The organism is Streptomyces sp. WP-1, from assembly GCF_030450125.1.
GTDB classification, from domain to species: domain Bacteria; phylum Actinomycetota; class Actinomycetes; order Streptomycetales; family Streptomycetaceae; genus Streptomyces; species Streptomyces incarnatus.
Genome location: NZ_CP123923.1, coordinates 229,742 through 287,412, shown reverse-complemented (window position 1 = coordinate 287,412; position 57,671 = coordinate 229,742). Strand labels below are relative to the sequence as shown.

Sequence of the window (57,671 nt, the reverse complement as noted above, 5' to 3'; positions counted from 1 at the left end):
GCCTGGCGGGAGCGGTGCGTGGCGAGGTGGTGGCCGGGACGGCGGGTACCGAGGGTCTGGCCGGGACGGCGACTACCGAGGGTCTGGCCGGGGCGGCGAGCGCCGGGGAGGCGGGATGAGCCGGCCGCCGCTCGCCGAGGAGACCACCGGGGCGGCGGACACCGGTCCACCGCCCGGCCTGTGGCGCAACCGCGACTTCAACCTGCTGTGGACCGGGCAGTCCCTGTCCGACCTGGGCGGCGCCATGGTCGACCTGGCGCTGCCGCTGCTGGTGCTCCAGCAGACCGGGTCCCCGACGCGGGCCGGGGTCGTCGGCACCGCCGGGCTCGTCACCACCCTGGTGTGCCGGCTGCCGGCCGGTGTCCTCGCCGACCGGTACGACCGGCGCCGGCTGATGATCGCCTGCGACGCGCTGCGGATCGCCGTGTACGCCCTGCTCGGCTGGGCGGTCCTGAGCGGCGCGGCCGGTCTGCCGGTGATCCTCGCGGTGGTGATCGCCGGGGCCGCCGCCACCGCCGTCTTCAGCACCGCCGAACACGCCTCGGTACGCAGCCTGGTCCGCCCGGACCAGCTCGCCTCCGCGGTCGCCCGCAACGAGGCGCGGACCTACGGCGTGTCGCTGGCCGGACCACCACTGGGCGGCCTGCTGTTCGGGCTCGGCCGGTTCCTGCCCTTCCTGGGCAACGCGGTCAGCTTCGTGGTGTCCCTGGTGGCCGTCTGCTGGATCAGACGGCCCCTCCAGCAGCCCCGCGAGGAGGTGGCCGCGCCCGTCGGCGCGTCCACCGCGGAGGGGCTGCGGTTCCTGCTGGGGCATCCGTTCCTGCGGGCCCTGCTGGCGATCGCGGCGCCGCTGAACATGGCCTTCACCGGCATGATCTTCGCGATGACCCTCGCCCTGCGCCGGGCCGGTGTCGCACCGGTCCTGGTGGGCCTCGCCGGTGCGATCTTCGCGCTCGGCGGCCTCCTCGGGGCCTTCGCCGCCCCGGCACTCCAGCGGCGGCTGCGGCTGCCCGTCCTGATCACGCTGCTGTGCTGGGCGACCGCCGCCCTGATGGCGGTCAGCACGCTGCTGTCCGGCTCCGTCCTGGCCGCGGTGCCGCTGGCCGCCGCGGTCTTCCTCGGCCCCACCGCGAACGCCACGCTCTTCGGCCACCAGGCCGCCGTCACCCCCGACCACTTACAGGGCCGCGTGGTCAGCGGCGTCCTGCTCGCCGCCGGCTCGGCCGCCGCCCTCGCCCCCGTCCTGGCCGGCGCCCTCCTCTCCCACTGGCGCCCGGGCCCGGCCATGCTGGTCTTCCCGGCACTGGTCGTCGTGGCGGCGGTGACGGCCACCTTCAGCAAGGGAATCCGGACGATGTCGCCGTAGGCCGTGTCCACCAGCAGGTCGACCAAGCCGTCATCGACTCCGACGGCGAGGTCATCGGCCGAGGTGCTGCGGGTCATGGCGCGGAGCCGCAGGGCACGCGCGCGCGTGGTCGGGGCACGGGGGATCATTCGCGCCGAGGTCGAGTGACCGACCCGCCGCACCGGGGCGCTCCCCGGTGCGAAATACTCTTCCGATGAGTTCACGCACTTCCCCGATCGGCCGGCAGATCACGATACGGAGATCCGTCGCCCGGGACGCCAAACGGCTCACGCGGCTCGTGCGTGGCTCGGGTGCCTACGCGGGCAAGTACGCCTCCGCGGTCGCGGGCTACCGGGTCGGTCCCGATTACCTGGAGGCCCACCGCGCCTTCGTGGCCGTCGGCGGCGAGGAGGACGGCGGCCGGGTCCTCGGGTTCTACGCGCTCGTCCTCGACCCGCCGGAGCTCGACCTGCTGTTCGTCGCCGACGAGGCGCAGGGACGGGGTATCGGACGGCTGCTCGTCGCGCACATGCAGTCCGAGGCGCGCGCCGCCGGGATCGACCGCGTCAAGGTCGTGTCGCATCTTCCCGCCCAGGACTTCTACCACCGCGTCGGCGCCATCCGCACCGGAACCGCCCTCGCGAACCCGCCCGCCGTGCCGTGGGACCGTCCCGAGTTCGAGTTCCGCATCCCTCCGGAGTGACGGGGACCGCCGGGTCACGGGGCGCGGACTTCAGGAGGGGCGGTGCCCGGTGAGTTCCTGCCAGCGGTCGTGGGCGGCGGCGAGGTTCTTGCGTGCCGCGGGGATGCGGAGGTCATCGTTCTGCCGGGCGGTGACCTCTTCGAGGTACAGCCGGGCGTCCTCCTGTGCGGAAGTGTCGTTCGTCACCCGGTGGAGTTCGGCCTTCGCCTGTCGGAGCTGGGCGGGCCGGTCCCGTCGGAGCGTCTTGGCGGCGGCGATGGCGTTGTGGACGTCGACGACGAACCTGCGGACCCGTTCCTCCGCGATGTCGGCCGTGGCGTAGGTCACCAGATGCTGGCGCCCGTCCGGGCCGACGAGATAGAGGTGGCCGGCCGTCCTGGTGTGGTCGGAGCGTACGGCTATCCCGTGCAGGGGCAGATCTCCGCTGAAGTCGTCGGTCGAGACGGCGAGGACGTGTTCGTAGAGGGACAGCGCGCCGAGTTCGTCGCGGTAGGCCCCGCGGCCGGGGTCGCGCAGACGGGCGATGTGCTCCTCGGCGTCGCGCACCCGGCGCCGGTGAGCCGTGACAGCGGTGTCGACGGCGCCGCGCGCACCGGCCAGCTCTTTCCGCGCGGAACGCTCCAGGCCGCGCAGGGCGCCGCGTGCACGGTCGAGATCGCCGCGCTCGGCGCCGTACTCGGGGCCGAAGGCGAACTTCCAGCCGCCCGGATAGAGGTAGAGCTGTCTGCCGGCCGCGGCCGCGGCGGCCAGAGCGAGCAGAAGTGTCCAGCCCCAAGCACTCATGACGACCCCCGTCCATATGGCAGCCGGCGCCCACGCCCTGTCCGGCGCCTCGGTGCTGTCCGCCTCGACGACTACCGGCAACGGGCGATGGTCGTCAAATCCATTGCGAGCCGGGCCGGTTACGGGGATCCCGTCAAGCGCAGCCGCCGGATCGCGACGGTGTCCGATCCGGAGCGGCTTCAGGACCGGGCGGCCGACTTGAGGGTGTCCTCGCACCACTGGCGGAAGCCGGTGGCGGCGGTGCCCGGGGTGTGGGGTTCGACGTCGTGGATCCCGTCGTTCTGGGCCTCGATCATGGCCGCGAACTCCCGCGCCGTCGTCCGGCTCGCGCCGTGCCGCACCAGCGTGGCCCGGTAGTCGGCGAGCGGGACCTGGCGGTAGTGGACCGTGCGGCCCAGGACGCCGGAGATGACCTCGGCCATCGCGTCGGGGGTCAGGTTGTCGGGGCCGACCAACGGGACGCGGGCCTGACCGCTCCAGGAGATGTCCAGGAGAAGCGCCGCGGCGGTGGCCGCGACGTCCCGGGTGGCGACGGTCGGCAGCGGCCGGTCCGCGGTGTTCGCCAGGGAGAACGATCCCTGCGCCCCCAGGGTCCCGGCCCGGCGGAGCGGGTTCTCCATGAAGAACGGCAGGGCCGGTGCCCGGTAGTCCACGCCCGTGCCCTCGACCAGTTCGTCCGTCGCCGTCGCGGCCGACCGGATTCGCCCGTTCTGAAACCCCACGGCTTCGGGCCGCCGAAGCTCCCGCCTCGGCCGACCGGTCATACGACTCTGATGGCCGACGTCGGACACCGCGCGGCCGCCTCCTGTGCCGCCTCCCGCTGGTCGGCCGGGGGAGTGGCGTCGAGCAGGATCACCGTGCCGTCGTCGTCGTTCTGGTCGAAGACCGCCGGGGCGGCGAGGACACAGGCTCCCGCGCCGCAGCAGAGGTCCATCTCGATCTCGATCCTCGTCACCGGGCCGCCCCTCACCAGCGTACGGGCAGTTCGAGGACGCCGTACGTCACCATCATCTCCCGGGTGCCGATCTCCTCGGCCGGCACGGCCAGTTCCAGGCGGGGGAAGCGGCGCAGCAACGACTCGTAGCCGATGGCGAGTTCCAGCCGGGCCAAGTGGTGCCCCATGCACTGGTGCGGGCCGTTGCCGAAGGCCACGTGCCGGGACGGGCCCCGGCGGATGTCGAAGGTGTCGGCGTCCTCGAAGCCCTGCGGGTCACGGTTGGCCGCGGGCAGCGACACCGTGACGACCTCGCCCGCGCGGATCGGCCGCCCCTCGAACTCGAAGTCCTCGGCGGCCACCCGGATCGGCCCGATCTGCACCACGCTGAGGTAGCGCAGCAGTTCCTCGACGGCGTCGTCCATCAGTGACCAGTCGGCGCGCAGCGCGGCCAGCTGCTCGGGGTGGCGCAGCAGGGCGTAAGTCCCCAGCGCCAGCATGTTGGTGGTCGTCTCCAGCCCGGCGATGAGAAGGACGATCGTGATCCCGAGCAGCTCCTCGTCGGTCAGGTCCGTCTCCACGGTGAGCCTGCCCAGGATGTCCGGGCCCGCGTCCTTGCGCGCGGCCGCGATCAGGGCGTGGAGCATGCCGCCGAGGATCGCCATCGACTGCTGCATCTCCTCTCCGGTGGTGGAGAGGCTGAAGAGCACGTCCACATGGCGCCCGAACTCCGCGCGGTCCGCCTCCGGCAGGCCGAGCAGTTCCGAGGTGACCAGCGTGGGAAGGGGCTTGGCGAAGGCCTGGACGAGATCGACGGGACCGCTCGCGCCCGCCATCTCGTCCAGCAGACGGTCCGTCAGCTCCTGGATGCGCGGCCGGAGTTCCCGTACCCGGCGGATGGTGAAGTGCTTGCTCAGCAGCCGGCGGTAGCGGGTGTGCTCGGGCGGGTCCATGTTCACGAACATCCCCGCGGGCAGCGCGTCGGTGCTCAGCTCCGAGCCGGGCACCTTCACCGGCGAACGCTTCCCGGCGGGCAGGGAGCTGAACCGGGTGTCGGCCAGCACGGACCGCGCGGCCTGGAGACCGGTGACCAGATGACCGACGTGCCCGTCGGGATACCGCAGCGGGGTCATCGGGCATTCCGCGCGCGCCTGTGCGAAGGGAGCGGGTGGGTCGAAAGGACAACCCGCGGGGCGCGCCGTGGGAAAAGACTGGGCCGAGGGATTCTCGGCAGCTCGCGAATGCACCATGAAAATCCTCGGACCTCGTCATCGGCGGAGAACTGGGGAAAGCCGTATGACGTGCAGTTGTCTCACGACCGCCCCTAGGGTTCTCCTTAGAGATTTCCGGCCGCCGGGAATTGCGTCCTTGGGGATTCCCCTAGAACTGATCCGCCACAGCGGCGGGGCACGCCCGCGGGACCGAAACTGGGGCCACACCGCAATCCGTTGCCGCCCCGGTCGTACCGATCGCCCGTGCCGGGGCCGCCACGGTGCGGTGCCTTTTCGTTCTCTGTGTGGGCGGGTGGAGTGCAAATGGTCGAGTCCGAGCGCAACGGGACGGGGAATCGGGCCGGTTCGGCCTCGGCGGACTCGGCCGGTGACATAGCCGTCATCGGCCTGGCCTGCCGGCTGCCGGGCGCCGCCGACCCGGCAGCCTTCTGGCGGCTGCTCAGCGAGGGCGCGGACGCGATCACCGACGTACCTCCGGACCGGTGGGACGGGGCCGCGGTGGCCGACGCCGACGCGTCCGAGCCCGGGAGGACCGACATCCGCCGGGGCGGATTCCTCGACCGTGTCGGCCATTTCGACGCCGGGTTCTTCGGGCTCTCCCCGAAGGAGGCCGCCGCGATGGACCCGCAGCAGCGGCTCGTCCTGGAACTGGCCTGGGAGGCGCTGGAGGACGCGCACGTACGTCCCTGGACGCTGCGCTCCACCCGCACCGGAGTGTTCGTCGGCGCGATCTGGGACGACTACGCGACCCTGCACCACCGCTCCGGGCTCACGGCCATCTCCCCGCACACCGTCACCGGCCTGCACCGCGGCATCATCGCCAACCGGGTGTCGTACTTCCTCGGTCTGCACGGCCCCAGCCTGACCGTGGACTCCGGCCAGTCCTCGTCCCTGGTCTCGGTCCACCTGGCCTGCGAGAGCCTGCGCAAGGGCGAGTCGACGGTCGCCCTCGCCGGCGGCGTCAACCTCAACCTCGTGCCCGAAAGCACCCTGGGCGCAGCCAAGTTCGGCGGACTCTCCCCCGACGGCCGCTGCTTCACCTTCGACGCCCGCGCCAACGGCTACGTCCGCGGCGAGGGCGGCGGCATCGTCGTCCTCAAACCCCTCGCCCGAGCCGTCGCGGACGGCGATCCCGTCTACTGCGTGATCCGCGGCAGCGCCGTCAACAACGACGGCGGCGGCGACGGACTGACCGTGCCCCTGCGGTCCGGCCAGGAACAGGTGCTCCGGCTCGCCTACGAGCGCGCCGGGATCGACCCCGCGCACGTCGGCTACGTCGAGTTGCACGGCACCGGCACCAAGGTCGGCGACCCCGTCGAGGCGGCCGCGCTCGGCGCGGTGCTCGGCACGGGGCGCGAGCCCGGCGATCCGCTGCGGGTCGGCTCGGCCAAGACGAACGTCGGCCACCTGGAGGGCGCCGCCGGCATCACCGGCCTGCTCAAGGCGGCCCTCGCGCTCCACCACCGGGAACTGCCCGCCAGCCTCAACTTCGAGACGCCGAACCCGGCGATCCCGCTGGACCGGCTGAACCTGCGCGTGCAGACCGAGCACAGCACATGGGCCCCGGAGGACGGCCGCCCGCTGCTCGCCGGGGTCAGCTCGTTCGGCATGGGCGGCACCAACTGCCACGTCGTACTGGTGGAACACCGGGCGGCGGCAGCCCCGGGCGCGGAGAAGGGCACGGAAGCGGGCCCGGAAGGCGCGGACACGGAAGCGGGCACGGGAGAGCCGGGGACGCGAGGACCGGGGGCCGGGGAGCCGGATACGGGAGAGTCGGGCACGGGAGCGCCGGACCCGGGAGTGCCGGATACGGCCGCGACCTGCTGGCCGCTGTCCGCCAAGACCGCGTCCGGACTGCGCGGCCAGGCCGCCGCCCTGCTCGCGCACGCCGAGGCACACCCCGCGCTCGCCCTGCCCGACGTCGGCCGGTCGCTGGCCATCGGCCGCACCGCCTTCGAACACCGGGCCGTCGTCGTCGGCGAGGACCGCGACGACTTCCTGCGCGCCCTGCGCGCGCTGTCCGCCGACGGCGTCGACGCGGCCCTGACCACGGGCCGTACGACACCGCGCGGCCGACTCGCCTTCCTCTTCTCGGGCCAGGGCAGCCAGCGCGCCGGCATGGGCCGTGAACTGGCCGAGACCGTACCGGCGTTCGCCGCCGCGCTGGACGAGGTGTGCGCACACCTCGACCCGCTGCTGCCGAGGCCGCTGCGCGCGGTGATGTCCGCCGCCGAAGGCACCGGGGAGGCCGCCGAACTCGACCGGACCCTCTACACCCAGACCTCGCTGTTCGCCCTCGAAGTCGCCCTGTTCCGGGCGCTGGAGAGCTGGGGCATCACCCCCGACGTGCTCATGGGCCACTCCATCGGCGAACTCGCCGCCGCGCATGTGGCCGGTGTCCTCTCGCTCGCCGACGCCTGCACCCTCGTGGCCGCACGCGGCCGCCTGATGCAGGCGCTGCCCGCCGGTGGCGCCATGATCGCCGTGCAGGCCACCGAGGCCGAGGTCCGTGACCGCATCGGCGAGCACACCGACCGCGTGAGCATCGCGGCGTTGAACGGCCCGGACTCCGTCGTCGTCTCCGGCGACGAGGACCTCGCCACCGAGATCGCCGACGCCTTCACCGCCCTGGGCCGCAAGTCCAGCCGGCTCAGGGTCAGCCACGCCTTCCACTCCCCGCACATGGAACCCATGCTGGCGGAGTTCCGCGAGGTGGCCGAGAGCCTGACCTACCACGCCCCGCGCATCCCGATCGTGTCCAACGTGACGGGCCGGCTCGCCGAGGAACTCCCGGCGTACGAGGGCTGCGAGGCCGCGTACTGGGTCCGCCATGTGCGCGAGGCGGTCCGCTTCGCCGACGGCGTCGCCCGCCTCGACGCGCACGGCGTACGCACCTACCTCGAACTCGGCCCCGGCGGCGTCCTCACCTCCATGGCCCGCGCGGGCGCCGACGGCGAGTCCCTGTTCGTCCCCGCCCTGCGCGCCCGCCGCCCCGAGACCTCCGCCCTGCTGACGGCCGTCGCCGCACTGCACGTCCACGGCCTGGAACCCGACTGGGACGCCCTGTTCGGCGGGGGACAGGGCGCACACCGCAAGGTCGCGCTCCCCACCTACGCGTTCGAACGGCAGCGGTACTGGCTGGACGGCGCCACCACCGCACCCCTCACCACCACGGGTCCGGAAGCCGGGGGCCCCCGAGTAGATTCCGTCGCCGAAACCGATGACGCACCGGTCGGCGCCCTCGGCCGACGACTGGCCGGGCTGTCCGGGTCCGCACGCGAGGAGGCCGTCCTCGACCTGGTCCGCGCTCACATCGCCGCCGTTCTCGGCCACGCCGAGGCAGGTCAGGTCGAGAGCGAGTGGACCTTCAAGGATCTCGGCTTCGACTCGCTCAGCTCGGTCGAACTGCGCAATAGGCTCGGCGCCGTCACCGGCCTGCGCCTGCCCAGCGGCCTGCTGTTCGACCACCCCACCCCGGCCGCCCTCGCCCGCCACCTCGCCGCCCGCTCCCTGGGCACCGAGGACACATCGGACCCGACTCCCACGACGGCGGCGGCCGATCCCGACGAGCCCATCGCCATCGTGGCCATGAGCTGCCGCCTGCCCGGCGGCATCGGCTCCCCCGAGGACCTGTGGCGGCTGCTCGCCTCCGGCGGTGACGCCGTCTCCGGGTTCCCGACCGATCGCGGCTGGGACATCGAGGCGCTCTGGGACCCGGAGCCCGGCACTCCCGGCACGTCCTCGACACGGCACGGCGGCTTCCTGCACGGCGCGGCCGACTTCGACGCCGCCTTCTTCGGCATCAGCCCGCGCGAGGCCGCCGCGATCGACCCCCAGCAGCGGCTGGTCCTGGAGACCGCCTGGGAGGCGTTCGAACGGGCCGGTATCGACCCGGCCACCCTGCGCGGCAGCCGGGCGGGCGTGTTCATCGGCGCGACGGCCCAGGACTACGGCCCCCGGCTGCACGAGCCGGCCGACGAGGCCGGGGGATACCTGCTGACCGGCACGACGACCAGCGTCGCCTCGGGCCGCGTGGCCTACTCGTTCGGTCTCGAAGGCCCCGCCGTCACGGTCGACACGGCCTGCTCCTCCTCCCTGGTCGCCCTGCACCTGGCCGTCCAGTCGCTGCGCGGCGGCGAGTGCACGATGGCCCTGGCCGGTGGCGTCACCGTGATGTCCACACCCGGCATGTTCGTGGAGTTCAGCCGCCAGGGCGGCCTGTCGGCGGACGGCCGCTGCAAGGCGTTCGCGGCCGGCGCGGACGGCACGGGCTGGGCCGAGGGCGTCGGCATGCTCCTGGTGGAGCGGCTCTCCGACGCCCGGCGCAACGGCCACCAGGTCCTCGCCGTCGTACGGGGCTCCGCCGTCAACCAGGACGGCGCGTCGAACGGCCTCACGGCGCCCAACGGCCCCTCCCAGCAGTGCGTCATCCGCCAGGCCCTCGCCGCCGCCGGACTCACGCCCGCCGACGTCGACGCCGTCGAGGCGCACGGTACGGGGACGAAGCTCGGTGACCCGATCGAGGCGGAAGCCCTCATCGCCACGTACGGCCAAGGCCGGTCCGAGGAACGGCCGTTGTGGCTCGGCTCGCTCAAGTCGAACATCGGCCACACGCAGGCCGCCGCCGGTGTGGCCGGTGTGATCAAGATGGTCATGGCGATGCGCCACGGTGTGCTGCCGCGGACGCTGCACGTGGACGAGCCGACCCCGCACGTGGACTGGTCGGCGAGCGACGTACGACTGCTGACCGAGCCTGTGGAGTGGAGCGCGGGCGATCTCCCGCGCCGGGCGGCGGTGTCCTCCTTCGGCATCAGCGGCACCAACGCGCACGTCATCGTCGAGCAGGCACCCGGCACGGCCGAAGAACCCCCGGCCCCGGCCCCGGCTCCGGGCTCGGGCGCGGTCGTACCGTGGGTGCTGTCGGCGAGGAACGACACGGCGCTCCGGGAACAGGCGGCCCGGCTGCTGTCCTTCCTGGACGGCGAAGGCGCGGGGGTCCGACCGGAGGACGTGGCGTTCTCGCTGGCGACGACACGCGCGGGGCTGGAGCGCCGTGCGGCCGTCGTGGGGGCGGAACTCGGCGAATTCCGCGACGGGCTGGAGGCGATCGTCTCCGGTGCCGCTCCGCTGGGCGCCGCCCTCGGCGGCAAGGTCGGGTTCCTGTTCTCGGGTCAGGGGTCGCAGCGGTTGGGGATGGGGCGCGAACTGTACGCGGCCTACCCGGTGTTCGCCGCGGCCTACGACGAGGTGTGCGCGCTCCTCGACGCCGAGGTCGATGTCGACGCGGAGACTCTGCATCAGACGGGTTCGACGCAGCCCGCGCTGTTCGCCGTCGAGGTGGCGCTGTTCCGGCTGCTGGAGTCGTGGGGTGTCCGGCCGGATTACGTGGCCGGCCATTCGGTGGGTGAGATCGCTGCCGCGCATGTGGCGGGTGTGCTGTCGCTTGAGGACGCGGCCAAGCTGGTGTCGGCGCGTGCGGCGCTGATGCAGGCGTTGCCGGGTGGCGGTGCGATGGTCGCCGTACAGGCCACCGAGGACGAGGTGCTGCCGTACCTGACCGACGGGGTGGGTATCGCGGCGGTCAACGGCCCGCAGTCGGTGGTGGTTTCGGGCGTGGAGGACGCGGTCGCCGCGATCGGCGAGGCCTTCCGGGAGCAGGGTCGTAAGACGTCCCGGTTGAAGGTCAGTCACGCGTTCCACTCGCCGTTGATGGAGCCGATGCTGGAGGAGTTCGGCGAGGTCGTCGGCGGACTGGTCTTCAACGAGGCCCGGATCCCGGTCGTTTCGAACCTCACCGGTCGTCTGGCCGAGCCGTACACGCCGGAGTACTGGGTGCGGCACGTACGCGAAGCGGTTCGTTTCGCGGACGGTGTGCGGACCCTGCACGAGCTGGGTGTCGGTACGTTCGTGGAGATCGGTCCCGGCGGCGTCCTGAGCGCCCTCGCCCAGGGATGCGCGGACGGCATCGTCACCGTCCCCGTACTGCGAGCCGATCGCCCCGAACAACGGGCCGCCGTGACCGCGCTCGCCGAACTGCGCGTCGGCGGTGCCGAAGTGGACTGGCGTGCCTTCTTCCCGGACGCCCGCCGCGTCGATCTGCCCACCTACGCCTTCCAGCGCGAGCGCTACTGGCTCGACGTACCCCGGGCGGCGACCGGTGGCGTCCAGGAGACGGCGGACGCCGAGTTCTGGGACTCCGTCGAGAGCGAGGACCAGGCGTCGCTCGGCGCGCTCCTGGGGCTGGAGCCCGCCGAACTGGACGTGGTGGCGCCCAAGTTGTCCGCCTGGCGTCGGCAGCGGCGTGAGCAGTCCGTCGCCGACGGCTGGCGCTATCGGATCACCTGGCAGCCGCTCGGCGACCCGGTCGGAGCCGCCCCGTCGGGGACCTGGCTGTACGTGGTCCCCGAGGAGACCGCCTGGACCGAGGCGATAAGCGCGGGGCTCACGGCACTCGGTGTGACGCTCGTACCGTTCGCGGTACCCGAGGACACCGACCGCGACGCGCTCGCCCGCTCCCTGGCCGAGGCCGGGCACGAGCAGCTGGACGGCGTCCTGTTCGCGGCGGCGCCGGCGACGGGCGACGCGGCGACGGGCCACGCGGGAGCGGGTGACGCGGCGACGGGCGGCGCGGTGGGGGACGGTGCGGGAGCGGGCGCCCTCCACCGGCTCGTCCTTCTCGTCCAGGCCCTCGGCGACGCCGGGATCGAGGCCCCGCTGTGGTGCCTGACCAGCGGCGCGGTGTCCACCGGTCCGACGGACCCGCTGACCGACCCGGCCTCCGCACAGCTCTGGGGCCTGGGCCGGATCGTCGCCCTGGAACAGCCCCGGCGCTGGGGTGGCCTCGTCGACCTGCCCGCCGAACCGGACCCCCGCGCACTGGCACGCCTGGCCGGTCTGCTGGACCAGGCCGAGGAGGACCAGCTCGCCGTACGCGCCCCGGGCGTGTCGGCACGGCGTCTCGTCCGCGCGCCACAGAACGCGGTGGCGGACGCGGCCTGGTCGCCGCGCGGCACCGTGCTCGTGACCGGTGGCACGGGCGCGCTGGGCGGCCATGTGGCCCGCTGGCTCGCCGGTGCCGGCGCCGAGCACCTGCTGCTGATCAGCCGCCGAGGACCCGAGGCCCCCGGCGCCGCCGAACTCGCGGCGGAACTTGAGGAGTTGGGAACCCGGGTCACCGTCGCCGCCTGCGACGCCGCCGACCGCGACGCCCTCGCCGAACTGTTCGCCCGGCACACCGTGAACGCCGTGGTGCACACGGCCGGCGTCCTGGACGACGGCCTGATCGACGCGCTCACGCCCGAGCGCCTCGACGGCGTACTGCGCCCCAAGGCGGACGCCGCGCGCCACCTGCACGAGCTGACCCGGGACCGCCAGGACCTCGACGCCTTCGTGCTCTTCTCCTCCATGACCGGTGTCTGGGGCAACGGCGGCCAGGGCGCCTACGCCGCCGCGAACGCCTTCCTCGACGCCCTCGCCGAACAGCGCCGGGGCCAGGGGCTGCCCGCGCTGGCCGTCGCCTGGGGCTCCTGGGCGGACGGCGGCATGGCCGACGGCGCCGCCGGTGACCACCTGCGGCGACGCGGCGTACGCCCGCTCCCGGCGCTCCCCGCCGTCTCCGCACTGCACGGCGCGCTGACCCACGGCGAGACCAGCGTGACCATCGCGGACGTGGACTGGGACCGCTTCGTCCCGGCCTTCACCGGCACGCGCCCCTGCCCGCTGCTGCACGGCGTACCCGAGGCCCGCGAGGCCCTCGAAGCACGCGCCCGGACCGCGCGGAGCACCGAGGTGCCCGCGTCCGCGCTGGGCCGGCGCCTCCTCGCCGCCACACCGGAGGAGCGGATACGCATCCTGCTGGACCTGGTGCGCGAGCAGGCCGCCATGGTCCTCGGCCACTCCGGAAAGGGCGCCTTCGAAGCCGACCGGACGTTCCGCGCGACCGGCTTCGACTCGCTCACCGCCGTCGAACTGCGGCACCGGCTGAGCACGGCCACCGGCATCCCCCTGCCCGCCACCCTGGTCTTCGACCATCCGACCCCCGCCGCCCTCGCCCGCCACCTGAGCGACGAACTCCTCGGCGGGCACGGCCCGGAGACCGCCGTACCGCACACGACGACCACCGTCGCGGCCGACGAGCCGCTCGCGATCGTCAGCATGAGCTGCCGCTTCCCCGGCGGCGTCCGGACGCCGGAGGACCTGTGGGAGCTGCTCAGCTCCGGCCGGGACGCGATGTCCGGCTTCCCCACCGACCGTGGCTGGGACATCGACGCCCTCTACGACCCCGACCCCGACCGGCCCGGCACGACGTACACCCGCCAGGGCGGCTTCATCGAGGGCGCCGACCGCTTCGACGCCGGTCTGTTCGGGATCTCGCCGCGCGAGGCGCTGGCCATGGACCCGCAGCAGCGGCTGCTGCTGGAGACCTCGTGGGAGGCCTTCGAGCGCGCCGGGATCGCCCCCGCCTCCGTCCGCGCCGGCCGCATCGGCGTGTTCATCGGCACCAACGGCCAGGACTACGCCAACGGGCTGCGCAACGCGCCCGAGGAGATCGAGGGCTACGCGCTCACCGGCAAGGCGGCCTCGGTCGTCTCCGGGCGCATCTCCTACACGTTCGGCCTTGAGGGCCCGGCGGTCACGGTGGACACGGCGTGCTCGTCGTCCCTGGTCGCCCTGCATCTCGCGGCCCAGGCGCTGCGGAGCGGCGAGTGCTCCATGGCCCTGGTCGGGGGCGTCACCGTGATGACCACGCCGGACCTGTTCGTGGAGTTCAGCCGCCAGCGTGGCCTGTCGGCGGACGGCCGGTGCAAGGCGTTCGCCGCCGGTGCCGACGGCACGGGCTGGGGCGAAGGCGTCGGCCTGCTGCTGGTGGAACGGCTGTCCGACGCCCGCCGCCACGGCCACCAGGTGCTGGCCGTGGTCCGGGGCAGCGCGGTCAACCAGGACGGCGCGTCCAACGGCCTCACGGCTCCGAACGGGCCCTCGCAGCAGCGGGTGATCCGGCAGGCGCTGGCCTCCGCCGGGCTCACCCCGGCAGACGTGGACGCCGTAGAAGCGCACGGTACGGGGACGAAACTCGGCGACCCCATCGAGGCGCAGGCGCTGCTCGCCACGTACGGCCGCGAGCACTCCGCCGACCGGCCGGTGTGGCTGGGCTCGGTCAAGTCCAACATCGGTCACACCCAGGCCGCCGCCGGTGTCGCCGGTGTGATCAAGATGGTCATGGCGATGCGGCACGGCACGCTGCCCCGGACGCTCCACGTGGACGAGCCGACCGGGCACGTCGACTGGTCGGCGGGCACCGTACGGCTGCTGACCGAAGCGATGCCCTGGCCCGGAACCGCCGAGCCCCGCCGGGCCGCGGTCTCGTCCTTCGGCATCGGCGGCACCAACGCGCACACCATCCTCGAAGAAGCACCCGCCACGGCCGTCGCCGAGCCGGCCCGGGAGCACCGCCCGGTGCCCGTGCCCTGGGTGCTGTCGGCGAAGAGCGAAGCGGCACTGCGCGCCCAGGCCGAGCGGCTGCTGGCCTTCGCCACCGACGGCGTGTCGCCCGTCGACGCCGGATTCTCGGCGGCCACGACCCGGTCGGCCCTGGAACACCGCGCCGCGGTGATCGGCACCGACCCGGCCGAACTGCGGACGGCCCTCGCGGCCCTCGCGGCGGGCGAACCGGCGACGAACGTCATCACTGGACGCGCCCACCCGACGGGCAAGGTCGGCTTCCTGTTCTCGGGTCAGGGCTCGCAGCGGCTCGGCATGGGGCGTGAGTTGTATGAGGCGTTCCCGGTGTTCGCCGCTGCGTACGACGAGGTGTGTGCGCTCCTGGACGCGCCGGTTGACGTCGACTCGGAGGAGTTGAATCAGACGGGTTCGACGCAGCCCGCGCTCTTTGCGGTTGAGGTGGCGTTGTTCCGGCTGCTGGAGTCGTGGGGCGTGCGGCCGGATTATGTGGCCGGTCATTCGGTGGGTGAGATCGCTGCCGCGCATGTGGCGGGTGTGTTGTCGCTTGAGGACGCGGCGAAGTTGGTGTCGGCTCGGGCCCGGCTGATGCAGGCGTTGCCGGGTGGCGGTGCGATGGTCGCCGTGCAGGCCACCGAGGACGAGGTGCTGCCGTATCTGACCGACGGGGTGGGTATCGCGGCGGTCAATGGCCCGCAGTCGGTGGTGGTTTCGGGCGCCGAGGACGCGGTCCTGGCGGCTGCCGAGCTGTTCGCGGGCCGGGGTCGTAAGACGTCCCGGTTGAAGGTCAGTCACGCGTTCCACTCGCCGTTGATGGATCCGATGCTGGAGGAGTTCGGCGAGGCCGTCAGCGGGTTGGCCTTCAACGAGCCGCGCATCCCGGTGGTTTCGAACCTCACCGGTCGTCTGGCCGAGCCGTACACGCCGGAGTACTGGGTGCGGCACGTACGCGAAGCGGTTCGTTTCGCGGACGGTGTGCGGACCCTGCACGAGCTGGGTGTCGGTACGTTCGTGGAGATCGGTCCCGGCGGCGTCCTCAGCGGCATGGCGCAGGGCTGTGTGGACGACATCGTCACCGTCCCCGTCCTGCGCGCCGACCGCCCCGAACCACAGGCACTCACCACCGCGTACGCCCAACTGCACGTCAGCGGCGTCGAGGTGGACTGGAGCGCCTTCTTCCCGACCGCCCGGCGTATCGACCTGCCCACCTACGCCTTCCAGCGCGAGCGCTACTGGCTCAACGCCCCCGCCTCCGCGGGCGACATGAGCGCGGTGGGCCAGGACGAGGCCGGTCATCCGCTCCTCGGCGCCGCCGTGCCGCTGGCCGACGGCGACGGACACCTCCTCACCGGGCGGCTCTCGGCACACACGCACCCATGGCTGATGGACCACGCGGTCAGCGGGGTCGCACTGCTGCCCGGCACCGCGTTCGTGGAGCTGGCCGTCACCGCCGCCGACGCCGTGGGCTGCGACCTGCTGGAAGAGCTGACGCTGGAGACACCGCTGCTCGTGCCCCAGCGCGGCGGCGTGGCCCTCCAGGTGCGCGTCGGCGCCGACGACGGCACGGGCCGCAGGCCGCTGACCGTGCACTCGCGCACCGACGACGGCGACACGCACACCCACCAGGACGACCCCGCGCGAGCCTGGATCCGGCACGCCTCCGGCTCGCTGACCGTCGCCACCGAAGATCGCGTGGACGGTTCACTCACCGCGTGGCCGCCCGCGGGCGCCGAGCCGATCGACGTCGACGGGTTCTACGAACGCCTCGCCGGTATGGCACTCGACTACGGCCCCGTCTTCCAAGGGCTGCGCGCCGCCTGGCGCGCCGGGGACGACTTCTTCGCCGAGGTGGAACTGCCCGGCGCGGAGGGCACGGAGGCGGGCGCGTACGGCAGGGACGCGGGCGCCTACGGCCTGCACCCCGCCTTGTTCGACGCCGCCCTGCACACCGTCTGGCTCGGCGCGGTGGAACCCGACGCCGGAACCGGACACGGGCTGCTCCCGTTCGCCTGGAGCGGGGTGCGACTGGCGGCCACCGGAGCCTCCGCCCTGCGGGTGAAGGTCTCGCGCGCCGGCACCGCCACGGTGTCGCTGCTGCTGGCCGACGGCACCGGTGAGCCGGTCGCGCGGATCGACTCGCTGACCCTGCGCCCGGTACCCGCCGACCAACTGCGCGCCGGTACCGGCGGCGACGACGCGGTCTTCGGCCTGGAGTGGACACCGGTCGGCCTGCCGTCCGCGCCGGACGGCATGAGGATCGAGTCGTACGACGATCTCGCCGCCCTCCGGGACACCGACGCACCAGCCGTGGCGGAGGCCGGAACCGGAGCCGATGCCGTGATCGTGCCCTGCCCGACCGGCACCGGCACCGGCACGGACCTGGCCGCCCGGGTGCGTGAAGTCACCTGTGCCGTACTGGAGTTGCTTCAGTGGTGGCTGGCCGGGGACCGTCCGGCGCGCCTGGTGCTGGTGACCCGTACGGGGGACCTCGCCCAGGCGGCGGTCCGCGGACTGGTGCGCTCGGCGCAGACCGAGAACCCCGACCGCATCGTGCTGGTCGAGACCCCGACGGACGCCGATGCCGACAGTGGCGCTGACCACTCCGCTCTTGCCCGCGTCCTGCCCGGCCTGCTCGCCTCCGGCGAGCCGCAGGCGTCGGTGGACGCGGACGGCGAGGTCCGGGTGCCGAGGCTGGTCCGCGTCGCCACGCCGGACCCCGAGCCGACGACCCCCGCCCTCGGCACCGGCACCGTCCTGCTGACCGGCGCGTCCGGTGGCCTGGGCGGCCTGTTCGCCCGGCACCTCGTCGCCGAGCATGGCGTGCGCAGCCTGCTCCTCGTCAGCCGCCGTGGCGGGGACGCCCCCGGCGCGGCCGAACTCACCGCCGAGCTGACCGCGCGGGGCGCCGACGTCACCTGGGCCGCGTGCGACGTGGCCGACCGCGACGCCGTCCGCGCGCTCCTGGCCGGTCCGGGGCGGAACCTGTCCGCGATCGTGCACACCGCCGGCGTCCTGGACGACGGAATCATCGGATCGCTGACCCCCGAGCGGCTGGACACCGTGTTCCGGCCCAAGGTCGACGCGGCGCTGCACCTGCACGACCTCGCGGCCGAGCTGTGCGGCGACCTGTCCGCGTTCGTGCTCTTCTCCTCGGTGGCGGGCACCCTCGGCACGCCGGGACAGGGCAACTACGCCGCCGCCAACACGTTCCTCGACGCCCTCGCCGAGCACCGCCGCGCGCTGGGCCTGCGAGCCACGTCGCTGGCCTGGGGCCTGTGGGCGCAGGACAGCGAGAGCGCCATGACCGGCCGCCTCGACCACACCGATCTCACCCGCATCAAGCGCATGGGCCTCGCCCCGATCCCGTCGGCCGACGGCCTGCGGATGTTCGACGCGGCACTGGCCACCGACCGGGCGGCCGTCGCCCCGATCCGCCTCGACACGTCCGCCTTCCGTGACGGACAGGGCCAGTCGCGCGAAGGACAGGGCCGGCCCGTGCCGTCGGTGCTGCGCGGACTCGTACGGGTCACACCGGCACGGCGTACGGCGCGTACCGCCCCCAAGGGCTCACTGGGCCAGCGGCTGGCCGGGCTGCCGGTGGCCGAGCGGGAGCAGGCGGTGCTGGACCTGGTGCGCGGCGAGGTCGCCGCGGTGCTCGGCCACACCGGCGCCCAGTCGGTCGGCGCGGACGACGCGTTCAAGGACATCGGGTTCGACTCGCTGACCGCCGTCGAGCTGCGGAACCGGCTGAACGCGGCCGTCGGCATGCGCCTGCCCGCCACCCTGATCTTCGACTACCCGAACCCGCTCGCCCTCGCCCGCTTCCTCACCGCCGAGGCCGACGGCACCGAAGCGGCGGCGGCAACCGTGCCGACGACCCGGCCGGCGTCCGGCGCGGCGGCCGACGAGCCGATCGCGATCGTGGGCATGGCCTGCCGCTACCCCGGCGATGTGCGGTCGCCCGAAGAGCTGTGGGAGCTGGTGTTCTCCGGTCGCGACGCCGTGTCGGGCTTCCCCGAGGACCGTGGCTGGGACGTCGAGAACCTCTACGACCCGGACCCCGACCGGTGGGGCACCAGCTACACCCGCGAGGGCGGCTTCCTGCGCGACGCGGCGGACTTCGACGCCGAGTTCTTCGGTATCTCGCCGCGTGAGGCGCTGGCGATGGACCCGCAGCAGCGGTTGCTGCTGGAGACGTCGTGGGAGGCGTTCGAGCGGGCCGGAATCGATCCGGCGACGGTGCGGGGGAGCAGGACAGGTGTCTTCGCCGGTGTGATGTACCACGACTACGGCGGCCGTGTGCACACCTCGCCGCCAGGACTGGAGGGCTACCTCGTCAACGGCAGCGCGGGCAGCGTCGCTTCGGGCCGCGTCTCCTACACGTTCGGCCTTGAAGGCCCCGCTGTCACCGTCGACACCGCGTGCTCGTCCTCGCTGGTGGCCCTGCACCTGGCCGCCCAGGCGTTGCGCAGCGGCGAGTGCTCGATGGCCCTCGTCGGTGGCGTCACCGTCATGGCCGGCCCGAGCGTCTTCGTGGAGTTCAGCCGTCAGCGGGGTCTGTCGGCGGACGGTCGGTGCAAGGCGTTCGCGGCCGGTGCCGATGGCACGGGTTGGGCGGAGGGCGCGGGCATGCTGCTGGTGGAGCGGCTGTCCGATGCCCGTCGTAACGGTCATCAGGTGTTGGCGGTTGTCCGGGGTACGGCGGTGAATCAGGACGGTGCGTCGAACGGCCTGACCGCGCCGAACGGGCCGTCGCAGCAGCGGGTGATCCGGCAGGCGTTGGCGAATGCCGGTGTGTCCTCGGACCAGGTGGATGCCGTGGAGGCGCATGGTACGGGGACGCGGCTGGGTGACCCGATCGAGGCGCAGGCGTTGATCGCGACTTATGGTCAGGAGCGTTCTGCGGAACGGCCTTTGTGGCTGGGGTCGTTGAAGTCGAACATCGGTCATGCGCAGGCTGCCGCGGGTGTCGGTGGTGTGATCAAGATGGTCATGGCGATGCGGCACGGTGTGCTGCCCCAGACCTTGCATGTGGACGAGCCGACACCGCACGTGGACTGGTCGGCGGGCGAGGTACGCCTGCTGACCGAGGCCGTGGACTGGCCTGCGCACGACGGGCCGCGCCGCGCCGCCGTCTCCTCCTTCGGCGTGAGCGGCACCAACGCCCATGTGATCGTCGAGCAGGCGCCCGGCGTGGCGGGGGAGACCCCGGCTTCGGCATCGGGTGCGGTCGTACCGTGGGTGCTGTCCGGGAAGAGCGACGCGGCACTGCGGGAGCAGGCGTCCCGGTTGCTGTCCTTCCTGGACGCTGAGGACGTTGAGGACGCCGGGGGTGCCGGTCTCCGTCCCGAAGACGTGGCGTTCTCGCTGGCCACATCGCGTGCGGTACTGGAACGCCGTACGGCGGTCGTGGGTGCTGATCTCGCGGAGCTGCGACAGGAGTTGGAGGCGCTCGTTTCCGGCGCCGCTTCGGTGGGCGGTGCCGTCGGGGGCAAGGTCGGGTTCTTGTTCTCGGGTCAGGGGTCGCAACGGCTCGGCATGGGGCGTGAGTTGTACGAGGCGTATCCCGTGTTCGCCGCTGCGTACGACAAGGTGTGTGCGCTCCTGGACGCGCCTGTGGACGTCGACTCGGAGGAGTTGGACCAGACGGGTTCGACGCAGCCCGCGCTCTTTGCGGTTGAGGTGGCGTTGTTCAGGCTGCTCGAATCGTGGGGCGTGCGGCCGGATTATGTGGCCGGTCATTCGGTGGGTGAGATCGCGGCTGCTCATGTGGCGGGTGTGTTGTCGCTTGAGGACGCGGCGAAGTTGGTGTCGGCGCGTGCGGCGCTGATGCAGGCGTTGCCGGGTGGCGGTGCGATGGTCGCCGTGCAGGCCACCGAGGACGAGGTGCTGCCGTACCTGACCGACGGGGTGGGTATCGCGGCGGTCAATGGCCCGCAGTCGGTGGTGGTTTCGGGGGCGGAGGACGCGGTCGTCGCGATCGGCGAGGCCTTCCGGGAGCAGGGTCGTAAGACGTCCCGGCTGAAGGTGAGCCACGCGTTCCACTCGCCGTTGATGGATCCGATGCTGGAGGAGTTCGGCGAGGCCGTCAGCGGGTTGGTCTTCAACGAGGCCCGGATCCCGGTCGTTTCGAACCTCACCGGTCGACTGGCTGAGCCGTACACCCGGTCGTACTGGGTGCGGCACGTCCGTGAGGCGGTCCGCTTCGCCGATGGCGTCCGGACCTTGAACGACCTGGGTGTGACGACGTTCGTGGAGATCGGTCCGGGGGGTGTGCTGAGCGCCCTGGCCCAGGGCTGTGTGGACGACATCGTCACCGTGCCCACCCTGCGCGCCGACCGCCCCGAGCCGTACGCGATCACCGCGGCGATCGGGTCGCTGCACACGTACGGCGTCTCGCCCGACTGGCGGGCGCTCCTCCCGGGTGCCCGCCGCGTCGATCTGCCCACCTACGCCTTCCAGCGTGAGCGCTTCTGGCTCGACGTTCCCCGGGTGTCCGGCGATGTCCGGGCCGCCGGTCTGGGGGCGGCGGATCATCCGCTGCTCGGTGCCGCGATCGTGACGGCCGACAGCGACGGCGTCCTGCTCACCGGTCTGCTCTCCCTCGAAACCCACCCGTGGCTCGCCGACCACGCCGTGCACGGGAGCGTGCTGCTGCCCGGCACCGCGTTCGTGGAGTTGGCGATCCGGGCGGGCGACGAGACCGGGTGCGGATGCATCGAGGAACTCACCCTTGAGCTGCCCCTGATCGTGCCGGAACGTGACGGCGTCACCCTCCAGGTCGCTGCCGGTGCCGAGGACGAGTCGGGCCGTCGGCAGTTGAGCGTGCACTCGCGGATCGGTGAGGGCCCCTGGCAGCGGCACGCGACGGGCGTGCTGTCCTCGGCGTCGGCCCCGGCATCGTCCGCCCTGGAAGTCGGAGCCTGGCCACCGGCGGGTGCGGAGGCCGTCGACCTGACGGCGTTCTACGAGGGCATGGCCGCCCTGGGCCTGGACTACGGGCCGCTGTTCCAGGGCCTGCGCTCGGTGTGGCGCGGCGGCGACGATGTCTACGCCGAGGTCGAGTTGCCGGCGGAGTCGGCCGCTGAGGCGACGGCGTTCGCCCTGCACCCGGCCCTGCTGGATGCGGCCCTGCACGCGCTGGCCGCCGGTGGGCTGGTGTCGTCGGAAGGCGGCCCGGCGCTGCCGTTCGCCTGGTCCGGCGTCTCCGTGCAGGCGGCCGGTGCGGCGATGCTCAGGGTGAAGCTGTCGCGGACGGCGACCGGTTCGTTCATGCTGGCCGTGGCCGACGGCGCCGGTGAACCGGTGGCCTCGGTCGAGTCGCTGTCGCTGCGGAAGGTCTCGACGGAGCAGCTGCGTGACACTGGTGGCAACGAGCAGCTGTTCGGGCTGGAGTGGACGCCGTTCGCCCTCCCCTCCGCCACCGAGGCGGTGACGATCGAGACGGTCGACGGCTTCGACGCGCTGCGGGAGTCGGCAGGTACAGCGGAGGTCGTTGTCGTACCGTGCCCGGCGGAGACCGGCGCGGAGGCCGACCGGGTGCACAGCGTCACGGATGAGGTTCTGGCGCTCGTGCAGTGGTGGTTGGCGGAGGAACGTGCGGGGCGTCTGGTGCTGGTGACGCGTCCGGACGACCTGGCTCACGCGGCGGTGTGGGGGCTGGTGCGGTCCGCGCAGTCGGAGAATCCGGGCCGGTTCGTGCTGGCGGAGGCCGAGGGGACCGACGAGGTGGTCCGCGTGCTGCCCGCCGTACTCGCCTCCGACGAACCGCAGTTCGCGGTGCGGGGCGGGGAGGTGGTCGTCCCGCGACTGATGAAGGCCACCGGAACCGTCACCGGCACACCGGACTTTGGTGCCGGCCCTGTTCTGCTGACCGGTGCCTCCGGGGCGCTGGGCGGGCTCGTCGCCCGGCACCTGGTCGCCGAGCACGGCGTACGGAGCCTGCTGCTGCTCAGCCGACGTGGCGCGGAGGCCCCCGGCGCGGTCGAGCTGGAAGCCGAACTGACCGCGTGGGGCGCCGAGGTGAGCTGGGCGGCCTGCGACGCGGCCGACCGGGACGCCCTCGCCGGGGTACTGTCCGGCACACCGGTGACGGCCGTGGTGCACACCGCCGGTGTCCTGGACGACGGCGTGATCCCCTCGCTCACCCCCGAGCGAATGGCGAAGGTGCTGCGGCCGAAGGTCGACGCCGTGCTCAACCTCCATGAACTGACGGGCGAGTTGTCGGCGTTCATCGTGTTCTCCTCGGTGTCCGGCATCCTGGGCAGCGCGGGACAGGGCAACTACGCGGCGGCGAACACCTTCCTCGACGCCTTCGCCGCATCCCGCCGAGCGCAGGGACTCCCCGCCATCTCACTCGCCTGGGGCCTGTGGGAGCAGGGCGGCGGCATGGCCGACCGGCTCGACCAGGCGGACCTCACCCGGCTCAGGCGGGTCGGCCTGGCCCCGATAGCCGTCGACGAAGGACTGCGGCTCTTCGACGCGGCCCTGACCCTGGACCGGGCCACCGTCGCCCCCCTGCGACTGGACCTCGGCGGCCTCCAGGGCACGGTGCCGCCGGTCCTGCGCGGGCTGCGCGGACCCGTACGGGGCAACGCACGGCGTACGGCGCAGAGCGCGCCGAAGGGCTCGCTGGGCCAACGGCTGGCCGGGCTGCCGGCGACCGAGCGCGAGCAGGTGGTGCTGGACCTGGTGCGTACCGAGGTCGCCGCCGTGCTCGGGCACGCCTCGGCCCAGGCCGTCCAGCCGGAACACGCCTTCCAGGACGCCGGTTTCGACTCGCTCACCTCGGTGGAACTCCGCAACCGCCTGAACACGGCGACCGGGCTGCGGCTCCCCGCGACCCTGGTCTTCGACCACCCCACGCCCGTCGCGCTGTCCCGGTTCCTGCTGGCCGAGACACTGGGCGTCCAGGAGCGGCCCGAGGCCGCGGTGGCCGCGCCGACCGGCACGGACGAGCCGATCGCGATCGTCGGCATGGCCTGCCGGTTCCCCGGCGAGGTGCGGTCGCCCGAAGACCTGTGGCGGCTCGTCGCCTCCGGTGGCGACGCGATCTCGGGCTTCCCCGAGGACCGAGGCTGGGACGTCGAGAACCTCTACGACCCGGACCCCGACCGCTCCGGCAAGTCCTCCGTGCGCCACGGTGGCTTCCTCCACGAGGCCGCCGAGTTCGACCCGGCCTTCTTCGGTATCTCGCCGCGTGAGGCGCTGGCGATGGACCCGCAGCAGCGGTTGCTGCTGGAGACGTCGTGGGAGGCGTTCGAGCGGGCCGGGATCGATCCGGCGACGGTGCGGGGGAGCAGGACAGGTGTCTTCGCCGGTGTGATGTACCACGACTACGGCGCTCGCGTGAAGACGCCGGCGGAGGGCATGGACGCCTACCTGGGCAGCGGCAGCGCGGGCAGCATCGCCTCCGGCCGGGTCTCGTACACCTTCGGCCTTGAAGGCCCGGCGGTCACGGTGGACACGGCGTGCTCGTCGTCCCTGGTGGCCCTGCATCTGGCGGCGCAGGCGCTGCGCAGCGGTGAGTGCTCGATGGCGCTCGTCGGGGGCGTCACCGTGATGGCCACCCCTTCGACGTTCGTGGAGTTCAGCCGTCAGCGGGGTCTGTCGGCGGACGGTCGGTGCAAGGCGTTCGCGGCCGGTGCCGATGGCACGGGTTGGGCGGAGGGCGCGGGCATGCTGCTGGTGGAGCGGCTGTCCGATGCCCGTCGTAACGGTCATCAGGTGCTGGCGGTTGTCCGGGGTACGGCGGTGAATCAGGACGGTGCGTCGAACGGCCTGACCGCGCCGAACGGGCCCTCTCAGCAGCGGGTGATCCGGCAGGCGTTGGCGAATGCCGGTGTGTCCTCGGACCAGGTGGATGCCGTGGAGGCGCATGGTACGGGGACGCGGCTGGGTGACCCGATCGAGGCGCAGGCGTTGATCGCGACTTATGGTCAGGAGCGTTCTGCGGAACGGCCTTTGTGGCTGGGGTCGTTGAAGTCGAACATCGGTCATGCGCAGGCTGCCGCGGGTGTCGGTGGTGTGATCAAGATGGTCATGGCGATGCGGCACGGTGTGCTGCCCCAGACCTTGCATGTGGACGAGCCGACACCGCACGTGGACTGGTCGGCGGGCGACGTCCGCCTGCTGACCGAGGCCGTGGACTGGCCTGCCCATGACGGGCCGCGCCGCGCCGCCGTGTCGTCCTTCGGCATCAGTGGCACCAACGCCCATGTGATCGTGGAACAAGCCCCGGTCGGGACGGAGATGGCGTCCGGGCCCGAGCCCGAGCCCGGTGCGGTCGTACCGTTGGTGCTGTCCGCGAAGAGCGACATGGCGCTGCGAGCCCAGGCGGAGCGCCTGCTGTCCCTGGCCTCGACCACGGACCTCCGGCCGGCCGACCTCGCCTACTCCCTTGCCACCACGCGTTCGGCCATGGAACGCCGGGCTGCCGTGGTGGGAGAGGGGCGCGACGAACTCCTCGATGGACTGCGCGCGTTGGCCGCCGGGTCCCCGTCCACCCGGGTCGTCCTGGGCGAACCGGGCAGCGGCGGCAAGGTCGGGTTCCTGTTCTCGGGACAGGGCTCGCAACGCCTGGGCATGGGGCGTGAGTTGTACGAGGCGTATCCCGTGTTCGCTGCGGCGTACGACGAGGCGTGTGCGCTCCTGGACGCACCGGTGGACGTGGACTCGGAGGGGTTGAATCAGACGGGTTCGACGCAGCCCGCGCTCTTTGCGGTTGAGGTGGCGTTGTTCCGGCTGTTGGAGTCGTGGGGTGTCCGGCCGGATTATGTGGCCGGTCATTCGGTGGGTGAGATCGCTGCTGCTCATGTGGCGGGTGTGCTCTCGCTTGAGGACGCGGCCAAGCTTGTGTCGGCGCGTGCCCGTCTCATGCAGGCGCTGCCCGCAGGTGGCGCGATGGTCGCTGTACAGGCCACTGAGGACGAGGTGCTGCCGTATCTGACCGAGGGCGTGGGCATAGCGGCGGTCAACGGCCCGCAGTCGGTGGTGGTTTCGGGGGCGGAGGACGCGGTCGTCGCGATCGGCGAGGCCTTCCGGGAGCAGGGCCGTAAGACGTCCCGGCTGAAGGTGAGCCACGCGTTCCACTCGCCGTTGATGGATCCGATGCTGGAGGAGTTCGCGCAGGCGATCGCGGACCTGACCTTCAACGAAACGCGGATCCCGGTGGTTTCGAACCTCACCGGTCGTCTGGCCGAGCCGTACACCCCGTCGTACTGGGTGCGGCACGTCCGTGAGGCGGTCCGTTTCGCCGATGGTGTCCGGACTCTGCACGAGCTGGGTGTGTCGACGTTCGTGGAGATCGGTCCGGGGGGTGTGCTGAGCGCACTTGCCCAGGGCTGCGTGGACGACATCGTGACCGTCCCCGTCGTACGGGCAGACCGTCCCGAGCCGCAGGCCGTCGTCACCGCGCTCGCCGAGCTGCATGTGCACGGTGTCTCCCCGGACTGGCGGGCGGTCCTCCCGGGCGGCCGGCGGGTCGATCTGCCGACCTACGCCTTCCAGTACGAGCGTTTCTGGCTGGAGGTGCCGGAGGAGTTCAGCGGTGACGCCGCTGCCGCCGGGCTCGGGCTGGGCGCGGCGGAGCACCCGTTGGCCGGTGCGGTGGTCGCGCTGCCCGGCGCCGGTGGGTTCCTGGTCACCGGGCGGCTGTCGCTCCGGACGCACCCCTGGCTCGCCGACCACACGGTGATGGGCAGTGTGCTGCTGCCGGGCACCGCGCTCGTGGAACTGGCGGTGCGCGCGGGTGATGAAGCCGGTTGCGCACAGGTCGAGGATCTGACGCTGGAAGCACCGCTGATCGTCCCGGACCAGGGCGGTGTCGCCGTGCAGGTGTGGGTCGGTCCCGAGGAGGAGTCCGGCAGGCGCGCGCTGAGCGTGCACTCGCGGCCGGACGGCGCCCCCGACGACGCGCCCTGGGTACGGCATGCCGTCGGCTGCCTGACGGACCAGCTGCCCGAGCCGCCGCACGGCGTGGATCTCGGCGCATGGCCGCCGGCGGGTGCGGAGCCCGTCGAACTGAGCGAGTACTACGAGGGCCTGGACGGACTCGGCCTGTCGTACGGCCCGGTCTTCCGTGGCTTGCGCTCCGTGTGGCGCGACGGGGACGACGTCCTCGCCGAGGTCGCCCTGCCCGAGGGCACGGAGGCGGACACGTTCGCCGTTCATCCGGCCCTGCTGGACGCGGCGCTGCACGCGATCGGCGCGGGCGGCCTGGTCCCCGTGGCCGACGGGCCGCTGCTGCCCTTCGCCTGGTCCGAGGTGGGGGTCCGGGCCACGGGCGCGACCGCGCTGCGGATCAAGATCTCCCGTACGGGCACGGACGCGGTGTCGCTGACCCTCGCCGACGCCTCGGGCGGTCTGGTCGCCACGGTCGGTGCGCTGTCGTTGCGGCCGGTGTCGCGCGAACAGCTGCTCGCGGCCGGTGGTCCCGGTGAGCAGGCCGACGACTCGCTGTTCGGCCTCGCATGGCAGCCCATGGCCCTCACGGAGGGTGCCGCCCCGCTCGACGTACGGGTCTATCCGGACCTGGCCGCTCTGACCGCCGACCTTCCCGAGACCGAGGCCGAGACCGAGGCCCAGACCCAGACCGACACCGACACCGACACCGAGGCCGAGGTCGTCACGGTCGTACCGTGCCCGGACACCCCCGGTACGCCGACCGCCGACCGCGTGCACCGCGTCGCGAGCGAGGTTCTGGCGCTCGTGCAGCGGTGGTTGGAGCAGGAGCGTACGGGGCGTCTGGTGCTGGTGACGCGTCCGGACGACCTGGCTCACGCGGCCGTACGGGGGCTGGTGCGGTCCGCGCAGTCGGAGAATCCGGGCCGGTTCGTACTGGCGGAGGCCGAGGGCGTCAACGAGGTGGTCCGCGCGTTGCCCGCCGTACTCGCCTATGACGAGCCGCAGTTCGCGGTCCGCGACGGGGAGGTGCGCGTGCCGCGTCTGGTGAAGGCCACCGGGGCGCGTGACGGCGCGCCGGAACTCGCCGACGGCACGGTACTGGTGACAGGTGCCTCCGGGTCGCTGGGCGCGCTCGTCGCGCGGCACCTGGTGTCCGAGCACAAGGTACGGCGACTGCTGCTGGCGAGCCGCCGGGGCGCGGACGCGCCGGGCGCCGCCGAGCTGGCGGCCGAACTCACCGCGCGGGGTGCCGAGATCGTGTGGGCGGCCTGCGACATCGGGGACCGGGAGGCCGTCTCCGCGATGCTGGGTGGGCATGCGCTGTCGGCCGTCGTGCACACCGCGGGCGTGCTGGACGACGGAGTGCTCGGCTCGGTCACGCCGGACAGGCTGAGGGCGGTCTTCCGTCCCAAGGTGGACGCCGTGCTGAACCTGCACGAGTGCACCCGGGACATGGATTTGGCGGCCTTCGTGGTGTTCTCGTCCGTCGCCGGTCTGGTCGGCGGCGCCGGTCAGGCGAGTTACGCGGCGGCGAACTCCTTCCTCGACGCCTTCTCGGCCCACCGGCGGCGGGCGGGCCTGCCCGCCACCTCGCTGGCGTGGGGGGTGTGGGAACAGTCCGGTGCGATGACGGACGGTCTCGCCGCCGCCGACCGGGCGCGCATGGCCCGCGGCGGTGTGCTGCCGCTGCCGACGCGGGAGGGACTGCGGCTGTTCGACGCGGCGCTGGCCTCGGACGAGGCGCTGCTCGCCCCGGTCCGTATCGACACCGGCGCCCTGCGCGACGGCGAGGCACCGCCGGTGCTCCGCGCCCTCGCGCCGGCCCCGGCCGGCCGCAGGGCCGTGCGGGCCACCACCTCCTCCGCGCCCTCGCACGGGCCCTCACTGGCCGAGCGCCTGGCGGAACTGCCGGAGAGCGAACGGGAGAAGAGCGTGCTGGATCTGGTGCGCGGCGAGGTCGCCGCGGTCCTCGGGCACGCCTCGGACCGCACGGTACGGCCGGAACACGCCTTCCAGGATCTGGGCTTCGACTCCCTCACGGCCGTCGAACTGCGCAACCGGCTGAACCGGACCACCGGGCTGCGGCTCCCCGCCACCCTGGTCTTCGACCACCCGACACCCGCTCTCCTGGCCCGTCATGTGTGGACGGAGATAGCGGGAGCCGCCGAACCGGCCCTAGTGGATTCCCTACTTGCAGACTTGGACAAGGTCGAACAAGAATTGGTCACGAAGTTGGCAGCGAGCGAAGCTCGCGACCGGATCCTGGCGAAACTCCAGGAAGTGCTGCTGACCGCCGGTGATTCCGGCAAGGCATCGGACCAGGAAGTCCCTGGTGCGGGCGGCAGCGATCTGGAATCGGCCACGGACGACGAAGTATTCGATCTGCTCGGCAAGGAATTCGGGATTTCCTGACCGCTCCGGCGCGTCCCGGTGTCCCTTTGCCGAATTCCGGTAAGTCATCGCAGGGGTGAGGGACGATTTCGGTGGCGAACGAGGACAAGCTCCGCTATTTCCTGAAGCGAGTCACCGCGGACCTCCAGGAGACCCGGCGGCGCCTTCGTGACTACGAGGACGCCGCCGGGGAACCGGTGGCCATCATCGGCATGAGCTGCCGCTATCCGGGAGGCGTCGACTCGCCCGAGGACCTGTGGGAACTGGTCTCGGGTGGCCGCGACGCCGTCGCCGCATTCCCGGCCGACCGCGGCTGGGACCTGGACGCGCTCTACGACCCGGATCCGGAAGCCCGTGGCACCAGTTACGCCCGCGAGGGCGGGTTCCTGAGCGACCTCGCGCGGTTCGACGCCGGTCTCTTCGGGATCTCGCCCCGCGAGGCGCTCGCCATGGATCCCCAGCAGCGGCTGCTGCTGGAGACGTCGTGGGAACTCTTCGAGCGGGCCGGCATCGACGCCGCCTCGCTCGCGGGCAGCAGGACCGGCGTGTTCACCGGCGTGATGAACCACGAGTTCCTCGCCGCCCTCCAGAACTCCCCGGAGGACCTGGAGGGTTACCTGGGCACGGGGACCTCGGGCAGTGTCGCCTCCGGCCGGGTGGCCTACACCTTCGGCCTCGAAGGCCCGGCCGTCACCATCGACACGGCCTGCTCCTCCTCCCTGGTCGCCCTGCACCTGGCCGTACAGTCGCTGCGCAACGGCGAGTGCTCGCTGGCCGTGGCGGGCGGTGTCACCGCGATGGTCGGCCCCGCCACCTTCGTCGGCTTCAGCCGCCAGCGCGGGCTCGCGCCCGACGGCCGCTGCAAGGCGTTCGCGGCCGGCGCCGACGGCACCGGCTGGGGCGAGGGCGCCGGCCTGCTTCTCGTGGAACGCCTCTCCGACGCCCGGCGCAACGGACACCGGATCCTCGCCGTCGTCCGGGGCTCCGCCGTCAACCAGGACGGCGCCTCCAACGGCCTCACCGCCCCCAACGGCCCCTCCCAGCAACGGGTGATCCGCCAGGCCCTGGCGGCGGCCCGGCTGACCACCGCACAGGTCGACGCGGTCGAGGCGCACGGCACGGGCACCCGGCTCGGCGATCCGATCGAGGCGCAGGCGCTCCTCGCCACGTACGGGCAGGGCCGCCCCGACGACAAGCCGCTGATGCTGGGCTCCATCAAGTCCAACATCGGCCACACCCAGGCCGCGGCCGGTGTGGCGGGCATCATCAAGATGGTCATGGCCCTGCGCCACGGCGAACTGCCGCGCACCCTGCACATCGACGCCCCCTCCCCGCACGTCGACTGGACGGCGGGCGCCGTACGGCTGCTCACCGAGAACACCCCCTGGCCCGCGTCCGACCAGCCGCGCCGCGCCGGCATCTCCTCCTTCGGGATCAGCGGCACCAACGCGCACACGATCATCGAAGAGGCCCCGCCCACCGAGGCGTTCGCGCCGGACACCGAGGACCCGGAAGCACCGGAGGAGAGCGCGGGCAGCACGGGGGCCATCACCCCGGAGGAGGGCGCGGGCAACGCCGAGGCCGTCGCCCCGGAGGCCGCGCGCCCCGCCGAGGGCGGACCGGTGCCGTGGGTGCTCTCGGGCAAGACCGAGGAGGCCCTGCGCGCACAGGCCGGACGGCTGCTGTCCCGCACCGACGCGCAAGTCGCCCCGTACGACGTCGCGTTCTCGCTCGCGACGACACGCACGGCCCTCGACCATCGCGCGGTGGTCCAGGGCGAGACTCCGGACGAACTCGCCGCGGGACTGAGGGCCGTGGCCTCCGGCTCCCCGGCCCCGGGCGTCGCACGCGGCCTGTCCGGCACCGGCGGACGGGTCGGGTTCCTGTTCTCCGGCCAGGGTTCGCAACGCCTCGGCATGGGGCGGGATTTGTACGAGGCGTACCCCGTGTTCGCGGCGGCGTACGACGAGGTGTGCGCGCTCCTGGACGCGCCCGTGGACGTCGACTCGGAGGAGTTGGACCAGACGGGTTCGACGCAGCCCGCGCTCTTCGCGGTCGAGATCGCCCTGTTCCGGCTCCTGGAGTCGTGGGGCATTCGGCCGGACTACGTCGCCGGCCACTCGGTGGGTGAGATCGCTGCCGCGCATGTGGCGGGTGTGCTCTCGCTTGAGGACGCGGCCAAGCTGGTGTCGGCCCGGGCCCGTCTCATGCAGGCGCTGCCCGCAGGCGGTGCGATGGTCGCCGTGCAGGCCACCGAGGACGAGGTGCTGCCGTACCTGACCGAGGGCGTGGGCATAGCAGCGGTCAACGGCCCTCAGTCGGTGGTGGTTTCGGGGGCGGAGGACGCGGTCGTCGCGATCGGCGAGGCATTCCGGGAGCAGGGCCGTAAGACGTCCCGGCTGAAGGTCAGCCACGCCTTCCACTCGCCTCTGATGGATCCGATGCTGGACCAATTTGCCTCTGCCATCGGCGGGTTGACGTTCGCGCGGCCGAAGCTCCCGGTGGTGTCCAACCTCACCGGGCGGCTGGCCGAGCCGTACACGCCCGAGTACTGGGTCCGTCATGTCCGCGAGGCGGTGCGTTTCGCCGACGGTGTGAAGACGCTCGCCGACCTGGGCGTGACCACGTTCGTGGAGATCGGCCCGGGCGGTGTGCTGAGCGCGCTCACCCAGGGCTGCCTGGACGACGACACGGTCACCGTGCCCGCCCTGCGCGCCGACCGCCCCGAGCGGGCCGCGCTCGTCGCCGCCGTCGCCGAACTGCACGTGCACGGCGTCTCCCCGGACTGGCACGCCTTCTTCCCCGGCGCCCGCCGGGTCGACCTGCCCACCTACGCCTTCCAGTACGAGCGCTACTGGCTCGACACCGCACCGGCCGCTCACGGCGACGTCCGCGCCGCCGGTCTCGGCTCGGCCGACCACCCGCTGCTCGGCGCCGCCGTCTCCCTGGCCGGCGGCGACGAGCGGCTGCTGACCGGCAGGCTGTCCCTGCGCACGCACCCCTGGCTGAGCGAGCACGCCGTGCTCGGGACCGTGCTGCTGCCCGGCACCGCCTTCGTCGAACTGGCCGTGCGCGCCGCCGACGAGGCCGGCTGCGACCTGCTGGAGGACCTCACCCTCGAAGCGCCCCTGGTGGTGCCCGAGCAGGGCGGTGTCGCGGTGCAGGTGTGGGTGGGCGCGGCCGACGGCTCCGGTCGCAGGCCGCTGACCGTGCACGCGCGCCCCGAGGACGACACCGACCTGCCGTGGGTCCGCCACGCGACCGGCTTCGTCACCGAGGGGACCGCGGCGGGGGGCGGCGAGGACGACAAGACCGGCGGCCGGGCGCTCACCGCATGGCCGCCCGCGGGCTCCGAACCGATCGGACTCGACGGCTTCTACGACCGGTTGGCCGACCTCGGTCTGGCCTACGGGCCCCTGTTCCGCGGGCTGCGGAGCGCCTGGCGCAAGGACGGCGAAGTCCTCGCGGAGGTCGCCCTGCCCGACGGCACGGACACCGGCTCCTTCCTTCTGCACCCGGCGCTGCTGGACGCCGCGCTGCACGCCATCGGCGCGGGCGGCTCGCTCGTGGCCGAGACCGACGGGCCGCTCCTGCCGTTCGCCTGGTCCGGGGTGTCCGTGCACGCCACGGGCGCGTCCACCGTGCGGGTGAGGCTGGCGGCGGCCGGTACGGACGCCGTGTCCCTGACGGTGGCCGACGGCACCGGTCAGCCGGTGGCGTCCGTCGAGTCGCTGACGCTGCGTCCCGTGTCGGCCGAGCAGCTCCGCGAGCGCTCCGGTGACGCCCTGTTCACCGTCGAGCCGCTGCCGTTGAACCTGGCCGCCGACGACACGGACGGGACGGTCGTCGCGTACGTCGCGGACATCGACGCACCGGCCGACGCCGACGGGGCGTCGCAGCCGGACGTGGTCGTGGTGCCGTTCCCCGACGGGCCGCAAGGGGCGAGCGGGGCCGAGCGGGTGCGCGCGGTCACCACCGAGGTGCTGCGGCTGGTCCAGCAGCGGCTCGCCGAGGACCACACGGCGCGCCTCGTCCTGGTGGCGCGCTGCGACGACCTCGCGCACGCCGCGGCGGCCGGGCTGGTGCGCTCGGCGCAGGCGGAGAACCCCGGCCGGATCGTGCTGCTCGAAACCGACCGCCCGGACGACGTGACCGCGCTCGTGCCCGGCGTCGTACGCTCCGGGGAGCCCCATGTCGTCGTCCGCGAGGGCGAGGCCGCCGTACCACGCCTGGTCCGCGCCACCGCCCCCACGACACCGGACGCGACCACGGACCACGCCGACGGCACCGCCCACAGGGGCGCCCCCGCCCCTGCCGTGGACACCCCCGCCACCGGCCTCGGCACCGTGCTCCTCACCGGCGCCTCCGGCGCGCTGGGCGGCGCCCTCGCCCGGCACCTGGTGACCGGACACGGCGTGCGTCGGCTGCTCCTCGTCAGCCGCCGGGGCGCCGACGCGCCGGGCGCCACCGAGCTTGCGGCCGAACTCGAAGCGCTCGGCGCCGAAGCGACGTGGGCCGCCTGCGACCTCGCCGGCCGTGCCGCCGTCGCCGGGCTGCTGGCCGCCCACCCGGTCGACTCCGTCGTACACACCGCGGGAGTCCTCGACGACGGCGTGATCGCCGCGCTCACCCCGGAGCGTGTCCACGCCGTCCTCGCACCCAAGGCCGACGCCGTACTCCACCTGGACGAACTCACCGCCGCCGAGACGAAGTTCGTGCTGTTCTCCTCCGCCGCGGGCGTCTTCGGCAACCCCGGCCAGGGCAACTACGCCGCCGCCAACGCCTTCCTCGACGCCTTCGCCCGGCACCGCCGCGCCCAGGGCCGGCCCACGGTCTCCCTCGCCTGGGGCCTGTGGGAGCAGGAGGGCGCCATGGCCGACGCCCTGGACGAGGCGGGCCGGACACGGATGGCGCGCTCCGGTGTCCTGGCGCTGACCACCGAGGACGGCCTACGGCTGTTCGACGCGGCGCTCGCCGCCGACCAGCCCGTGCTCGTACCGGTCCGCCTCGACACCGCGGCCCTGCGCGACCGCCCGGCGGACACCGTACCGGCCCTGCTGCGCGGACTCGTCCGTGGCACCCCGCGCGGCACGGCCCAGCGCGCGGCCACCGGATCCCTGGCCGAGCGCCTCACCGCGCTGACCGGCGACGAGCGCGCCGAGGCGCTCCTCGAACTGGTCCGCAGCGAGGTCGCCGCCGTCCTCGGGCACGCCTCGCCCCGGGCCGTCCAGCCCACGCACGCCTTCCAGGACCTGGGCTTCGACTCGCTGACCGCCGTCGAACTGCGCAACCGCCTCGCCGCCGCCACCGGCCTGCGGCTGCCCGCCACCCTCGTCTTCGACCACCCCACCCCCACCGCCCTCGCCCGGCACATCGGCGGCGAACTCCTCGACGAGGCCCCCGCCGTGACAGCCGGAGCCGGGGCCGGGGCGCGGCGGACCGTGGCCGACGCGGACGAGCCGATCGCCATCGTCGGCATGAGCTGCCGCCTCCCGGGCGGCGTGCGCTCACCGGAGGACCTGTGGCGGCTGGTGGCCTCCGGCCGCGACGGCATCTCCCGGTTCCCCGACGACCGGGGCTGGGACATCGAGGGGCTGTACGACCCCGACCCGGAGCGCCTCGGCAAGACCTACGCGCGCGACGGCGGATTCCTGCACGACGCGGCCGAGTTCGACGCCGGGTTCTTCGGGATCTCGCCGCGCGAGGCGCTCGCCATGGACCCGCAGCAGCGGCTGCTGCTGGAGGCGTCCTGGGAGGCGTTCGAGAGCGCCGGGATCGACCCGGCGGTCCTGCGGGGCAGCCGTACCGGTGTCTTCACCGGCCTGATGTACCACGACTACGGGCAGGGGCCGCGCCAACTGCCCGAAGGCGTCGAGGGATTGCTCACCACCGGAGGATCCGGCAGCGTCGCCTCCGGGCGCGTCTCCTACACCTTCGGCCTGGAGGGTCCCGCCGTCACCGTCGACACGGCCTGCTCCTCCTCGCTCGTCGCCCTGCACCTGGCCGTCCAGGCCCTCCGGAGCGGCGAGTGCACGATGGCACTGGCCGGCGGCGTCACCGTGATGGCGAGCCCGACGGTCTTCGTGGAGTTCAGCCGCCAGCGCGGACTGGCCCCCGACGGCCGGTGCAAGGCGTTCGCCGCCGGTGCCGACGGCACGGGCTGGGGCGAGGGCGTCGGCATGCTCCTCGTGGAACGGCTGTCCGACGCCGAGCGCAACGGCCATCGCGTGCTGGCCGTCGTCCGGGGGAGCGCCGTCAACCAGGACGGCGCCTCCAACGGCCTGACCGCGCCCAACGGCCCCTCGCAGCAGCGGGTGATCCGGCAGGCGCTGGCCTCCGCCGGGCTCACCCCGGCCGACGTGGACGCCGTAGAGGCGCACGGTACGGGGACGAAACTCGGCGACCCGATCGAGGCGCAGGCGCTGCTCGCCACGTACGGGCGGGAGCGGGCCGGGGGACAGCCGCTGTGGCTGGGCTCGCTGAAGTCCAACATCGGCCATACGCAGGCCGCCGCGGGTGTCGCCGGTGTGATCAAGATGGTCATGGCGATGCGGCACGGACTCCTGCCGCGGACCCTGCACGTGGACGAGCCGACGCCGCACGTGGACTGGTCGGCGGGCGAGGTGCGGCTGCTGACCGACCCCGTGGACTGGCCGGAGACGGACCGCCCGCGCCGGGCCGCCGTGTCCTCCTTCGGGGTCAGCGGCACCAACGCCCACACCATCATCGAACAGGCCCCCACCAGCGCGGACGCACCGCCGGCCGCCGGATCCGGCGCGGCCGTGCCGTGGGCGCTGTCCGGCAGGACCGAGGCGGCACTGCGGGCCCAGGCCGCCCGTCTGCTGTCCCACCTCGACGAGAGCGACCGCGACGGCGACGGTGACGGCGAAGCGGCCCTCCTGACCGACGTGGCGCACTCGCTGGCCACCACCAGGGCCGCCTTCGAACACCGCGCCGTGGTCGTCGGCCAGACCCTCCGGGAACTCCGGCAGCAACTGGCCGGTGTCGCGGCCGGGGCCACACCGCCCGGCGCGGTGACCGGCAGCGCACGCGGCGAGGGCAGGACCGTCTTCGTCTTCCCCGGACAGGGCTCGCAGTGGGTGGGCATGGCCGCCGGACTACTGGACTCCTCCCCGGTCTTCCGCGACCGCCTCGACGCCTGCGAACGCGCCCTCGCACCGCACGTCGACTGGTCCCTCACCGCCGTACTGCGCGGCACCTCCGAGGTCGAACAGGACCGGGTCGACGTGCTGCAACCCGTGCTCTGGGCGATGACGGTCGCCCTCGCCGAGGTGTGGCGCTCCTTCGGGGTGACCCCCGACGCGGTCGTCGGGCACTCCCAGGGCGAGGTCTCCGCCGCGGTGATCGCCGGCGCGCTCTCCCTGGAGGACGGGGCCCGCATCGTGGTGCGGCGCAGCCTCGCGGTACGCGAACTCCAGGGACTCGGCGCCATGGCCTCGGTGCCGCTCCCGGACGAGGAGGTGCGGGAACTCGTCGGCCGCTGGGACGGCCGTCTCGGCATCGCCGCCGTGAACGGCCCCGCGACCGCCGTGGTCTCCGGTGACACCGACGCCCTGGACGAACTCCTCGCGCACTGCCGGCAGGAGGGGATCCAGGCCCGCCGGGTCGCCGTCGACTACGCCGCGCACTCACCGCAGATCGAACGCGTCCAGGCCCTGGCCGCCGAGGGGTTCGCCGGCGTCGGCCCGCGCCCCGGCGCCGTGCCCTTCTACTCCACGGTGACCGGCACAAAACTGGACACCGGTGAGCTGGACTCCGGTTACTGGTACCGCAACATGCGCGAGACGGTACGGTTCCACGACGCGATCCGGGCCGCCCTGGCCGACGGCTACGACGTGTTCGTCGAGGTCAGCCCGCACCCGGTGCAGTCGGCGGGCATCCAGGACACCATCGAGGCCGCCGAGACGGACGCGGCGGTCGTACCGACACTGCGCCGCCGCGACGGCGGCCCCGACCGGCTGATGCTCTCCCTCGCCCAGGCGCATGTGCACGGCGTCGGCATCGACTGGGACACCGTCCTGCCGGGCGCGCGCCGCACCGACCTGCCGACCTACGCGTTCCAGCACGAGCGGTACTGGCTGGCGGCGGACGCCCCCGCCGGTGACGTACGGGCGGCCGGGCTGGACGCCACCGACCACCCGTTCCTGGGCGCGGCGGTGGAGCTGCCGGACGCCGGCGGCCATCTGCTCACCGGGGTGCTGTCCCTGCGCGCCCAGCCCTGGCTGGCCGACCACGCGGTGCTCGGTACGGTCCTGCTGCCGGGCACGGCCTTCGTGGAACTCGCCGCCCACGCCGCCGCCGAGACCGGCTGCGACCTGGTGGAGGAACTCACCCTGCACGCACCGCTGATACTGCCCGAGGAGGGCGGCGTCGCACTCCAGGTGCTGGTGGGCGCCCAGGACGACTCCGGCCGCCGCCCGCTGAGCGTGCACTCGCGCGCCGGTGCCGGATCCTGGGTCCGCAACGCCACCGGAGTCCTCACCACGGGCGCGACCCCGCCCGGCACCGACCTGCGCAGCTGGCCCCCGGCCGACGCGCAGCCGGTGGACCTGGACGGCTTCTACGACCGCCTGGCGGGCCTCGGACTGAGCTACGGCCCGGTCTTCCAGGGACTGCGTGCCGCCTGGCGCGGCCACGACGCGGTGTACGCGGAACTCGCCGTCGCCGAGGAGGCGCGGCCGGACACGTTCGGCGTGCACCCGGCCCTGCTCGACTCGGCGCTGCACGCGCTGGGCGCGGGCGGCCTCGTACCGGCCGCCGACGGGCCCCTGCTGCCCTTCGCGTGGTCCCGCGTCACCCCGCACGGCACCGGAGCGGCCGAGCTGCGGGTGCGGCTCTCCCCGGCAGGCGGGGACACCGTACGGCTGGAGGCCGCCGACGGCACGGGCCGACCCGTCGTCTCGGTGGAGTCGCTGACGCTGCGCCCGGTGTCGGCCGAGCAGCTGCGCACGAGCGCCCGGGACTCCCTGTTCACCGTGGAGTGGGCACCGCTCACCGCACAGGCCGACGGGCACACCACCGTCGTACGGGCCTACGAGGACATCTCCGCCCTGCTCGCCGCTCCCGCGTCGGAGACCGGGGCGCGGGCGTACGCGGACGCCGTGGTCGTGCCCTGCCCCGTGGGGTCGGGCGCCGACGCCGAGCGTGTCCGGGACGTCCTGCGCAAGGTGCTCGGGCTGGTGCAGTGGTGGCTGGCCGAGGAGCGGGTGGCCCGGCTGGTGCTGGTGACCAGGGGCGCGGTCGCGGCCGGGGACGGTCCGGAAGCGGGGGACGGTCCGAAAACGGGCGGCCCGGCGACGGCCGACCCGGTGCAGGCCGCCGTGTGGGGCCTGATCCGCTCGGCGCAGTCCGAGAACCCGGACCGCATCGTCCTCATCGACGCCGACGCGCGTACCGGCGCGGGGAGCGAGTACGGCGGCGACGCGCACCCGGACGCGGAGAGCGCGGACGACGCCGACGGGGACACCGATGTGGAGCGGATCGCGGCGACCGTCGTCCCCCGGCTCCTCGCCTTCGAGGAGCCGCAGGCCGCGCTGCGCGGCGACACGCTCCTGCTGCCCCGGCTCACCAGGACCGCCGCCGACGCCCCGCGGGCCATCGTGGACTTCGGGCCCGGCCCCGTCCTGCTGACCGGTGCCTCCGGTGCCCTCGGCGGACTCGTCGCCCGGCACCTGGTCGCCGAACACGGCGTGCGCGAACTGCTGTTGATGAGCCGGCGCGGCGCGGACGCGGAGGGCGCGGCGGAACTCGCGGCGGAACTGACCGCGGCCGGTGCCGAAGTGCGCTGGGCGGCCTGCGACGTGGCCGACCGGGACGCCCTCGCCGACGCGCTGTCCGGCACACCGGTGACGGCCGTGGTGCACACGGCCGGTGTCCTCGACGACGGCGTGCTCCCCGCGCTCACCCCGGAGCGCCTGGAGACGGTCCTGCGACCCAAGGTCGACGCCGTGCTCAACCTGCACGAACTGGCCGGCGACGTCTCGGCGTTCGTCGTCTTCTCGTCCCTCGCGGGCACCCTCGGCACCCCCGGCCAGGCCAACTACGCGGCGGCCAACGCCTACCTGGACGCCTTCGCCGCACAACGCCGGGGACAGGGGCTGCCCGCGCTGTCACTGCCGTGGGGCCTGTGGCAGCGCACCGGCGCCATGACCGAGGACCTCGGCGGCGCCGACCGCGGCCGGCTCGCCCGTGGCGGTGTGCTGCCGCTGTCCGACGAGGACGGCCTCGAACTCCTCGACGCCGCCCTCGCGTCGGACGAACCGGTGGTGGTGCCGGCACGGCTGGACCTGGCCGCGCTGCGCAACGCGACCGCGCCGGTCCCGCCGCTGCTCAAGGCACTCGTGGGCGGCCGGTCGCGCCGTAGCGACCGGGCGTCCGCCGTACCGCTGGCACAGCGGATCGCGGGGCTGCCCGAGAGCGAGCGCGCGGACGTCGTACTCGTCCTCGTGCGCTCCGAGGCCGCCGCCGTCCTCGGACACAGCTCGGCCAAGGCCGTCCAGCCCGACCAGGCATTCGGCGACCTCGGCTTCGACTCGCTGACCGCGGTGGAACTGCGCAACCGGCTGAACCGGGCCACCGGCCTGCGCCTGCCCGCGACGCTGGTCTTCGACCACCCGACACCCGCCGCGCTCGCCCAGCGGGTGCTGAAGGACCTCCCCGGCGGTACGGCGGGCACCGCACCGGTCTTCGACGAACTGGACCGACTCGCCGCCGCCCTGGACGGCGCCGGCGCGCACGGTCTCGACAACGTCACCCGGACCAGGATCAACATGCGTCTCCAGGCACTGCTCGCCCGCTGGAACGGGAACGAGCCGGCCGACCCCGGAGACACCGGCCGAGCCGGGACCGACGACGACCTCAGCTCGGCCAGCGACGAGGAGCTGTACGACCTCCTCGACGACGAACTCGGCAACTCCTGAACCGCGCAGGCCAAAAGGGGCGGGCAACACCCATGATGAACGAAGACAAGCTCCGGGACTACCTCAAGCGGGCCACCACCGACCTGCGCCAGGCCCGGCGCCGCGTACGCGAGCTGGAGTCCCGCGACCAGGAGCCCATCGCCATCGTGGGCATGGGCTGCCGGTTCCCCGGCGGTGTCGGCGGCCCCGGGGAGCTGTGGCGGCTGCTGGCCGAGGGCACGGACGCCGTCTCCGGGTTCCCCGAGGACCGCGGCTGGGACGTCGACGCCCTTTACGACCCCGACCCCGAGCGGCCCGGCAAGGTCTACACCCGGCAGGGCGGCTTCCTGCGCGACGCGGCGGACTTCGACGCGGACTTCTTCGGGATCTCACCGCGCGAGGCACTGGCGATGGACCCGCAGCAGCGGCTGCTGCTGGAGACCGCCTGGGAGACCTTCGAACACGCGGGCATCGACCCGGCCACCCTCAAGGGCAGCCGCACCGGCGTCTTCGCGGGCCTGATGTACCACGACTACGGCTTCACGCCCGGCGACCTCCCCGAAGGGGTCGAGGGGCTGATGAGCACCGGCAACTCCGGCAGCGTCGCCTCCGGACGCATCGCCTACACCTTCGGCCTGGAGGGACCCGCGGTCACCGTCGACACCGCCTGCTCGTCCTCGCTCGTCGCCCTGCACCTCGCCGTGCGGGCGCTGCGGGGCGGCGAGTGCACGATGGCGCTCGCCGGGGGAGTGACGGTCATGGCGGGCCCGTCCGCCTTCGTCGAGTTCAGCCGTCAGCGCGGGCTCGCCCCCGACGGCCGCTGCAAGTCCTTCGCGGCGGCGGCGGACGGCGCGTCCTGGTCCGAGGGCGCCGGGCTGCTGCTCGTGGAGCGGCTGCGGGACGCCCGGCGGCTCGGCCACCAGGTGCTCGCGGTCGTGCGGGGCAGCGCCGTCAACCAGGACGGCGCCTCCAACGGTCTGACCGCGCCCAACGGCCCCTCGCAGCAGCGCGTGATCCTCGAAGCGCTGGCCGGCGCCGGGCTGTCCGCCGAGGAGGTCGACGCCGTGGAGGCACACGGCACGGGCACCGAACTCGGCGACCCGATCGAGGCGCAGGCGCTGCTGGCCACCTACGGACAGGGCCGTCAACGCCCGCTGCTGGTCGGCTCGCTGAAGTCCAACATCGGACACGCGCAGGCGGCGGCCGGTGTCGCCGGAGTGATGAAGATGGTGCTGGCGATGCGGCACGGCGTGCTGCCGAAGACGCTGCACGTGGACCGGCCCACCCCCCGGGTCGACTGGTCGGCCGGCTCCGTCGAGCTGCTGACCGAGGCGACCGCGTGGCCGGAGACGGACCACCCCCGCCGGGCCGGGATCTCCTCCTTCGGGATCAGCGGCACCAACGCGCACATCATCCTCGAAGAGGCCCCCGAGGAACCGGCCCCCGAGCCCGGGGGAGAGACCCCGGCCGAGGAACTGCCGCGGGCCCGGACCACCGTGGTGCCCTGGGTGCTCTCCGCCAGGACCGGACAGGCGCTGCGGGAACAGGCACGACGACTGCTGTCCTGCGCCGGCCTCGCGGCCGCCGCACCGGCCGACACCGGCTTCTCGCTGGCGGCCACCCGCTCGGCGCTGGAGCACCGGGCCGTGATCGTCGGCGCCGACGGCGAAGAGCTGCGCGCGGGACTGACCGCCCTCGCGACGGGCGAGCCCACGCCCCTGCTGGTGACGGGACGCGCCCGGGCCGACCGGGGCAAGGTCGGCTTCCTGTTCTCCGGGCAGGGCTCCCAACGCCTCGGCATGGGGCGTGAGTTGTACGAGGCGTACCCCGTGTTCGCGGCGGCGTACGACGAGGTGTGCGCGCTTCTGGACACACCGGTGGACGTGGACTCGGAGGAGTTGGACCAGACGGGTTCGACGCAGCCCGCGTTGTTCGCGGTCGAGGTGGCGTTGTTCCGGCTGCTGGAGTCGTGGGGCGTGCGGCCGGATTATGTGGCCGGTCATTCGGTGGGTGAGATCGCGGCTGCTCATGTGGCGGGTGTGCTGTCGCTTGAGGACGCGGCGAAGTTGGTGTCGGCTCGGGCCCGGCTGATGCAGGCGTTGCCGGGTGGCGGTGCGATGGTCGCCGTGCAGGCCACCGAGGACGAGGTGCTGCCGTATCTGACCGATGGGGTGGGTGTCGCGGCGGTCAACGGCCCGGAGGCGGTGGTCGTTTCGGGCACCGAGGACGCGGTTTTGGCGGTCGCGGAGCGGTTCGCCGGTCAGGGCCGTAAGACGTCCCGGCTGAAGGTGAGCCACGCGTTCCACTCGCCGTTGATGGATCCGATGCTGGAGGAGTTCGCCGAGGCCGTCAGCGGGTTGGCCTTCAACGAGCCGCGCGTTCCGGTCGTTTCGAACCTCACCGGTCGCCTCGCCGGGCCGTACACCCCCGCGTACTGGGTCCGGCACGTCCGAGAGGCCGTTCGTTTCGCCGAGGGCATCAAGACCCTTGACGGCCTGGGCGTGACCACGTTCGTGGAGATCGGCCCGGGCGGCGTCCTCAGCGCCCTCGCCCAGGGCTGCCTGGACGACGCGGACATCGTCACCGTCCCCGCCCTGCGCACCGACCGGCCCGAACCGCAGGCGCTCACGCTCGCTCTCGGGCAGTTGCACGCGCACGGCGTCTCCCCGGACTGGCGGGCGCTGTTCCCCGGCGCCCAGCGGGTCGAGCTGCCCACGTACGCCTTCCAGCGCGAGCGCTACTGGCTCGAAGGCACGGCCGCGCCCGACGTCTCCTCGGCGGGACTGGACCCCGCCGGACATGCCCTGCTCGGCGCGGTGGTGGAGACCGCCGGGGCGCGGGACATGCTGTTCACCGGCCGGCTGTCCCCGGCCGAGCTGCCCTGGACCGCGGAGCACACCGTCGGCGGTGTCCCGGTGCTCCCGGTCGCCGCGCTCGTGGAACTCGCCCTGTCCGCCGGACGGCAGGCCGGGTTCCCGCACCTGGACCAGCTGGACGTGGACGCCCCGCTGGTCCTGGCCGAACAGGGCGCCGTCCGCGTCCAGGTGCAGCTCGGCGCGGGCGACGACCCCGACCGGCGCCCGGTACGCGTCTTCAGCCGGCCCGCCACGGCCGGCGCCGACGAGCCATGGGTCCGGCACGCCACCGGGGAACTGACCCGGAACGCCCCGGCGCCGGACTTCGACCTGATGCTCTGGCCGCCGACGGACGCCGAACCCCTGGACGTGGAGGACCGCCCGTATCTGAGCGCCGCCTGGCGCGCGGGGGAGGAGCTGTACGCCGAGGCCGTACTGCCCGCCACCGAGCAGGGCCGGGCGGGCCGCTACACACTGCACCCCGCACTGCTGGACGCCGCCCTCGGCCTGTCGCGCGCCGAGATAGCGGGCGAGGTGTCCCTGCCGTACGCCTGGAGCGGACTGTCCGTGCGGACGCCCGGGTCCGGCGCCGTGCGCATCCGCGTCCGGCCGGTCGGCGAGGACGCGGTGGCGGTCGAACTGGCCGACGCCGACGGCTCCCCCGTCGCCTCGGCCGCCTCCGTGCGGACCCGGACCATGTCCGCGCAGCAGGTCGTGGCCTCGCGCGTGGCGCACCAGGACCGGATGTTCGGGGTCGACTGGGTCGAGCACACCGCGACGTCCGCTCCCGCCACCGCTTCCGACGCGGGGTGGGCGGTTCTCGGCGACGGGGGCCGCTACCCCGGCCTCGACGCGCTGCGCGGGGCCGTGGACGACGGTACGGCCGTGCCCGGACACGTCCTGCTGCCCTGCGCCCCGAGCCGGGGCGACATCGCCACGGCGACGCGTGCGGCGCTGGCCGGTGTGCTGGCGGTCGTCCAGGAGTGGGTCGCGGACGAGCGGTTCTCCGACGCGCGACTCGTGGTCCTGACCCGGGGAGCAGCCGAACTGGACGGACCCGAGACCGACTTGGCGCACGTCGCCGTCACCGGTCTGGTGAAGTCGGCGCAGACCGAGCACCCGGACCGGATCCTGCTCGTGGACACGGACGGCTCGGTCCCGGATGTCACTGCCGACCCGGCACTGGCCGCCGCGCTCGCCGCCCTGGACGAGCCGCAGGCCGCCCTGCGCGACGGAAAGCTGTACGTGCCGCGCCTCGCCCGCCTCACCCCGCCCGCGGAACCCGCCGGTCCCGCGTGGGACCCCGAGGGGACCGTGCTGCTCACCGGCGCGACCGGCGGCCTCGGACGCTCCCTCGCACGCCACCTCGTCGCCGAACACGGCGCCCGCAGGCTCCTGTTGGCCAGCCGCCGGGGCCCCGAAGCTGAGGGCGTCGGCGAACTCGTCGCCGAACTGGCCGACTTGGGCGCGCATGTCGACGTGGCCGCCTGTGACATCGCCGACCGGGACGCCCTCGCCGCGCTCCTGGCCTCGGTCCCGGCCGCACACCCGCTCGTCGCCGTGGTGCACGCGGCCGCTGCCCTGGACGACGGGGTGATCACCGCCCTGACCCCGCAGCGCCTGGACACCGTGCTGCGCCCGAAGGCCGACGGAGCGCTGAACCTGCACGAGTTGACCCGGGACCTGGACCTCTCCGCGTTCGTGCTCTTCTCCTCCCTGGCCGGGGTCCTGGGCAGCGCGGGCGCCGCGGGCTACGCCGCCGCGAACGCCTTCCTGGACGGGCTGGCGCGCCGCCGCCGGGCCGCGGGCCTGCCCGCCACCTCGCTGGCCTGGGGCCTGTGGACGGACAACGGCGGCATGGGCGACCGGATCACCGACGCCGACCGCAACCGGATGGGGCGCGCCGGCGTCGTACCGTTCACCCCGGCGGAGGGGCTCGCCCTGTTCGACGCCGCCCTCACCGCGGACCGCCCGGTGATCGTGCCGGTCCGGCTGGACATGCCGGGGCTGCGCGCCATGGCCCGCGCCGGCATGCTGCCCGCCGTCCTGCGCGGCCTCGTCGGCGACACCGGCGCCGCGTCCGGCGAGGCCACGGCCCCGGGCACCCCCGCCCTGGCCCGACGGCTCGCCGGGATGCCGGAGGCCGACCAGGAGAAGATCCTGCTGGACCTGGTGCGCAACCAGGCGGCGGCCGCCCTCGGCCACGCCACCGCCGCCCGCGTCGAACCCACCACCGCCTTCCGGGACATCGGCTTCGACTCCCTGACCGCCGTGGAACTGCGCAACCGGCTCAAGGCCGCGACCGGGCTCCGGCTCAAGCCCACCCTGGTCTTCGACCACCCCAACCCCGTCGCCATCGCCCGGCTCCTGCACAAGAACCTCGTACGGGAACCGGACGCCGAAGCTCCGCCCGTGCTCGGCGAACTGGACCGGCTGGAGGCGCTGCTCGGGGCGCTCGCCCCGCAGGACGCGGTACGGGACAAGGTCACCGCCCGGCTGAAGGCGCTGCTGTGGAAGTGGACCGACACCCACCAGGGCGGCGCGTCGAACACCGCCGACACCGGCCCCGGCGCCGACGGCGAGCTCGACCTCGACCGGATCGACGCGGCCACCGACGACGAGATGTTCGACCTCATCGACCAAGAGCTCGGGTCTCTCTGAACCTCTCTCACGCACTGCTACCGAGGACGTAAAACATGTCGAACGACGACAAGCTCAGGGACTACCTCAAGCGCGTGATGGTGGACCTGCGCCAGACCCGCAGGCAGCTGGGTGAGCTGGAGGCGAAGGACACCGAGCCCGTCGCCATCGTCGGTATGGCCTGCCGCTACCCGGGCGGTGTCGCCTCGCCCGAGGACCTGTGGCGGCTTGTCGCCTCGGGCGGCGACGGCATCTCCGGGTTCCCCACCGACCGGGGCTGGGACCTCGGCGCGCTCTACGACCCCGAGCCCGGCCGGACCGGCCGCAGCTATGTGCGCGAGGGCGGATTCCTTCACGACGCCGGGGACTTCGACCCCGCGTTCTTCGGGATCTCGCCGCGCGAGGCCCTCGTCATGGACCCGCAGCAGCGGCTGCTGCTGGAGACCTCGTGGGAGGCGTTCGAACGCGCGGGCATCGATCCCGTCACCGCGCGCGGCACCCGGGCCGGTGTGTTCGTCGGCACCAACGGACAGGACCACGCCTACCTCCAGCGGCCGGGCGACAGCGACATCGAGGCCCACCTCGTCACCGCGAACACCGCCGCCGTGGTCTCCGGCCGCATCTCCTACGCCCTCGGTCTCGAAGGCCCGGCGGTCACCGTCGACACGGCCTGCTCGTCCTCCCTGGTCGCGCTCCACCTGGCCGCGCAGGCGCTGCGCCGGGGCGAGTGCTCGCTCGCCCTGGCGGGCGGTGCCACCGTGATGGCCACCCCGAACACCTTCGTCGCGTTCAGCGCCCAGCGCGGCCTGTCGCCTGACGGCCGCTGCCGCGCGTTCTCCGCCACCGCCGACGGCACGGGCATGTCCGAGGGCGTCGGCGTCCTGCTGCTGGAGCGGCTGTCCGACGCCCGCCGGCTCGGCCATGACGTCCTCGCCGTCATCCGTGGCAGCGCCGTCAACCAGGACGGCGCCTCCAACGGCCTCACCGCCCCGAACGGCCCCTCCCAGGAACGGGTGATCCGGCAGGCGCTGGAGAACGCCCGTCTGACCGCCTCCCAGGTCGACGCGGTCGAGGCGCATGGCACGGCCACCACCCTCGGCGACCCGATCGAGGCGGAGGCGCTGCTTGCCACCTACGGCCAGGAGCACCCGGAGGACCGGCCGCTGTGGCTCGGGTCCGTCAAGTCCAACCTCGGGCACACCCAGGCGGCTTCCGGCGTCGCCGGGGTCATCAAGATGGTCATGGCCATCCGCAACGGCGTGCTGCCGCGGACGCTGCACGTGGACGCGCCGACCGATCAGGTCGACTGGTCGGCGGGCGGGGTACGGCTGCTCACCGAGGCCGTCGACTGGCCCGAGTCCGACCACCCCCGGCGCGCCGCCGTCTCCTCCTTCGGCGTCAGCGGCACCAACGCGCACACGATCATCGAGCAGGCCCCGCCCCTCGAAGCGGAGCCCGCCACCGAACCGGCGGAAGCCCCCGCCGCGGGTGTGCGGCCGTGGGTGCTCTCGGCGAGGACCGAGGCCGCGCTGCGCGCCCAGGCCCAACGCCTGCTCGCCTTCGTGGAGGACCACGGCCGCGGCTGCGCACCGGCCGACATCGGCTTCTCCCTCGCCACGACCCGCACCGCCTGGGACCGCCGGGCGGCGGTCGTCGGCGGGAGTCTGGCAGAACTCACCGAGGGCGTACGGGCCCTGGCGTCCGGCACCCCCTCGGCGACTGTCGTGCAGAACACGGGCCGCCTCGGCGACAGGACCGGGTTCCTCTTCTCCGGCCAGGGCTCCCAGCGGCTCGGCATGGGCCGTGAACTGTACGACGCCTTCCCCGCGTTCGCCGCCGCCTACGACGAGATCCGCGCCCACCTCGACGTCACGCTCGACCTGGACGCCGAGCAGCTGAACCGTACCGGCCACACCCAGCCGGCGCTGTTCGCCCTTGAGGTGGCCCTCTTCCGGCTGCTGGAGTCCTGGGGCGTGCGGCCGGACTACGTGGCCGGTCACTCGGTGGGCGAGATCGCGGCCGCGCATGTGGCCGGGGTGCTGTCGCTCCAGGACGCCGCGAAGCTGGTGTCGGCGCGTGCGGCGCTGATGCAGGCGCTCCCCGAGGGCGGCGCGATGGCCGCCGTCGAGGCGACCGAGGACGAGGTACTGCCGTACCTGACCGGCCGGGTCGGCATCGCGGCGGTCAACGGGCCCCGGTCGACCGTGGTCTCCGGTGCCGAGGACGAAGTCGCCGCGATCGCCGAGGCGTTCGCCGCCCAGGGCCGCAGGACGTCCCGGCTGAAGGTCAGCCACGCGTTCCACTCGCCGCTGATGGACCCGATGCTGGACGAGTTCGCCCGGGCCATCGGGGACCTGACCTTCAACGAGCCCCGGATTCCCGTGGTTTCGAACCTGACCGGCCGACTGGCGGAGCCGTACACCCCGGAGTACTGGGTACGACACGTCCGTGAGGCGGTCCGTTTCGCCGACGGCGTGCACACCCTGCACGAGTTGGGCGTGACCACCTTCGTGGAGATCGGCCCCGGCGGTGTCCTCAGCGGCATGGCGCAGGGCTGTGCGGACGGCATCGTCACCATCCCCGTCCTGCGCGCCGACCGCCCCGAACCCCGGGCCGTCGTCACCGCGCTCGCCGAACTGCACGTGCACGGCGCGTCCCCCGACTGGGGAGCCCTCTTCCCGGGCGCCCGCCGCGTCGACCTGCCCACCTACGCCTTCCAGCAGCAGCGCTACTGGCTGGAGACCCCCGAGGCCGAGACGGCCGCCGTGGACGCGGTCGACGCCGACTTCTGGGCGAGCGTCGAGCGCGAGGACGCCGAGTCCCTCGCCGCGACGCTGGAGCTGAGCCCCGACGAACTGGACGTCGTCGTACCGAAGTTGTCCGCCTGGCGACGCAGGCGGCGCGAGCAGTCCGCCGTGGACGGCTGGCGCTACCACCTGACCTGGCAGCCGCTGAACGGCCTGTCCGCGGGCGATCTCTCGGGCAGCACCTGGCTGTTCGTCGCGAACGAGGGCGACGAGTGGGCCCGGACGGTCCACGCGGCCCTCACCGGACGCGGCGCAAGGCTGATCCCCCTGACCGTGGACGCCACCGCCGACCGCGCCCTCCTGGCGGGTGAGTTGGCCCGGGCCGGATCCTTCGACGGCGTTCTGTCCTTGCTCGCGACCGACGAGACGCCCTCGCCCGCGCACCCCGCGCTCTCCCAGGGCCTCGCCCGGACCGTGGCCCTGGCGCAGGCGCTGGGCGACGCCGGCATCGACGCGCCGCTGTGGTGCGCCACTCGTGGCGCGGCCGCCACCGGCCGTTCCGACGACGCCCCGCTCAGCGCCGTACAGCACCAGGTGTGGGGCCTCGGCCGCACCCTCGCGCTGGAACACCCCCACCGCTGGGGCGGCCTGATCGACCTGCCCGCGACCGTGGACGAACGCGCCGCCGGACGTGTCGCCGCCGTACTCGCCCAGGGAACCGGCACCATGGACGCCCCGGGATCCGGCGCCATGGACGGCGAGGGAACCGGTGCCACGGACGGCCCGGGGGAGCGGGAGGACCAGGTCGCCGTCCGCGCCTCCGGTGTGTTCACCGCCCGGCTCGACCACGCCCGCGGCGGCACCGGCCGGCCGTGGTCGCCGCGCGGCACCGTCCTGGTCACCGGCGGTACCGGCGCCCTCGGCGGGCACATCGCCCGCTGGCTCGCCGCTGCGGGCGCCGAGCACCTGGTGCTCACCAGCCGCCACGGCGCCGACGCCCCCGGCGCGCCCGCGCTCCAGGCCGAACTGGAGGAGCTGGGCGCCCGCGTCACCCTCGCCGCCTGCGACATCGCCGACCGCGACGCGGTGGCGGCCCTGCTCGCCGAACACACCGTCACCGCCGTCTTCCACGCCGCGGGCGTGCCCCAGTTCACCCCCTTCGACGAACTGACACCGGACGACTTCGCCCGCACCCTCGCGGCGAAGGCCCACGGCGCCACCCACCTGGACGAACTGCTCGGCGACCAGGAGCTGGACGCCTTCGTGCTCTTCTCCTCGATCGCCGGCGTGTGGGGCAGCGGCGGCCAGACCGCCTACGCCGCCGCCAACGCCCATCTCGACGGGCTCGCCGCCCGGCGCCGGGCCCGGGGCCTGACCGCCACCGCGATCGCCTGGGGCCCCTGGGCCGACGGCGGCATGGTCACCGACGCCGACGAGGCACACCTGCGCCGCCGCGGCGTCGTCACCCTGCCCGCCGCGCTCGCCGTGACCGCGGTCCAGCGCGCCCTGGACTGCGACGACACCGCGGTCGTCGTGGCCGACATCGACTGGGAACGGTTCATCGGACCGTTCACCCTCGGCCGCCCCAGCGCCCTGCTGTCCGACGTGCCCGAGGTGCGTCGCGCCCGCACCGCGGCGCCTGCCGGCGCCGGGACCGGCGCCGCGTCACTGACGGCCCGGCTCGCCGAACTGCCGCAGGCCGAACGCAGCCGGACCCTGCTCGACCTGGTCCGCGCGCATGTCGCGGCCGTCCTCGGCCACAGCGGCAGCGGTGAGATCGAGCCCGACCGGGCCTTCAAGGACCTCGGCTTCGACTCCCTGACCGCCGTCGAACTCCGCGACAGGATCAACGCGGCGACCGGCCTCGCACTGCCGCCCACCCTGGTCTTCGACCACCCCAGCGCCGGTGCGCTCGCCCGCTTCCTGGAAAGCGAACTCCTCGGCGCGCGGACCGCCGTACCGCAGGAGCGAGGACGGCACCCGGCCGACGACGAGCCCATCGCCATCGTCGCGATGAGCTGCCACCTGCCCGGCGGCGTCGACTCGCCCGAGGCCCTGTGGGACCTGGTGGCGTCCGGCGGCGACGCGATCTCCGGGTTCCCCGAGGACCGCGGCTGGGACGTCGAGGGCCTCTACGACCCCGACCCCGAACGCCCCGGCAAGACCTACGCGCGCGACGGCGGATTCCTCTACGGCGCGACCGGCTTCGACGCGGGCTTCTTCGGGATCTCCCCGCGCGAGGCACTGGCCATGGACCCGCAGCAGCGGCTGCTGCTGGAAACCTCGTGGGAGGCGTTCGAACGCGCCGGGATCACCCCCGGCCGGCTGCGCGGCAGCCGCACCGGCGTCTTCGTCGGCATGGCCTACCAGGGCTACGGAGCCGACGCGCACCGCACGCCCGAAGGCGTCGAGGGACACCGGCTCGTCGGCGGCGCCTCCAGCGTCGTCTCCGGGCGCGTGGCCTACACCTTCGGCCTCGAAGGCCCCGCCGTCACCATCGACACCGCCTGCTCCTCCTCCCTGGTCGCCCTGCACCTGGCCATGCAGTCGCTGCGCGCCGGCGAGTGCACGATGGCCCTGGCCGGCGGTGTCACCGTCATGGCCAGTCCGAACGTCTTCGTGGAGTTCAGCCGCCAGCGCGGACTGTCACCCGACGGCCGCTGCCGGGCCTTCGGCGCGGACGCGGACGGCACCGGCTGGTCCGAGGGCGTGGGTGTGGTGCTCGTGGAGCGCCTGTCCGACGCCGTGCGCAACGGCCATGAGGTTCTCGCGGTGGTCCGGGGGAGCGCGGTCAACCAGGACGGCGCGTCCAACGGTCTGACCGCCCCGAACGGTCCGGCGCAGCAGCGGGTCATCCGGCAGGCCCTCGCCTCCGCCGGTCTCACACCGGCCGACGTGGACGCCGTGGAGGCACACGGTACGGGGACGAAGCTGGGCGACCCGATCGAGGCGCAGGCGCTGCTCGCGACCTACGGACAGGACCGCGAACAGCCGCTCCTGCTCGGCTCGTTGAAGTCCAACATCGGCCACACCCAGGCCGCCGCGGGCGTCGCCGGTGTGATCAAGATGGTCATGGCGATGCGCCACGGCGTCCTGCCCCGGACCCTGCACGCCGACGAGCCGACGCCGCACGTGGACTGGTCGACGGGCGCGGTACGGCTGCTGACCGAGGCCGTCGACTGGCCCGCCTCGGACCGCCCGCGCCGCGCCGCGATCTCGTCCTTCGGGGTCAGCGGCACCAACGCCCACACCATCATCGAACAGGCCCCCGCCGCAGCGGAGTTGCCCCCGACCCCGGACTCCGGCGCACTCGTGCCGTGGATCCTGTCGGGCAAGAGCGAGCCGGCCCTGCGTGCCCAGGCGGCCCGGCTCGCCGGCCACCTCGACGCGACGGACGGCTGGACGGCCCCCGACATCGGCTACTCCCTGGCCACCCGCGAGACCTTCGAGGACCGCGCCGTACTCCTGGCCCAGGACCCCGCCGAACTCCGCCACGCCCTCACCGCCCTCGCAGGCGGCGAACCGGCCCCCAACGTGATATTGGGGCGCGCCCGCTCCGAGGGCAAGGTCGGCTTCCTGTTCTCGGGTCAGGGATCCCAACGCCCGGGTATGGGACGTGAGTTGTACGAGGCGTTCCCCGTGTTCGCCGATGCGTACGACGAGGTGTGCGCGCGTCTGGAGACGCCGTTCGACGTCGACGCCGAGTCGCTGCACCAGACCGGGAACGCCCAACCGGCGCTGTTCGCGGTCGAGGTGGCGCTGTACCGCCTCCTCGAATCGTGGGGTGTGCGCCCGGACTACGTCGCCGGTCACTCGGTCGGCGAGATCGCTGCCGCGCATGTGGCGGGAGTGCTGTCGCTGGACGACGCGGTGAAGCTGGTCTCGGCCCGTGCCGCGCTCATGCAGGCGCTGCCCGGTGGCGGCGCGATGGTCGCCGTACAGGCGACCGAGGAAGAGGTGCTGCCGCATCTGACCGAGCAGGTCGGCGTCGCGGCGGTCAACGGCCCCCGGTCCGTGGTGCTCTCCGGGGCCGAGGGCGCCGTGCTGGAGATCGCGGAGGTCTTCGCCCGGCAGGGCCGCAGGACATCCCGGCTGAAGGTCAGCCACGCGTTCCACTCGCCGCTGATGGACCCGATGCTGGACGAGTTCGCCCGGACCATCGGGGACCTGACCTTCAACGAGCCCCGGATTCCCGTCGTTTCGAACCTGACCGGCCGACTGGCGGAGCCGTACACCCCGGAGTACTGGGTACGACACGTCCGCGAGGCGGTCCGTTTCGCCGACGGCGTGCACACCCTCGACGAGTCGGGTGTGACCACGTTCGTCGAGATCGGCCCCGGCGGTGTCCTCACCGCCCTGACGCAGGGCTGCCTGGACGACACCGCCGCCGTGCCCGTGCTGCGCGGCGACCGTCCCGAACGGCAGGCCGTCGTCGCCGCGCTCGCCGAACTTTACGTGCGCGGCGCGTCCCCCGACTGGCGGGCCCTCCTCCCCGGCGCCCACCGGGTCACCTTGCCCACCTACGCCTTCCAGCACGAGCGCTACTGGCTGGCGGGCGACGAGGACCCGGCCGCCGCCGCCGGCGACCCGGCCGACGCGGCGGACTCCGGGTTCTGGGACAGCGTGGAGCGCGAGGACGCCGAGTCCCTCGCCGCGACCCTCGGCGTGAGCGCGGACGCCTCGCTCAGCGCGCTTCTGCCCCGGCTGTCCGCGTGGCGCCGGCAGCGCCGCGAGCGGTCCGTGGTCGACGGCTGGCGCTACCGCGTCACCTGGAAGCCGCTCGGCGCGCTCCCGCAGCCCGGTGTGACCGGCGCCTGGCTGCTCGTGGTGGCCGAGGAGAACGAGTGGACCGCCTCGGTCCGCGGCGCGCTCACCGGGCGCGGCCCGGCACCGGTCACGCTCGTCGCCGGCCCCGGCACCGACCGCCGCACACTGGCCCGCGAACTGGCCGACATCGGCCCGGTGACCGGCGTACTCTCCCTGCTCGCCGATGCCGACGCCGATACCAACGCCGACTCTGACTCCGATACCGAGACCGCCCCGGCCGGGCCGCCCGGTCTGTCGTACGGCCTCGCCGCGACCCTCTGCCTGACGCAGGCGCTCGGCGACGCGGGCATCGATGCCCCGCTGTGGTGCGCCACGCGCGGCGCGGTGGCCACCGGACGCTCCGACCGCGTCGACCGCCCGCTCCAGTCCCAGGTGTGGGGCTTCGGCCGGGCCGCCGCGCTCGAACACCCGCGACGCTGGGGCGGGTTGATCGACCTGCCGGACCTGCTGGACGCCCGTACGGCGGCCCGCCTCACCGCCGTCCTCGGCCAGCGGGCCGAGGACCAGGTGGCGGTCCGCGCCTCCGGTGTCTACGGGCGCCGGCTCGTCCGGGCCACCCGCACCACCCACCCCGCACCGGAGTGGTCGCCGCGCGGCACCGTGCTGATCACGGGTGGCACCGGCGCGCTGGGCGGCCATGTGGCCCGCTGGCTCGCCGGTGCGGGCGCCGAGCACCTGGTGCTGACCAGCCGTCGCGGCCTCGACGCCCCCGGTGCCGCCGCGCTGCAGGCGGAGCTGGAGGAGACGGGCGTACGCGTGACCGTCGTCGCCTGCGACATGGCCGACCGCGAGGCGCTGGCCGCGCTGCTCGCCGAGCACCCGGTGACCGCCGTCGTGCACGCCGCGGGCGTCGGCGACCACGCCATGATCGAGGACAGCGACCCGGCCGGGTTCGCCCGTACGGTGTCCGCGAAGGCCGCGGGCGCCACCCACCTGGACGAACTGCTGGCCGACGAGGAACTCGACGCGTTCGTCATGTTCTCCTCGGGCGCCGGCATCTGGGGCGGCGCCAGCCAGGCCGCCTACGCGGCGGCCAACGCCTACCTGGACGCCCTCGCCGAACACCGGCGGGCACGCGGACGCACCGCGCTCGCCGTCTCCTGGGGCGGCTGGGCCGAGGGCGGCATGGCCGGGGTCGGCGACGGCGAGGAGATGCTGCGCCGACGCGGCCTGCCGCCGATGCGCCCCGCCCTCGCCCTCTCCGCGCTCCAGCAGGCGCTGGCCGACGACGAGACCACCCTCACCGTCGCGGACTTCGACTGGCAGCGGTTCATCGGCCCCTTCACCGTCACCCGGCCCAGCGCCCTGTTCTCCGACGTCCCCGAGGCGGCCCGCGCCCTGGACGCCCCGGCCGCCGGTGGCGCCGACACGGGCAACGCGCTCGCCGCACGGCTGGCCGGGCTGCCGGCGGCCGAGCGGGACCGCACCCTGGTGGACCTCGTCCGGGGCCACGCCGCCGCCGTGCTCGGCCACGACGGCAGCGCGGCCGTGGCACCGGACCGGGCGTTCAACGACCTCGGCTTCGACTCCCTCACCGCCGTCGACCTGCGCAACAAGCTCACGGCCGACACCGGTCTGAAACTGCCCACCACCCTGGTCTTCGACTACCCCAACGCCACCACCCTGGCCCAGTTCCTGCGCACCGAACTGCTCGGCGCGCAGGACACCGCCCGGCCCGAGGGGCGCACCGCCGCCGACGGCGACGAACCGATCGCCATCGTGGCCATGAGCTGCCGCCTCCCCGGCGGAGTCGGCTCACCCGAGGACCTGTGGCGGCTCGTGACGTCCGGCGGCGACGCCATCTCCGGGTTCCCCGAGGACCGCGGCTGGGACGTCGAGGGCCTCTACGACCCCGACCCGGGCACCCCGGGCAGGACGTACGCGCGCGACGGCGGATTCCTCTACGACGCGGGCGACTTCGACGCCGCGCTGTTCGGGGTCTCACCGCGCGAGGCGCTCGCCATGGACCCCCAGCAGCGCCTGCTCCTGGAGACCACCTGGGAGGCGTTCGAGCGCGCCGGAATCGACCCGGCCGCCATGAAGGGCAGCCGCACCGGTGTGTTCGTCGGCATGTCCTACCAGGGGTACGGCGCCGGCCTCCCGGAGGTCCCCGAGGGCGTCGAGGGCCACCTGCTCACCGGCAGCGCCGCCAGCGTCGTCTCCGGGCGCGTGGCCTACACCTTCGGTCTGGAGGGCCCGGCCGTCACCGTCGACACGGCGTGCTCCTCGTCGCTGGTCGCCCTGCACCTCGCCATCCAGTCGCTGCGCGGCGGCGAGAGCACGATGGCCGTCGCGGGCGGGGTCAACGTCATGGCCGTACCGGCCGCGTTCGTGGAGTTCAGCCGCCAGCGCGGGCTGGCCGCCGACGGCCGCTGCAAGGCGTTCGGGGCCGGGGCGGACGGCACCGGCTGGGCGGAGGGCGTGGGTGTGGTGCTCGTGGAGCGCCTGTCCGACGCCGTGCGCAACGGCCATGAGGTTCTCGCGGTGGTCCGGGGGAGCGCGGTCAACCAGGACGGCGCGTCCAACGGTCTGACCGCCCCGAACGGTCCGGCGCAGCAGCGGGTCATCCGGCAGGCCCTCGCCTCCGCCGGTCTCACACCGGCCGACGTGGACGCCGTGGAGGCACACGGTACGGGGACGAAGCTGGGCGACCCGATCGAGGCGCAGGCGCTGCTCGCGACCTACGGACAGGACCGCGAACGGCCTCTCCTGCTCGGCTCGTTGAAGTCCAACATCGGCCACGCCCAGGCGGCGTCCGGCGTGGCCGGCGTCATCAAGATGGTCATGGCGATGCGCCATGGCGTCCTGCCCCGGACCCTGCACGCCGACGAGCCGACGCCGCATGTGGACTGGTCGGCGGGCGCGGTACGGCTGTTGACGGAGCCCGTGGACTGGCCGGAGGCGGACCGCCCGCGCCGGGCCGCGATCTCGTCCTTCGGGGTCAGCGGCACCAACGCCCACACCATCATCGAACAGGCGCCGACGGCCGAACCGGCCCCCGTCGCACCGGTCGAGGTCACCTCCCCGACCGTGCCGTGGGTACTGTCCGGCAAGACCGAGGCCGCGCTGCGCGCCCAGGCCGAACGCCTGCTCGCCCTCGCCGCCGACGGCGCCGGACCCTCCCTCACCGACACCGCGTTCTCGCTGGCCACCACGCGAGCCGCCCTGGAGCACCGCGCCGCCGTGGTCGGCGCCGACCACGACCGGATCACCGAGGGCCTGCGGGCCCTGGCCTGCGGAGCGCCCGCCCCCGGCGTCGCCCTCGGCCGCGCCGACACCGGCCAGGTCGGATTCCTGTTCTCCGGCCAGGGCTCCCAGCGCGTCGGCATGGGACGGGAACTGTACGACGCCTTCCCGGTCTTCGCGGCGGCCTACGACGAGGCGTGCGCCCACCTCGACCGGCATCTCGACCGGCCGCTGCGGGAGGTGGCCTTCGGCGAGAACGGCCACGACGACGGCGCGGACCTGAACCGCACCGCCTTCACCCAGCCCGCCCTGTTCGCCCACGAGATCGCCGTCCACCGCCTGCTGGAGTCCTGGGGCGTACGACCGGACTACCTGGCCGGACACTCCGTGGGCGAGATCGCGGCGGCGCACGTCGCCGGGGCCCTCTCACTGGAGGACGCCGCCACCCTGGTGACCGCCCGTGCCGCGCTCATGCAGGCCCTGCCCGCCGGCGGCGCGATGATCGCCGTACAGGCCACCGAGGACGAGGTACGACCGCACCTCACCGACGGCACCGACATCGCGGCGGTCAACGGCCCGGAGTCCGTCGTGGTCTCCGGAACCAAGGACGCCGTGACGGCCGTCGCGGACCTCTTCGCCCGCCAGGGCCGCAAGACGAACCGGCTCACGGTGAGCCACGCCTTCCACTCGCCGCTGATGGACCCCGTGCTGGCGGACTTCACCCGCGTCGTCAGCGGTCTGCGCTTCGAGACGCCCCGGACACCGGTCGTCTCGAACCTCACCGGCGAACTCGTCGACACGTACACCCCGGACTACTGGGTCCGGCACGTCCGCGAGGCCGTGCGCTTCGCGGACGGCGTCCGCACCCTGGGCGAGCTGGGCGTGACCACGTTCGTGGAGACCGGCCCCGGCGGGGTGCTGAGCGCCATGACCCAGGGCTGCCTGGACGACGCGGTCACCGTGCCCTCCACACGGTCCGGGAGCGCCGAGCCCGAGGCGATCACCGGCGCCGTCGCGCGGCTGCACGTGCTCGGCGTCCCCGTCGACTGGGCGGCGTTCTTCGCCGGGCGCGGCGCCCGGCGCGCCGAACTGCCCACCTACGCCTTCCAGCACCAGCGGTACTGGCTCCGCACCACCGCGCCCACGGCCACCGCCGCGCCGACCGACGCCGTGGAGGCCGGGTTCTGGGAGACCGTGGAGCGCGAGGACGCCCAGTCCCTCGCCGCCACCCTCGACCTGCCCGCCGAACAGCTGGACGCGGTGCTGCCCCGGCTGTCCGCGTGGCGCCGGCAGCGGCGCCGGGAGTCGGCCGTGGAGGGCTGGTCCTACGACACGAGCTGGAAACCGCTCAGCGGTCTGCGGACACATGAACTGCCGGGCGACTGGCTGTTCTTGACCACCGCCGAGACCCGGTCGGACGAGGCCCCGTCCGGCGGGTCCTCGTCGGGCGCGGAGGGTCCGTGGCCCGGCGAAGACGCGTCGGCCGCAGCCGAGCCGACCGCCGCCGAGTGGGCGTCCGCCGTCGCCGACGGGCTCACCGCCCGAGGTGCCCGGCTGATCCGGGTGACGGTCGACCCCGCCGCCGACCGGGACGCACTGCTGCGCCAACTCGGCGATGTCGTCGGTGAGTTCCCGGTCGACGGGGTGATCTCCCTCCTCGGCGCCGACGAGCGGCCGCACACCGCGCACCCGGCCCTCTCCGTCGGCACCGCGCTGACCCTCGCGCTCGTCCAGGCCCTGGGCGAC

Annotated in this window: 11 protein-coding genes (2 of these 11 running past the window's edge); 7 read left to right on the top strand and 4 right to left on the bottom strand. The window is 73.7% G+C overall.

The features are described from left to right. The 3 genes from QHG49_RS00980 to QHG49_RS00970 form a co-directional block, all read left to right on the top strand. On the top strand, positions 1-119 hold the 3' end of the coding sequence (locus QHG49_RS00980) for a GNAT family N-acetyltransferase (protein ID WP_301486876.1). The gene continues 643 nt to the left of window position 1, outside the view; the window shows 119 of its 762 coding nt (coding positions 644-762); its start codon lies off the left edge, out of view; its stop codon occupies positions 117-119. Continuing rightward, positions 116-1,366 carry an MFS transporter gene (locus QHG49_RS00975; RefSeq protein ID WP_159697697.1) on the top strand — a complete coding sequence of 417 codons (1,251 nt, stop codon included), beginning with the start codon at positions 116-118 and terminating at the stop codon, positions 1,364-1,366. The genes QHG49_RS00980 and QHG49_RS00975 overlap by 4 nt, the downstream gene beginning before the upstream one ends. Before the next feature lie 193 nt (positions 1,367-1,559). After that, the gene (locus QHG49_RS00970; RefSeq protein WP_301486872.1) at positions 1,560-2,048 is read left to right on the top strand and encodes a GNAT family N-acetyltransferase; all 489 of its coding nucleotides are present in this window, start codon (positions 1,560-1,562) and stop codon (positions 2,046-2,048) included. Between the two features lie 30 nt (positions 2,049-2,078). On the opposite strand, the gene QHG49_RS00965 is transcribed toward QHG49_RS00970, so the two are convergent. The 4 genes from QHG49_RS00965 to QHG49_RS00950 form a co-directional block, all read right to left on the bottom strand. After that, entirely contained in the window at positions 2,079-2,831 is a 753-nt protein-coding gene (locus QHG49_RS00965; RefSeq protein WP_301486870.1) for a hypothetical protein, read from the bottom strand. Positions 2,832-3,010: 179 nt separating this feature from the next. Beyond that, on the bottom strand, positions 3,011-3,553 hold the full coding sequence (locus QHG49_RS00960; protein ID WP_301486868.1) for a hypothetical protein: 543 nt from the start codon (positions 3,551-3,553) through the stop codon (positions 3,011-3,013). Between the two features lie 38 nt (positions 3,554-3,591). Further along, entirely contained in the window at positions 3,592-3,786 is a 195-nt protein-coding gene (locus QHG49_RS00955) for a ferredoxin (RefSeq protein WP_256641318.1), read from the bottom strand. An 11-nt stretch (positions 3,787-3,797) separates the two neighbouring features. Continuing rightward, complete coding sequence (locus QHG49_RS00950; RefSeq protein ID WP_236576154.1) at positions 3,798-4,898, bottom strand: cytochrome P450; 1,101 nt, start codon at positions 4,896-4,898, stop codon at positions 3,798-3,800. A gap of 402 nt (positions 4,899-5,300) precedes the next feature. Here QHG49_RS00950 and QHG49_RS00945 point away from each other — a divergent pair, with 402 nt between their 5' ends. From QHG49_RS00945 to QHG49_RS00930, 4 genes are all read left to right on the top strand, one after another. Further along, positions 5,301-28,772, top strand: a complete 23,472-nt coding sequence (locus QHG49_RS00945) for a type I polyketide synthase (protein WP_301486859.1) — start codon at positions 5,301-5,303, stop codon at positions 28,770-28,772. 71 nt (positions 28,773-28,843) lie between these two features. After that, a complete protein-coding gene (locus QHG49_RS00940) occupies positions 28,844-39,691 on the top strand; it encodes a type I polyketide synthase (RefSeq protein ID WP_301486857.1) in 10,848 nt (3,615 codons plus the stop codon). Next, on the top strand, positions 39,688-45,186 hold the full coding sequence (locus tag QHG49_RS00935; protein ID WP_370530557.1) for an SDR family NAD(P)-dependent oxidoreductase: 5,499 nt from the start codon (positions 39,688-39,690) through the stop codon (positions 45,184-45,186). The genes QHG49_RS00940 and QHG49_RS00935 overlap by 4 nt, the downstream gene beginning before the upstream one ends. A gap of 35 nt (positions 45,187-45,221) precedes the next feature. After that, on the top strand, positions 45,222-57,671 hold the 5' portion of the coding sequence (locus tag QHG49_RS00930) for a type I polyketide synthase (protein ID WP_301486854.1). Its footprint extends 6,174 nt past the window's final position; 12,450 of the gene's 18,624 nt are visible here — the first part of the coding sequence; it begins with the start codon at positions 45,222-45,224; its stop codon lies off the right edge, out of view.

What these genes read in the sequence shown, in the direction of transcription:
- QHG49_RS00945 (WP_301486859.1), top strand. Translation starts at nt 5,301, where the DNA reads ATGGTCGAGTCCGAGCGCAACGGGACGGGGAATCGGGCCGGTTCGGCC.
- QHG49_RS00950 (WP_236576154.1), bottom strand. Translation starts at nt 4,898, where the DNA reads ATGACCCCGCTGCGGTATCCCGACGGGCACGTCGGTCATCTGGTCACC.
- QHG49_RS00975 (WP_159697697.1), top strand. Translation starts at nt 116, where the DNA reads ATGAGCCGGCCGCCGCTCGCCGAGGAGACCACCGGGGCGGCGGACACC.
- QHG49_RS00970 (WP_301486872.1), top strand. Translation starts at nt 1,560, where the DNA reads ATGAGTTCACGCACTTCCCCGATCGGCCGGCAGATCACGATACGGAGA.
- QHG49_RS00965 (WP_301486870.1), bottom strand. Translation starts at nt 2,831, where the DNA reads ATGAGTGCTTGGGGCTGGACACTTCTGCTCGCTCTGGCCGCCGCGGCC.